Source organism: Marinibaculum pumilum (assembly GCF_042646425.1).
GTDB classification, from domain to species: domain Bacteria; phylum Pseudomonadota; class Alphaproteobacteria; order Ferrovibrionales; family Ferrovibrionaceae; genus Marinibaculum; species Marinibaculum pumilum.
Window position 1 is genome coordinate 71017 of sequence record NZ_JBHRTR010000015.1, and the last position, 40540, is coordinate 111556.

38 protein-coding genes are annotated in these 40540 nt (G+C 70.2%); 28 read left to right on the forward strand and 10 right to left on the reverse strand.

Annotated features, from left to right (window positions below; translation table 11 throughout):
- Position 1: 1 nt before the first annotated feature.
- Together ACFOGJ_RS05205 and ACFOGJ_RS05210 are read right to left on the reverse strand one after the other, a co-directional pair.
- Positions 2-1201, reverse strand: a complete 1200-nt coding sequence (locus tag ACFOGJ_RS05205) for an acyl-CoA dehydrogenase (RefSeq protein ID WP_379898665.1) — start codon at positions 1199-1201, stop codon at positions 2-4.
- Between the two features lie 51 nt (positions 1202-1252).
- Entirely contained in the window at positions 1253-1645 is a 393-nt protein-coding gene (locus ACFOGJ_RS05210) for a RidA family protein (protein ID WP_379898666.1), read from the reverse strand.
- 84 nt (positions 1646-1729) lie between these two features.
- Between ACFOGJ_RS05210 and ACFOGJ_RS05215 the strand changes: the two genes are divergently transcribed.
- Both ACFOGJ_RS05215 and ACFOGJ_RS05220 read left to right on the forward strand, forming a co-directional pair.
- The gene (locus ACFOGJ_RS05215) at positions 1730-2077 is read left to right on the forward strand and encodes a DUF6898 family protein (RefSeq protein ID WP_379898667.1); all 348 of its coding nucleotides are present in this window, start codon (positions 1730-1732) and stop codon (positions 2075-2077) included.
- A gap of 131 nt (positions 2078-2208) precedes the next feature.
- Complete coding sequence (locus tag ACFOGJ_RS05220; RefSeq protein ID WP_379898668.1) at positions 2209-3444, forward strand: ABC transporter substrate-binding protein; 1236 nt, start codon at positions 2209-2211, stop codon at positions 3442-3444.
- A gap of 84 nt (positions 3445-3528) precedes the next feature.
- Here ACFOGJ_RS05220 and ACFOGJ_RS05225 read toward each other — a convergent pair whose 3' ends face one another.
- From ACFOGJ_RS05225 to ACFOGJ_RS05240, 4 genes are read right to left on the reverse strand one after another with little or no spacing between them, the layout of a single operon-like run.
- Entirely contained in the window at positions 3529-4881 is a 1353-nt protein-coding gene (locus tag ACFOGJ_RS05225) for an aminotransferase class III-fold pyridoxal phosphate-dependent enzyme (RefSeq protein ID WP_379898670.1), read from the reverse strand.
- 58 nt (positions 4882-4939) lie between these two features.
- Entirely contained in the window at positions 4940-5599 is a 660-nt protein-coding gene (locus tag ACFOGJ_RS05230) for an HAD-IA family hydrolase (RefSeq protein ID WP_379898671.1), read from the reverse strand.
- Positions 5596-6852, reverse strand: a complete 1257-nt coding sequence (locus tag ACFOGJ_RS05235) for a Tm-1-like ATP-binding domain-containing protein (RefSeq protein ID WP_379898672.1) — start codon at positions 6850-6852, stop codon at positions 5596-5598. Before ACFOGJ_RS05235 ends, ACFOGJ_RS05230 begins: the two co-directional genes overlap by 4 nt.
- Entirely contained in the window at positions 6852-7646 is a 795-nt protein-coding gene (locus tag ACFOGJ_RS05240) for an IclR family transcriptional regulator (RefSeq protein ID WP_379898675.1), read from the reverse strand. The genes ACFOGJ_RS05235 and ACFOGJ_RS05240 overlap by 1 nt, the downstream gene beginning before the upstream one ends.
- Positions 7647-7844: 198 nt before the next feature.
- Here ACFOGJ_RS05240 and ACFOGJ_RS05245 point away from each other — a divergent pair, with 198 nt between their 5' ends.
- The 13 genes from ACFOGJ_RS05245 to ACFOGJ_RS05305 all read left to right on the forward strand — a co-directional run bounded on the left by ACFOGJ_RS05245 (position 7845) and on the right by ACFOGJ_RS05305 (position 22833).
- The gene (locus ACFOGJ_RS05245; protein WP_379898676.1) at positions 7845-8783 is read left to right on the forward strand and encodes a tripartite tricarboxylate transporter substrate binding protein; all 939 of its coding nucleotides are present in this window, start codon (positions 7845-7847) and stop codon (positions 8781-8783) included.
- Positions 8784-8906: 123 nt separating this feature from the next.
- Positions 8907-9395 (forward strand): hypothetical protein, encoded by a 489-nt coding sequence (locus ACFOGJ_RS05250; RefSeq protein WP_379898678.1) that lies wholly within the window; start codon positions 8907-8909, stop codon positions 9393-9395.
- A gap of 9 nt (positions 9396-9404) precedes the next feature.
- Positions 9405-10913: a tripartite tricarboxylate transporter permease gene (locus ACFOGJ_RS05255; RefSeq protein WP_379898679.1), complete on the forward strand. Its 1509-nt coding sequence runs from the start codon at positions 9405-9407 to the stop codon at positions 10911-10913.
- Positions 10900-12384 carry an aldehyde dehydrogenase gene (locus ACFOGJ_RS05260; RefSeq protein ID WP_379898681.1) on the forward strand — a complete coding sequence of 495 codons (1485 nt, stop codon included), beginning with the start codon at positions 10900-10902 and terminating at the stop codon, positions 12382-12384. The genes ACFOGJ_RS05255 and ACFOGJ_RS05260 overlap by 14 nt, the downstream gene beginning before the upstream one ends.
- Complete coding sequence (locus ACFOGJ_RS05265; RefSeq protein WP_379898682.1) at positions 12381-13802, forward strand: transaminase; 1422 nt, start codon at positions 12381-12383, stop codon at positions 13800-13802. The genes ACFOGJ_RS05260 and ACFOGJ_RS05265 overlap by 4 nt, the downstream gene beginning before the upstream one ends.
- On the forward strand, positions 13802-14614 hold the full coding sequence (locus ACFOGJ_RS05270; RefSeq protein WP_379898684.1) for an SDR family oxidoreductase: 813 nt from the start codon (positions 13802-13804) through the stop codon (positions 14612-14614). The genes ACFOGJ_RS05265 and ACFOGJ_RS05270 overlap by 1 nt, the downstream gene beginning before the upstream one ends.
- Positions 14611-15384 (forward strand): SDR family NAD(P)-dependent oxidoreductase, encoded by a 774-nt coding sequence (locus tag ACFOGJ_RS05275; RefSeq protein ID WP_379898685.1) that lies wholly within the window; start codon positions 14611-14613, stop codon positions 15382-15384. Before ACFOGJ_RS05270 ends, ACFOGJ_RS05275 begins: the two co-directional genes overlap by 4 nt.
- Positions 15385-15437: 53 nt before the next feature.
- Positions 15438-17117, forward strand: coding sequence for an amidohydrolase (locus ACFOGJ_RS05280; RefSeq protein ID WP_379898687.1), 1680 nt, complete (start codon positions 15438-15440; stop codon positions 17115-17117).
- Positions 17114-18223 carry a CobW family GTP-binding protein gene (locus ACFOGJ_RS05285; RefSeq protein WP_379898689.1) on the forward strand — a complete coding sequence of 370 codons (1110 nt, stop codon included), beginning with the start codon at positions 17114-17116 and terminating at the stop codon, positions 18221-18223. The genes ACFOGJ_RS05280 and ACFOGJ_RS05285 overlap by 4 nt, the downstream gene beginning before the upstream one ends.
- 30 nt (positions 18224-18253) lie before the next feature.
- Positions 18254-19450: an ABC transporter substrate-binding protein gene (locus tag ACFOGJ_RS05290; RefSeq protein ID WP_379898690.1), complete on the forward strand. Its 1197-nt coding sequence runs from the start codon at positions 18254-18256 to the stop codon at positions 19448-19450.
- Between the two features lie 59 nt (positions 19451-19509).
- Positions 19510-20379: a branched-chain amino acid ABC transporter permease gene (locus ACFOGJ_RS05295; RefSeq protein WP_379898691.1), complete on the forward strand. Its 870-nt coding sequence runs from the start codon at positions 19510-19512 to the stop codon at positions 20377-20379.
- Positions 20366-22132 carry a branched-chain amino acid ABC transporter ATP-binding protein/permease gene (locus ACFOGJ_RS05300; RefSeq protein ID WP_379898692.1) on the forward strand — a complete coding sequence of 589 codons (1767 nt, stop codon included), beginning with the start codon at positions 20366-20368 and terminating at the stop codon, positions 22130-22132. The genes ACFOGJ_RS05295 and ACFOGJ_RS05300 overlap by 14 nt, the downstream gene beginning before the upstream one ends.
- Entirely contained in the window at positions 22129-22833 is a 705-nt protein-coding gene (locus ACFOGJ_RS05305) for an ABC transporter ATP-binding protein (RefSeq protein ID WP_379898693.1), read from the forward strand. The genes ACFOGJ_RS05300 and ACFOGJ_RS05305 overlap by 4 nt, the downstream gene beginning before the upstream one ends.
- Positions 22834-22842: 9 nt before the next feature.
- Here the strand turns inward: ACFOGJ_RS05305 and ACFOGJ_RS05310 are convergent, their stop codons facing one another.
- Positions 22843-23448: a TetR/AcrR family transcriptional regulator gene (locus tag ACFOGJ_RS05310; RefSeq protein ID WP_379898695.1), complete on the reverse strand. Its 606-nt coding sequence runs from the start codon at positions 23446-23448 to the stop codon at positions 22843-22845.
- A 97-nt stretch (positions 23449-23545) separates the two neighbouring features.
- On the opposite strand from ACFOGJ_RS05310, the gene ACFOGJ_RS05315 reads away from it, so the two are divergent.
- A complete protein-coding gene (locus ACFOGJ_RS05315) occupies positions 23546-24223 on the forward strand; it encodes an HD domain-containing protein (RefSeq protein WP_379898696.1) in 678 nt (225 codons plus the stop codon).
- A gap of 36 nt (positions 24224-24259) precedes the next feature.
- On the opposite strand, the gene purN is transcribed toward ACFOGJ_RS05315, so the two are convergent.
- A complete protein-coding gene (gene purN, locus ACFOGJ_RS05320; RefSeq protein WP_379898699.1) occupies positions 24260-24907 on the reverse strand; it encodes a phosphoribosylglycinamide formyltransferase in 648 nt (215 codons plus the stop codon).
- On the reverse strand, positions 24895-25986 hold the full coding sequence (gene purM, locus ACFOGJ_RS05325; protein ID WP_449288576.1) for a phosphoribosylformylglycinamidine cyclo-ligase: 1092 nt from the start codon (positions 25984-25986) through the stop codon (positions 24895-24897). The genes purN and purM overlap by 13 nt, the downstream gene beginning before the upstream one ends.
- 181 nt (positions 25987-26167) lie before the next feature.
- Between purM and ACFOGJ_RS05330 the strand changes: the two genes are divergently transcribed.
- The 4 genes from ACFOGJ_RS05330 to ACFOGJ_RS05345 all read left to right on the forward strand — a co-directional run bounded on the left by ACFOGJ_RS05330 (position 26168) and on the right by ACFOGJ_RS05345 (position 29564).
- Entirely contained in the window at positions 26168-27409 is a 1242-nt protein-coding gene (locus tag ACFOGJ_RS05330; protein ID WP_379898701.1) for a DUF2066 domain-containing protein, read from the forward strand.
- A gap of 13 nt (positions 27410-27422) precedes the next feature.
- On the forward strand, positions 27423-28112 hold the full coding sequence (locus ACFOGJ_RS05335; RefSeq protein WP_379898702.1) for a hypothetical protein: 690 nt from the start codon (positions 27423-27425) through the stop codon (positions 28110-28112).
- On the forward strand, positions 28112-28894 hold the full coding sequence (locus ACFOGJ_RS05340; protein WP_379898704.1) for an SDR family oxidoreductase: 783 nt from the start codon (positions 28112-28114) through the stop codon (positions 28892-28894). The genes ACFOGJ_RS05335 and ACFOGJ_RS05340 overlap by 1 nt, the downstream gene beginning before the upstream one ends.
- A gap of 142 nt (positions 28895-29036) precedes the next feature.
- Entirely contained in the window at positions 29037-29564 is a 528-nt protein-coding gene (locus ACFOGJ_RS05345) for a DUF2147 domain-containing protein (RefSeq protein WP_379898706.1), read from the forward strand.
- A gap of 36 nt (positions 29565-29600) precedes the next feature.
- Here ACFOGJ_RS05345 and ACFOGJ_RS05350 read toward each other — a convergent pair whose 3' ends face one another.
- Positions 29601-30119, reverse strand: coding sequence for a SixA phosphatase family protein (locus ACFOGJ_RS05350; protein ID WP_379898708.1), 519 nt, complete (start codon positions 30117-30119; stop codon positions 29601-29603).
- 81 nt (positions 30120-30200) lie between these two features.
- Here ACFOGJ_RS05350 and ACFOGJ_RS05355 point away from each other — a divergent pair, with 81 nt between their 5' ends.
- The 8 genes from ACFOGJ_RS05355 (at position 30201) to ACFOGJ_RS05390 (ending at position 40493) form a co-directional block, all read left to right on the forward strand.
- Positions 30201-32393 (forward strand): RNA degradosome polyphosphate kinase, encoded by a 2193-nt coding sequence (locus tag ACFOGJ_RS05355; RefSeq protein ID WP_379898710.1) that lies wholly within the window; start codon positions 30201-30203, stop codon positions 32391-32393.
- A gap of 56 nt (positions 32394-32449) precedes the next feature.
- Positions 32450-34063, forward strand: a complete 1614-nt coding sequence (locus ACFOGJ_RS05360; protein ID WP_379898712.1) for a Ppx/GppA phosphatase family protein — start codon at positions 32450-32452, stop codon at positions 34061-34063.
- An 88-nt stretch (positions 34064-34151) separates the two neighbouring features.
- Positions 34152-35027, forward strand: a complete 876-nt coding sequence (locus tag ACFOGJ_RS05365; protein WP_379898714.1) for a nitrilase-related carbon-nitrogen hydrolase — start codon at positions 34152-34154, stop codon at positions 35025-35027.
- Positions 35028-35242: 215 nt separating this feature from the next.
- The gene (gene ccoN / locus ACFOGJ_RS05370; RefSeq protein WP_379898715.1) at positions 35243-36835 is read left to right on the forward strand and encodes a cytochrome-c oxidase, cbb3-type subunit I; all 1593 of its coding nucleotides are present in this window, start codon (positions 35243-35245) and stop codon (positions 36833-36835) included.
- Between the two features lie 11 nt (positions 36836-36846).
- The gene (gene ccoO, locus ACFOGJ_RS05375) at positions 36847-37575 is read left to right on the forward strand and encodes a cytochrome-c oxidase, cbb3-type subunit II (protein ID WP_379898718.1); all 729 of its coding nucleotides are present in this window, start codon (positions 36847-36849) and stop codon (positions 37573-37575) included.
- A 10-nt stretch (positions 37576-37585) separates the two neighbouring features.
- Positions 37586-38638, forward strand: coding sequence for a cytochrome-c oxidase, cbb3-type subunit III (gene ccoP, locus ACFOGJ_RS05380; RefSeq protein WP_379898720.1), 1053 nt, complete (start codon positions 37586-37588; stop codon positions 38636-38638).
- A gap of 36 nt (positions 38639-38674) precedes the next feature.
- Entirely contained in the window at positions 38675-40213 is a 1539-nt protein-coding gene (gene ccoG / locus ACFOGJ_RS05385) for a cytochrome c oxidase accessory protein CcoG (protein ID WP_379898722.1), read from the forward strand.
- Positions 40176-40493 (forward strand): FixH family protein, encoded by a 318-nt coding sequence (locus ACFOGJ_RS05390; RefSeq protein ID WP_379898723.1) that lies wholly within the window; start codon positions 40176-40178, stop codon positions 40491-40493. Before ccoG ends, ACFOGJ_RS05390 begins: the two co-directional genes overlap by 38 nt.
- Positions 40494-40540 lie beyond the last annotated feature (47 nt).

A 40540-nucleotide genomic window follows, 5' to 3' on the forward strand; every position in this document is an offset into this window, starting at 1 on the left:
ACTACATGAAGGCCTGGATTCCGGTCTGCGCGCGACCCAGGATCAGGGCGTGGATGTCGTGCGTGCCCTCGTAGGTGTTCACCGTCTCCAGGTTCACCATGTGGCGCATCACCTGGTATTCCTCGTGGATGCCGTTGCCGCCGTGCATGTCGCGGGCGACACGGGCGATCTCCAGCGCCTTGCCGCAGGAATTGCGCTTGATCAGGGAGATCATCTCCGGCGCGGCGCGGCCATCGTCCTTCAGGCGCGCGACCTGCAGGCAGGCCGACAGGCCGATGCCGATCTCGGTCTGCATGTTGGCGAGCTTCAGCTGCACGATCTGGTTCGCCGCCAGCGGGCGGCCGAACTGCTTGCGGTCCATCACGTATTGCCGCGCCCGGTGCCAGCAATCCTCCGCCGCGCCCAGGGCGCCCCAGGCGATGCCGAAGCGGGCATTGTTAAGGCAGCCGAACGGCCCCTTCAGGCCCTGCACGTTGGGCAGCAGGTTCTCTTCCGGCACGAACACGTCGTCCATCACGATCTCGCCGGTGATGGAGGCGCGCAGGCTCATCTTCCCGGCGATCTTCGGCGCCGACAGGCCCTGCATCCCCTTCTCCAGGACGAAGCCGCGGATCACCCCGTCCTCGGTCTTCGCCCAGACCACGAAGACGTCGGCGATCGGCGCGTTGGAGATCCAGGTCTTCGAACCGGTCAGGCGATAGCCGCCATCGGCCTTCACCGCGCGGGTCTTCATCCCGCCCGGGTCCGAGCCATGGTCGGGCTCGGTCAGGCCGAAGCAGCCGATCAGCTCGCCCTTCGCCAGCCCCGGCAGGTACTTCTCCCGCTGTGCCTCGCTGCCATAGGCGTGGATCGGATGCATCACCAGGGAGGATTGCACGCTCATCATCGAGCGGTAGCCGGAATCGACCCGCTCCACCTCGCGCGCGATCAGGCCGTAGCAGGTGTAGGAGACGCCGGGGCAGCCATAGCCGTCGATGGTCGGACCCAGCAGGCCCAGCTCGCCCATCTCCCGGAAGATCGCCGGGTCGGTCTTCTCCTCCCGCCAGGCCTCGATCACTCGCGGCGACAGCTTCTCCTGCGCATAGTCGCGGGCGGTGTCGCGCACCATCCGCTCCTCCTCGGTCAGGTTCTGCTCCAGGCCCAGCGGGTCTTCCCAGTCGAAGGCGGCGCGGGCGGAACCCTGCGGCGTCTGAACGTTCATCGTCTCAATCCTCTTGTCGGGCGGGTGCCCAGGTCGGCCGCGGCCGGGCGGTCAGTCGGGCACCACCGCCGTGCTCTCGATTTCAACCTTGGCGCCAGGTTCCAGCAGGTCGGCGACCTGGACCAGGGTCATCGCCGGGTAGTGCTTGCCGATGACATCCTTGTAGGCTGCGCCGATCTCGCGGGAGGCGGCGCTGTATTCGTGCTTGTCGGTGACGTACCAGGTCATTCGCACGATATGCTGCGGGCCGGCGCCGGCCTCGCGCAGGACGGCCACCGTATTCTCCAGCGCCTGGCGCGCCTGGGCCGCGAAATCGTCGGAGACGATCCTGCATTCGGCGTCCCAGCCGATCTGGCCGGCGACGAAGACCTGGCGCCCGCTCGCCGCGATGCCGTTCGAATATCCCTTGGGACTGGCCCAGCCTGCCGGCTGCAGAACCTGCATTTCGCTTCCTCCTTGGCCATCGTATCATGTCTTTGTAGGGGCGCACCGCCGCCCGAACAAGATGCACCGGACGAGGGGCGCAGGATGCGCAGAGGCGGCACCGCCGACGGGGTTGGTGGCAGGGCAGGCGGCAGGGCAGTTGGTCGGGCGGGCAGCCGGACCGGGCGGAGCGCGACCGGAGCCGAACCCGCGCGGGCCGCCTCGTCGCCGAACCTGCCGCCCCTGGGCGGCGGCAAGCGGGGGCGGCGCAGCGATATCGGCGAGGTCCTGTTCGAATTCTGGCCGGCCGGGCGCTACGTCAAGGTCTCTGCCATGCATTCGGCGACCCTGACGGAGATCTCCATCGTCGGCGATGCCAGCCGCAGCCAGGCGGAACTGGAAGAGACCGCGCTGCAGAAGCTGCGCTACGTGCTGGGCCGCGCCCAACGCTGACCTCGCGGCTCCGATTGACGGGGCCTCTGTTGCCACCCCGGCCCCTTTGTGGCTGAGTCTGGCGGATTCTGCCCCGCTGCCCGGCATTCGGAGACCGGCGCCAAGGGGCCGCTCAAAGGGAGAAGATGGGAATGCGCAACAGAGAGACCTTGATGGCCCGCGTGGCGGCGACTGCCGCCGCTGCGCTGCTGGCCGGGACCGCGGCCACCGCGTCCGCAGCGGAGGTGAAGCTCGGTGCGCTGATGCCGATGACCGGCGGCCTGCAGGCCTATGGCGAGGCCTGCCTGCACGGCGTGGAGCTGGCCGCGGAAGAGGCCAATGCCGCCGGCGGCGTGCTGGGAAGCAAGGTGTCGGTGGTGGTCGCTGATACGCAGACCAAGCCGCAGCCGGCGATCGACGCGGCGAAGAAGCTGGTCACCATCGACAAGGTGGCGGGCATCATCGGCGCCCTGTCGTCGGGCAATACCGGGCCCGTCGCGTCCAGCGTGACCAGTGTCGAAGGCGTGCCGCAGATCTCTCCGGCTTCCACCGCGCCGAGCCTGACGAACCTTGTGGACAAGGACTTCCTGTACCGCACCGTTCCCTCCGACGCCTTCCAGGGCGTGGCCCTGGCGGAGATCGTGAAGGGCGCCGGGATCGACAATGTCGCGGTGATGTACATCAACAACGATTATGGCGACGGCCTCGCCTCCGCCTTCTCCAAGGCGTTCGGCACCCTGGGCGGCAATGTTTCCGCCGCCGGCGCGTTCGAGCCGAACAAGGCCTCCTATCGCGGCGAGCTGAAGGCCCTGTCCGGCGGCGGCGCGGAGAGCCTGGTGCTGATCGCCTATCCGGACGATGGCGGCCTGACCATCGTCAAGCAGGCGCTGGAGGAAGGCTATTTCGGCAAGTTCGTCTTTACCGACGGCATGAAGGCCGAGAAGGTCGTGGAACAGATCGGCGCGCAGTACCTGAACGGCTCGATCGGCTCCGCCCCGAAGGCGCTGGAGACCGATGCCGGCGGCATGTTCACCAAGATGTACGAGAAGAAGTATGGCGAGCTGCCGCCGCGCCCGTTCATCGATTCCTCCTATGACGCCGCGATGATCCTGATGCTGGCGATGGAGAAGGCCGGGTCGACCGATGGCACCAAGGTGCGCGACGCGATCCGCCAGGTCTCCAACCCGCCGGGCACCAAGATCCTGCCGGGCGAGTTCGCCAAGGCGGTCGACCTGATCAAGAAGGGCGAGAATATCGACTATGTCGGTGCCGCCGGTCAGCAGGACTTCGACGCTGCGGGCGACGTCTCCGGCACCTTCGAGGAATGGGCCATCGAGGACGGCAAGCTGGTCACCAAGCGCGTCTTCGCGCCGGGCAGCAGCTCGTAGGTTCAGCCTTCGCCCGCGAGCGGGCGGACGACTGCAACAACCTTGTGGGGGAGGGGCGCGACGGAAGTCGGGCCCCTTCTTCGTTCAGGCGACCGCGGACAGGCCTGCGTCGATGGCGGCGCCGATGGCGCGGATCTCCTCGGCGGTGACGATCAGCGGCGGCGACAGGATGACGTTCGGCCCCGACACCCGCAGCATGGCGCCGGCGGCATAGGCGGTGTCGGCGACCTTCGTCATCACCGCCTTGTCGGCGGGGGCCTTGCTGTCCCTGTCCGAGACCAGCTCCAGCGCCGCCATCAGGCCGCGGCAGCGGACATCGCCCACCAGCGGGTGACGTGCCTTCAGATCCTCCAGCACGGCGGCCAGTTCGGCACCGCGGGCGGCGGCATTCTCGTCCAGCCGCAGCCGCTTCGTCTCCGCCAGGGCAGCCAGGCCGGCGGCGCAGCCGACCGGATGCCCGGAATAGGTATAGCCGTGGCCGATGGCGCCGAAGCTGCTCCGGTCGGCCTCGAAGACCTCCGCCATCCGCCCGCCGATCATGGTGGCGCCCAGCGGGAAATAGCCCGAGGTCACCGCCTTGGCGATCGTCATCATGTCCGGCTTCACCCCGGTCAGGCGGGCGCCCGCCCAGGCGCCGGTGCGGCCGAAGGCGGTCACCACCTCGTCTGCGATCAGCAGGATCTCGTGGCGGTCGCAGACCTCGCGCACCAGCGGCAGGAAGCTGTCCGGCGGCACGATCACCCCGCCGGCGCCGAGCACCGGTTCCATGATGAAGGCGGCGATGGTGTCCGGGCCCTGGAAGGCGATCTCGTCCTCCAATGCCCGGACGCAGAGCCGCGCCAGCCGCTCGGGGTCGGTCTCGTCGAACGGGTTGCGATAGGCATAGGGGGCGGGGATGTGGAAGACGCCGGGCAGAAGCGGCTCGTAGTTGCGGCGGAAATTGGCATTGCCGTTGACCGAGGCGCCGCCGAAATGGGTGCCGTGATAGCCCTTCTTGAGGGCGATGAACTTGGTGCGGTCACCCTGGCCGCGGATCTTCCAGTACTGCCGCGCCAGGCGCAGCGCCGTCTCCACGGAATCGGAGCCGCCGGAGGTGAAGAGCGCGCGGGTCATGCCTTCCGGCGCGAACCATTGCGCCAGTTCCCAGGCGAGCTCGATGGACGGGCCGGTGGAGGTGCCGCGGAAGCCCGAATAGTAGGGCAGGGCGTCCAGCTGCGCGGCGATCGCCTGTTTCACCGGGTCGCAGCTATAGCCGAGATTGACGTTCCACAGGCCGCCGACGGCGTCCAGCACCTCACGCCCTTCCAGGTCGGTCACGTAGGCGCCGCGGCCCTTCATGATGACGTGCGGCGGATTGCGCTTCATCTCCGCCGGATGCGCCATCGGGTGCCAGATATGCTTGGCATTGTTTTCGGTCAGGAAATTGGCGTCGCGCATGGCAGTTTCCGATCAGTCAGGAGGGCGGGGTCCGGCAGCCGTCGTCAGGCAGTTGTCTTCAGGCGGGCGCAGGCAGGCCGAGATGGCCCAGCGCCTCCGCATAGGAGGCGGCCGGCCGGCGCACGTCGAACTGCACGGTGCGCATGCCGGCGGCGGCCGCGCCGGCGATGTTGCGCGCCTGGTCGTCGACGAAGACGCAGGCGGCGGCCGGCAGGTCCAGCGCTTCCAGCGCCGCGCCATAGGCACGGGGGTCGGGCTTCAGGATGCCGGTATGGGTGGCGTCGACGATGGCGTCGAACAGGGCGAGCATGGGCAGGCGGTGGCGGAAGTCGCTGCCGTAGAACAGGTCGAGCTCGTTGGACAGGATCGCCAGCCGGATGCCGGCGCGATGGGCGGCGTCGACCGCCGCCACAGCCTCTGGGCGGATCGCCGCCTCCGGCTCCGCGCCGCGGGCGCGCTGCACGAAGACCTGCATGTCCTGCCAGTCCTCGCCGACGAGGCGGCCGACCTCCCGCGTGCGGGCGGTCCAGTAGTCCCGTTCGGAGATCCGTCCCGCCTGCATCTCCTGCCACAGCGGGTCGCTGTCCGGATCGAAGGGGCCACGCCAGGTCAGGGTGCCCGGCGGCAGGCCCAGTGCCGCCTCGGTCATGGCATGGGTCTCGAACAGGGTCCGGGTCACCACGCCGCCGAAGTCGAGGACCAGGGCACGGGCGGTCATGAAACGGCCTCCGGCCGGCCGGGCGGCACGATGCCGTCGGCGACCCAGCGGTCGAAGATCGCCAGCGCCGTGGCGACGAATTCGGGGCTGTTGATATGACCTTCGATCTCCACCAGCTCGATCGGCGGCCGGATCGCGCCGCGCATCTCCGCCAGGAAGGTGTCCAGCGCTTCCGGCTCGTGCAGCGGCTCGCCGGCCTGGTCCCATTCCTGGATGCCGCCGGCCGGCAGGATGAAGGCGACCGGCCCGGCCGCGTCGGCGAGCTTCGCGGCGATCGCATGCGCGATCCGGCAGCGCCCTTCCGCACCGGAGGTGACGGAGGCGAGCAGCCGGTTATGGGCGTGGTAGGGGCGGCCGTCGAAGCCCGCCGGCACCGCCTGCCAGGTGGGGAAGTCGACCATGTCGATCGCACCCGGCGCGACGATCTGCGGGATCCCGGCACGGCCCGCATTCTCCAGCCTGTCCGCGCCGGACGACACCACGGAGCCGTTCAGGTGGTTGGCGACCTCCTGCAGGCTGAAATCCATCACCGCGACGAAGCCGCGCTGTGCCGCCAGCGATTCCAGGGCGCGGCCGCCCATCCCGGTGGTGTGGAAGATCACCGCCTCGTAGCCGCGACGCTCCAGCTCCGGCCGCAGTTCCACCATGTAGCGCAGGCAGGACTTGCCGAGGGAGGAGATCGCCACGACCGGCCGTTCCTGCCGCGGCCGGGCAACCGACCGGGCGGCGCCGACGGCGGCACCGGCGGCCTGCGACAGCACCGCCCGGCAGGTCTCGTTCAGGCCGTACAGCCCGCCGGCCCAGAGGATCATCATCAGGTCGGCGGTCACCCGGTCCGGCGGGATCAGGTGCGAGAAGGCGATGGTGGAGACGATGATCTTCGGCACCCCCAGGGGCAAGGCGGCGGCCACGTCCAGCGCCAGGTCGGTGCCCATCGTGCCGCCCAGCGCCACGACAGCGTCGATCTCCCCCTCGCGCTGCAGCCTGGCGGCCAGCGCCGCCGCGCCCTTGGCCATCAGGGCCATCGCGCTGTTCTCGTCGCCCGACGCGGCGATGGCGTCGATGCTGCTGCCGGCGGCCCGGGCCACCGCGTGCTTGTCATGCGCGGGCCGGTACGGCGGATCGCCCAGCACGCTGACATCCAGCATGACCGGGCGGCCGCCGGCCGCCTCCACCTTGCCGGCCAGGTAGGAGAGTTCGTCCGATTTGGTGTCGCCTGTGCCGATGACCAGGATCCGCGGGGGCTGCTGCATCAGGTCCGTCTCCCTCGCCCGGCGGGCCGCTTTCTGCCGGTGATCTCGACCCGGCCGCCATTCAGTCGTTCCGTGATCGCGCCTGCTGCCGTCGCGACGGCCTGGCCGCGGCCGGCCACGATCTCCTCCGGGCAGCGCACCAGCGGGGCGGCGATCGCCAGCGTGCCGATGGCAAAGCCGTCGGCGCCGAGGATCGCGGCGCCGACGCTGAAGACGCCTTCCTCATAGCCCTGCTCGCTGCGCGACCAGCCGCGGTCGCGCGCCTCCTCGACCGAGGTCCGCAGCGTCTCCGGGTCGGTAACCGTGTGGGAGGTGAAGGCCGGCAGGGCGCGGGCAAGGGCGGCCTCCAGATGCGCCGACCGTGCCGCCGCCAGGAAGGCGATGCCGGAGGCGGTGGAATGCAGGGGCAGTTCCTCGCCCACATTCACATTGACCCGGTTCGCCCGCGGCGGATGTTCGACATAGACCGTGCGCAGCGAGCCATTGCTGGCCTCCGACAGGTGCACCGTCTCAGCCGTCTCCTCCGCCAGTTCGCGGATGACGGGCAGGGAGGTCTGCAGGAAGGGCAGCCGTTCCTCGCGCAGCCGGGCGAGGCGGGTCAGGCCGGGTCCCAGCCGGTACATGCGGCTGTCGACGTCCTGCTCCACGAAGCCATGTTCGCCGAGCGCCATCAGCAGGCGCCGGGTCGTGGCCTTGTCGAAGCCGGACAGGCGGGACAGCTCGGTCAGGCCGATCTCCGGCGCGTCGATACTGAACAGCTCCAGCAGGGACAGCGCCTTGCCGACGGTGCTCAACGCCCACTCCTCGTCACGGCACCCCCTTTGCCCGCTGCACCTGCCGCGATCCTGCCGCGGCCCCTCACAAACAGGTTGACAGCAAGCCGCATGGCTTGCAAGTCTATATTTGAACTAATGGTTCATATAATGAACCGATAACAAGCGAACCCGAAAACAGGGGGCGCCGCATCGCCGGCGCCGGGAAGGAGGTTCAGCATGCGCAAGTCGATGGCCGCACTGCTTATGGGGGCCGTCCTGGCCTTGTCGCTGCAGGGAGCGGCGCTGGCGGAATATCCGGAGCGCCCGGTCAGCTTCATCGTTCCCTGGCCGCCCGGCGATCTGGAGGACCAGCTGACCCGGATCATCGCCGAGCGCTTCACCGCGGAGGCCGGCGCGCCGGCCAAGGTGGTGAACCGGCCGGGCGGCGGCGGGGTCGAAGGCGCCACGGCGGTGGCCCGGGCCGCAGCCGACGGCTATACGATCGGCTCCTTCGTGATCGACGTGCCGACCATGCATATCATCCAGGGCAATGCGCCCTACGACCGCGCCAGTTTCGAGCCGGTGGGCATCTTCCTGACCTATCCGTTCGCCCTCGTGGCGCGGAAGGACGCGCCCTACGACGACCTCGCCGGCCTGGCCGCCCATGCCAGGGAGAACCGGGTCACCCTCGGGCATTTCGGCTACGACCTGATTCCCACGATGGCGACCTTCCGCGCCGCGCAGGAACTCGGATTTTCCTTCGGTGCCGATGCCGCGTTCGATTCACTGGACTGCGCCACCCTCGCGAACGGCGATGCCGACGTGATGAACACCACGATGGCGACGGTCCTGCCCTGTCTCGACGAGATCAAGGTGCTGGCCGCCTATACCGACGCGCCGCTGTCGATCAAACCCGACGCCAAGCTCCTGTCGGCGCAGGTGCCGGGCCTGGACATCACCCTGTGGAACGGCCTGTTCGTGCCCGCGGGCACCCCGCAGGCCGTGAAGGACAAGCTTTCCGCCATCGCCAGCGCGGCGATGCAGAGCGACAAGGCGAAGGCGGTCGCCGAGGCGACCGGCGCCGGTGTCTACTGGCTCGGCGCGGAAGAGGCCAGGGCACGCATCGACAAGGACTATGCCGATGCCGAGGCCCTGGTGAAGTCCCTCAAGCAGTAGCGCCGGCGGTGCGCGGCGCGGGCCGCCGGGATGTCGTCCGGACCGGTTTCAGGGTCAGGCCCGGGGCCGGGGGCCGAGGACCGCATCCCGCCGGAGACGGAGGCCCTGGTCGGCGCCGCATTCTTGGCGCTTGCAGTGCTGCTAGCGGCGCTGCTGCCGGTCGCGACCGAAACCCAGCCAGCAGGCAAGGCCTGGTTCCTGTCGCCGCGCAATGCGCCGCTCATCGGCCTGGCGATGATGGCGCTGCCCGGGCTGCTGCTGGGGCTGCGCGCCTTTCGCGGCTGGCGCGCAGCCGGCGACCGCGCCGCCTGTGCCCGGCGGATGGCCTTCGCCTTCCGCGACCTGGGCCCGGGGCTCGGCTACGCCGCCCTGTTCTGCGGCTATCTGTTCGCCCTGCCGCTGGCGGGATTCGCGCTGTCGACCCTGGCCTTCGGCCAGGCCTGCCTCTGGCTTGCCGGGCTGAGAAGCCTGCGCTGGGCAGGGTGGAACCTGCTGTTCGCGGTCGTCCTGGTCCTGGTGCTGCGTGCCGGCATGGGGCTCTGGTTTCCGCATGCCGCCCTGTTCCACTGGCTGCCGGGCGGGCTCGGCAATGCCGTCTCGCCCTATCTCTAGGCCCGGGCGATGGACGCGATCCTTCTTGGCCTCGAGCAGGTCGCCGTCCCGGCGGTGCTGCTGGCGCTGGTCGCCGGCGCCGTGATCGGCATCCTGATCGGCGCCGTGCCGGGCCTGGAGCCGGCCGGGGCGATGGCGGTCCTGCTGCCCTTCACCCTGGGGATGGAACCGCTTGCCGGCGTGACCCTGCTGCTCGGCACCTATGGCGGTGCCTGGTATGGCGGGGCGATCCCGGCGATCCTGCTGCGGGTGCCCGGTACCCCGGTGAACGTGCTGACCACCTACGACGGCTATCCGATGGCCCAGCGCGGAGAGGCGCATCGCGCCCTGTCGCTGGCCTATTCCTCCTCCTTCATCGGCGGCATCGCCAGCGTACTGGCCCTGATCGTGCTGGCGCCGCATCTCGCCGCCATCGCCGGCAGCTTCGGCGCGGCGGAGTTCGCCATGGTGGCGCTGGTCGCCATCGTCTCCGTCCTGCTGGCGCACCAGAAGCAGGGGCTGGCGGCGATCATGTCGCTGGGCTTCGGGCTCTTCCTGGGGTCGGTGGGCTTCGAGGGGGTGTTCAATTCGCAGCGCTTCACCTTCGGCGAGCCGTTCCTGATGGGCGGCATACCGCTGGTGCCGACCGTGATCGGCCTGTTCGCGATGTCCCAGGCCTTCATCCTGCTGCGGGGCCGGGCGCGCGCCGGCACGGTCGACGCTCCCTACCGCAACCGCCTGCGCGGCCTGGCGGAGGCGTTGCGCTACCCGCGGACCCTGGCCCGCTCCACGGGGCTCGGGCTCAGCATGGGCCTGCTGCCCGGGGTGGGGGAGTTCGGCGCGCAGTTCCTGTCCTATTCCCTGGCCCGGCGGGCGTCCCGCAACCCGGAGAGGTTCGGCAAGGGCGCGCCGGAAGGGCTGATCGCTTCGGAGGCGTCGATCAACGCCTGCACCTCCACTGCGATGGTACCGCTGCTGGCGCTGGGCATCCCGGTCGATCCGCTGATGGCGATGATCCTGTCGGTCTTCGTGATCCACAACTACATCCCCGGGCCGCGGCTGTTCGCGGAGCATCCGGAGTTCATCTCCGGGCTCTACGTCTCGCTGTTCCTGCTCAACATCGTGGTGCTGCTGGTGCTGCTGGTATCGACCCGCACCATCACCCGGCTGGCCGCGATCGAGCCGCGCTTCATCGGCATGACCGTGCTCGTGCTCTCCCTGGTCGGCGCCTACACCCAGAACTACCGGATCTCCGACGCGCTGATCGCTGTGGTCTTCGGGATCGTCGGCCTGGTGCTGCTGCGCAGCCGGATCCCGCCCTTTCCCCTGGTGATCGGCCTGGTGCTGGGGCCGCTGTTGGAGAGCCGCATGATGCAGTCGCTGGCGCTTGCCGGCGGCGACCCCTCGATTTTCGTCACCCGGCCGATCGCCGCGGTGCTGCTGGCGATTGCCCTGGCGGGACTGCTGCTGTTCGTCGCCGGGCTGCTGCGCGACCGGCGCGGCCCGTCGCCACAGGAGGATCGTCGTGAAGCAGGCTGAGATCGACAGGGAGCGCGCCCGCCCGGTGCCGCCGCGCCAGCTGTTCGTCGACGGGGACTGGACGCCGGCCCTGTCGGCGGCGGTGCTGGACGTGATCTCGCCGATCGACGGCAGCCGCCTGACCAGCATCGCCGATGCCGGGCCGGCGGATGTGGACCGGGCCGTCGCCGCGGCGCGGCGTGCCTTCGAGCATGGCGGCTGGTCGCGCATGGCGCCGGCCGGCCGCAAGAGGGTGCTGCTGCGCCTGGCCGACCTGATCGAGGCGCATGCGCTGGAGCTGGCGGTGCTGGGGGTGCGCGACAACGGCACCGAGATCGGCATGGCCTACAAGGCGGAGCCGCTGTCCGCCGCCGGCACCTTCCGCTGGTACGCGGAGGCGGTCGACAAGGTCTATGGCGAGATCGCCCCGACCGCTGCCGACGTTCTGGGCCTGGTACACCGGGAGCCTCTCGGTGTCGTGGCCGCGATCGTGCCCTGGAACTTCCCGATGATGATCGGCGCCTGGAAGATCGCGCCCGCGCTGGCCGCCGGCAATGCGGTGGTGGTGAAGCCGCCGGAGGGCGCCTCGCTCACCCTGCTGCGGCTTGCCGAGCTGGCGGCGGAAGCCGGCCTGCCGGAAGGTGTGCTGAATGTCGTCACCGGCCGCGGCGCGGTGGCGGGCGAGGCGCTGGGCCTTCACATGGATGTCGACGCGATTGCCTTCACCGGCTCGGGTGCGGTCGGGCGCCGCCTGCTGGACTATGCCGCGCGGTCGAACCTGAAGCGGGTGCATCTGGAACTGGGCGGCAAGTCGCCGAACATCGTCTTCGACGATGTCGCCGATATCGCCCGCGCGGCGCAGGTTTCCGCCAGCGGCATCTTCCGCAATTCGGGCCAGGTCTGCGTCGCAGGCTCGCGCCTGCTGGTGCAGTCCGGCGTGCACGACCGCTTCGTCGAGGCACTGCTGGCGGCCACGGCGAAGCTGCGGGTGGGCGATCCGCTCGACCTGGCGTCCGGCATCGGGGCGATATCCAGCGCCGAGCAGCTGGCGAAGAACCTCGATCATGTCGCGGCTGCGGAGGCGGAAGGCGCGGAACGCCTGACCGGCGGCAACCGCCTGCTGGAGGAGAGCGGCGGCTTCTACATGGCGCCGACGGTGTTCGACAGGGTCCGGCCGGAGATGCGGCTGTCCCGCGAGGAGGTGTTCGGTCCCGTGCTGGCGATTACCGCCTTCGACACCGAGGAGGAGGCGGTGCGGCTCGCCAACGGCACCGACTACGGCCTTGCCGCCGCGGTCTGGACCGCCGACCTGTCGCGTGCCCATCGCATGGTGCGCGCCGTGCGCGCCGGCGTGGTCCATGTGAACACCTATGGCGGCACCGACATCACCGTGCCGCTGGGCGGCTTCCGGCAGTCGGGGTTCGGGCGCGACAAGTCGTTGCACGCGTTCGACGGCTATTCCGACCTGAAGACCGCGTGGATCGCCCTGTGAGCGCCCCTGGAAGCTCCTCTGGAAGCACCCCTGGGGCCGCCGGCGGCGACCGTGCGGCACGGATCGACGCCCTGATCGAGCGCGAGCAGGAGCGCTTCCGCCAGAGCCATCCGCGCGCCGCCGCCGCCTGGGAGGAGGGGCAGCAGCATTTCCTGTACGGCGCCCCGTCGCACTGGATGCGGCGCTGGGCCGGCGGCTTCCCGGTCTATGTGGCGGAAGCGCAGGGCGCGCGGATCGTCGATATCGACGGCCGCGACTATGTCGATTTCTGCCTCGGCGATACCGGCGGCATGTGCGGCCATGCGCCGGAGCCGGTGACCCGCGCGGCGGTGCGCCAGCTGCAGCGCGGCGCGACGACGATGCTGCCGACCCTGGACAGCCTCTGGGTGGGCGCGGAACTGGCCCGGCGCTTCGGCCTGCCGTACTGGACCCTGACCACCTCCGCCACCGACGCCAATCGCGGCGCGATCCGGATCGCCCGCATGATCACCGGCCGCGACAAGGTGCTGGTCTTTTCCGGCTGCTATCACGGCGGGGTGGAGGAGGCGCATGTCGAGATCCGCGAGGGGCGGGTCGGCCTGCGCAACATGATCCATCCCAACGGCGTGGACCATGAGGCGGTCTCCAGGGTGGTGGAGTTCAACGACATCGCGGCGCTGGAGGCGGCGCTGGCCGAGGGCGACATCGCCTGCGTGCTGACCGAGCCGCTGATGACGAACTTCGGCATGATCCCGGTGGCGGAGGGGTTCCACGCGGCGCTGCGCGCGGCGACCCGGCGCGCCGGCACCCTGCTGGTGATCGACGAGACGCACACGATCTCCTGCGGCCCCGGCGGCTATACCGCCCTGCACGGGCTGGAGCCGGACATCCTGGTGGCCGGCAAGGCGATCGCCGGCGGCGTGCCGGCCGGCATCTTCGGCGTCAGCGCGGCGGTCGCGGAGCGCATGTGGGCGCAGGTGCCGCGGACCAACCCGAAGCACCGGCAGTCGGCGCATCTGGGCATCGGCGGCACCCTGGCGGGCAATGCGCTGACCGTCGCCACCATGCGCGCGGTGCTGGAAGAGGTGTTGACCCCCGACGCCTTTGGGCGGATGACCGCCTGCGCCGGGCGGCTGGCGGAAGGGGCGGAGGCGGTGATCGCCGAACATGCGCTGCCCTGGCATGTCACCCGCATCGGCGCGCGGGCGGAGATCATGTTCTCGCCCGCGCCGCCCACCTGCGGCGCCGACGTGATCGCCGGCCGCGATCCCGGCCTGGAGACCCTGCTGCACGCCTTCTACATGAACGAGGGCGTGCTGGTGACGCCGTTCCACACCATGTTCCTGTGCTGCCCCGCGACGACCGAGGCCGATGTCGACCGGCACACGGCGGTGTTCCGCCGCTTCGTCGCCCTGCTGCGGCAGGAGGGGCTGGCCTGATGCCGGGCCCGGGCTTCGACCTGTCCGGCCGGGTGGCGCTGGTGACCGGCGGCGCACGCGGCATCGGCGCCGCCATCGTCACCCGCTTCGCCGAGGCCGGCGCGACACTGGTCTGCGCCAACCGCACCCTGGCGCCGGCGGAGGAACTGGCCGACGGCTTGCGCGGGCGCGGCATGGCCGTCTCCGCCGCGCCGATCGGCGGCCTCGGCCGCAGCGATCTTGCGGCACTGGTGGATGGCTGCGCGGACCGTCACGGCCGGCTGGACATCCTGGTCCACAATGCCGGCGGATGCCCGTGGGCGGAACTGGAGGCGCTGCAGGAGGCGGAACTGGAGGCGGCGCTCGACGTCAACCTGAAGGCCTGCTTCTGGCTGGCGCAGGCCGCGATCCCGCATATGCGCCGCAACCGGCATGGCCGGATCCTGGTCACCTCCTCGGTCTCCGCGCGGGTGGCGATGGGCGGCGGCGCCCATTACGCGGCGGCCAAGGCCGGCGCCAACGCCTTCATCCGCGGCGCCGCCTTCGAGCTCGCCCGCGACGGCATCACGGTGAACGGGGTCGAGCCGGGCTTCATCGCCAAGCCCGGCCGCGGCAGCCTCAGCACGCCGGAGGCGCTGGCGGCGATCGGCCGGCACGTGCCGATGGGCCATGCCGGCGCGGCCGACGACATCGCCTTCGCCATGCTCTACCTCGCCTCCGACGAGGCGCGATACACCACCGGGCAGACCATCGTGGTCGATGGCGGCGCCACCCTGCCGGAGACCGGCTTCGCCGTGGAACGCCGCTGGGGCCCGGCCGGAGGCCTCGCGTGAGGAGGCGGCTGCAGGGGCGGCGGGCCCTCGTCGCCGGGGCGGCGACCGGGATCGGCCGCGCCACGGCGGAACTGTTCGCCCGCGAGGGGGCCGATCTCGTGCTGTTCGGCCTGGGCGGGGCGGCGCTGGACGATGCTGCCGCCGCCACCGGCGGCCGCGCGGTGCATGGCGATGTCACCCTGGCCGCCGATATCGGCGCCGCGATCGCGGCCTGCGACGGCCGGCTGGAGATCCTGGTCAACGCCGCCGGGCTGATCGTGCCGGACCGCCCGGCATCGGTCGACGACGCGGTCTGGGAGCGCACCCTTCGGGTCAACCTGACCGGTGCGATGATGACCTGCCGCGCGGCGCTGCCGCTGCTGGCGCGGGCCGGCGGCGCGGTGGTCAACATCGCCTCCGTCGCCGCCTTCAATGCCAGTCCGGACTCCGCCAGCTATGCCGCCAGCAAGGCGGGGCTGGTGGCCTATACCCGGTCGCTCGCCTACGCCCATGGCGGCGACGGCATCCGCGCCAATGCGGTGGCGCCGGGCTGGGTGCGCACGCCGATGAGCGAGATGGAGATGGACCTGGCGGCCGCCGCTGCCGGGACCGACCGCGATGCGGCGTTCGCCGCGCTGGCCGGGCGCATCGCGCTCGGCCGGATCGCGATGCCGGCGGAAATCGCCGCCTGCTGCCTGTTCCTGGCCTCCGACGAGGCCTCCTTCGTGACCGGTGCGGTCCTTGTCGCCGATGGCGGCGGCCGCGCACCGACGCAGAACCGGGCCGTGTGATGGCCCCCGCCGCAGCCTAGCGCCGGCCGCAGCCAGCAGAGGAACCCAGAACCATGTCCGACAGCACCGCCATCGCCGATCTCGTCGTCCGCAACGGGCGCATCTATACGGTCGACCGGGAGCGCCCCTGGGCGGAGGCCATGGCGGTTCTGGGCGGCCGGATCGTCGCGATCGGCGCGGCGGAAGAGGTGGCCCCCCATATCGGCCCGCAGACCCGCATCCTCGACCTTGGCGGCCGGATGGCGATGCCGGGCATCGTCGACGTGCATGCCCATACGCTCCTCGGCGGGCTGGAGGCCGTCTTCGAGATCCAGTTCGCCAATACCGCCAGGCTGGATGCCATTCTGGAGAAGGTGCGGGCGTCGGCCGAGGCGGCGCCGGAAGGCGGCTGGCTGGTCGGTTCGCAATGGGGCAGCGACCTGTTCGGCGTCCTGAACACCGCGGAGGCCCTGGCCCAGCTGGATGCGGCGAGCCTGGGCCGGCCGGTCCTGCTGTGGGACGACACGCATCACAACAGGTGGGTGAATTCCGCCGCCCTGAAGCTGGCAGGCGTGACGGCCGACACGGCGGATCCCGAACAGGGAAGCTTCGGGCGCGACCCGCAGAGCGGCGCCTTGACCGGGCTGGTGGTCGAGGCGGCGGTGGCCCAGGTGGAGCGCGCCCTGCTGGACTCCGGCTATTATCACGACGAGAAGGATCGCACGGCTATGGCCCATGCGATCGCCACCCTCAACGCCTATGGCGTCACCGCGGTGCTCGATGCGGCGGCGATGGCGCCGGTGCTCACCTCCCTGAAGGGTCTGGACGACCGCGGCCTGCTGACCGCCTGGGTCGGCGGCGCGATGCCGGTGATGGAACCCGCCTTCCTGTTCGGCGCCGCAGGAGAGGAACTGTTCGCGCAGCGCGAGAGCTTTCGCAGCGCCCATGTCCGGCCCGACTTCGCGAAGGTGTTCCTCGACGGGGTGCCGGGCGCACGCACCGCCGCGTTCCACGAACCCTATACCCCGGACCCGGTACAGGGCTGCTGCTTCCGCGGCACCACGCTCGCCAGCGTGCCCGAGCTGGTGCGCTGGATGGGCCGCTGCGAGAAGCTGGGCCTGGCGGTGAAGATCCACTGCGCCGGCGATGCCGCGGTCACCCAGGCACTCGATGCCATCGATGTCGTGCGCTCGTTCAACGGGCCGACCGACCTGGTCCACCACATCGCCCATGCCAGCTATATCGCGCCCGCGGACATCCCCCGCTTCGCCGAGCTCGGGGTCGCCGCCGACCTTTCCCCCTTCATCTGGTATCCGACCGCCTTCCTGCAGGGGCACAAGCAGACGATGGGCGAGGAGCGCGCGACCCGCTTCTGGCCGAACCGGGACCTGAAGCAGGCCGGCGCCCTGATGGCCGGCGGCTCCGACTGGCCGGTGATCCCCAATCCGGATCCCTGGAACGGGATGGAGGGGCTGGTGACCCGCCAGAATCCGGCAGGCGACTATCCGGGGGAGTCGCTCTGGCCGGAGCAGGCGCTGGACATCGAGACGGTGGTCGAGATCTTCACCATCAACGCCGCGAAGGTGATGGGGATGGATCGCACGATCGGCTCCCTGCGGGCCGGCAAGTCGGCCGACTTCATCGTGCTGGACCGCAACCTGCTGGAAATCCCCGCCGACGAGATCGCCGACATCCGGGTGCTCGAGACCTGGTTCGAGGGCCGGCAGGTGCATCAGCGGGAGCAGGCGGCATGACCGCGGCGCGGATCCCCGTCACGGTCCTGACCGGCTTCCTCGGCTCGGGCAAGACGACGGTGCTGAACCGTCTGCTGCGCCAGCCCGCGCTGGACGGCACGGTGGCGATCATCAACGAGTTCGGCGCGGTCGGCCTGGACCACCTGCTGGCGGAGAGCAGCGAGGAGAGTTTCGCACTGCTCGACAATGGCTGCATCTGCTGCACCGTCCGCGACGATCTTGTCGCCACCCTGAAGGCGGTGCATGCCCGCAGTCGGGACGGGGCGCTGCCGCCGGTCCGGCGGGTCCTGGTGGAGACCACCGGCCTCGCCGACCCGGTGCCGATCCTGCACACGCTGGCGGTCGAGCCGGCGCTCTCCGCCCTGTTCGCGATCGACGGGGTCGTCGCCACCGTGGACGCCGTGAACGGCCCGGCGACCCTGGCGGCGCATGCCGAGGCTGCGAAACAGGTGGCGGTGGCGGACCGCCTGCTGATCACCAAGACCGACCTGGCCGGCACGGCGGCGGTCGCCGCGCTGGAGGCACGGCTGGCGCAGCTCTCGCCGACCGCCGGGCGCCTGCAGGTGCGTCATGGCGCGGTGGCGGCGGACCAGGTGCTGGGCTGCGGCCTGGAGGCGGCCGGCCAGGGGGCCGGTCTCGCCGGCTGGTTCGAGGCCGCCTCCCTTGCCGCCGACCGGGCGGCGGCCCAATGCGGCGACCCGGCCTGCGGCCACGACCGTCACGACCACCGTCACCATCATCATGACGCTGGCCCGCATCACGGCATCAGCGCCCATGCCTTCGTCATCGACGAACCCCTCGAATGGGACGCCTTCGCCCAGTGGCTGGACTATGTCACCGCGCTGAAGGGCGAGGATCTGCTGCGGATGAAGGGGCTGCTGCACATGGCCGAGGAGCCGGACCGGCCGCTGGTGGTGCATGCGGTGCAGCATGTGGTGCATCCGCCGGTCCGCCTCGACGCCTGGCCCGACGCCGAGCGGCGGTCGCGGCTGGTCTTCATCGTGCGTGACATCGACAGGGAAGTGATCGAGCGGACCCTGGCCAGGTTCGCCTCGATCGATACCGGCCGCATGGCGCGGCCGGCATCGGCATTGCGCGTGGCCTGACGCTCGACAACCAGAACCGGAGGACCGGACATGGACTGGAAACCGAAACTGACCGCCCTGACGATCGCCGGCCTTGCCGGCCTGGGCCTGGCCGCCGCGGGCGGCGGGCCGGCCGTCGCGGCGGGCCCGACCTGCGAGGACGGCACCATCGCCGTCGGCGCCGTCTCCACGATCACCGGCCCGGCCGACTTCTCCGAAGTGCCGAAGGCGGCGAAGGTGGTGTTCGACGACGTCAACGCCAAGGGCGGCATCAACGGCTGCAAGATCGACTACACCATCGCCGACGACAAGGCGGATCCCGGCGTCGCCGCACAGGCCGCCCGCGACCTGATCGACAACAAGGAGGTCGTCGCGCTGGTCGGCTCGGCGAGCCTGCTGGACTGCGCGGTCAACAGCACGACCTACAAGCGCAAGGACGTGCTCTCCATCCAGGGACTGGGTGTCGACGCGGCCTGCTTCAACTCGCCGACGATCGCACCGGTCAATGTCGGCCCCTATACCCTGTCGACCGCGATGGGCTATTTCGCCGACCGCGAGCTGCAGGCCAGGAAGCTCTGCGCCTTCTTCATCATCATCGGCGGCACGCAGGAGGCCTATAAGGGCGCGATCGCGAACTACGAGAAGCTGACCGGCCAGAAGGCCCATCTGGTCGACCTGACCCTGCCGTTCCAGGGCGACCTGACGCCCTATGTCATCCGCGCCCGCGACGAGGGCTGCGACGCCGTGCTCACCAACCAGATCGAGCCCCAGGTGGTGCAGATGGTGAAGACCATCGACGCCCAGAAGATCGAGGGCATCGACTGGCTGTTCCTGTCGCCGGGCTACACGGTGGAGGTCGCCAAGGCGCTCGCCGACACCAGGCAGCCGATCTATGTCGGCACCGAGTGGGAGCCCTTCACCGAGACCGCTTCGGCGGCCAACAAGGACTGGATCGCGACGATGGAGGCGGCGGGCCGGCCGCTCACCGCCTTCTCGCAGGGCGGCTACCTGTCGGCCAACGTCTTCCTGGACGTGATCCGGGGGATCGACGGCCCGGTGACCCGCGACAGCGTCAACGAAGCGCTGCTGTCGATGCAGCCGAAGACCTACGACCTGATCGGCAGCCCCTATGTCTTCGGCGAGGCGGATGCCCATGCGCCGATGCAGGCGACCAAGGTGATGAAGCTGGAGAACGGCGCCTGGACGGTGGTGACGCCGGACTGGGTCGTCCTGCCCGCCGCCGAATAGGATCGGCCCAGGCCGGGGGCGGCGTCCCGCGCCGCCCCCGCTTCCCGAAGGGGGTGCCCATGGAGACCCTGCTGACATCGGCGGTGGCCGGCCTTGCCGCGGCCGGTGCCTATGCGATCCTCGGCGTCTGCGCCGTCTTCACCTGCCGGCTGGTCGCGGTGGTGAACTTCACCGGCGCGGCGATCGGTGCCGCGGGCACCTTCCTGCTGATCGTGCTGACGGAAAACGGCGTCCCGCTCTGGCCGGCGGTGCTGATCGGCATCGCCGGCGGCACCCTGGTCGGCGTGCTGCTGGGCCTGATCCTCACCTTCCTGTTCGCCGGCGCGGGCGCATCGACCAAGGCGGCGGTCACGGTCGCGCTGCTGGTCGGCCTGATCGCCATCGGCCTGCGGCTCACCGGCGGGCAGCATCCGCGGGTCATGCCCGACCTGTTCCCCGGCTCCGCCTTCCGGCTGGCGGGGGTGGAGGTGACGGTCGCGGCGGTGCTGACGATCGGCCTCGCCCTGCTGTTCACGGTGCTGGCGGACCGCTTCCTGAACGGCACCCGGATGGGCCTGCACCTGCGGGCCCTGTCGGAACGCCCGATGGCGGCGGAGCTTCTGGGAGTGAAGGTGAAGCTGCTGTCGATCCTGGTCTGGGGCGCGACCGGCGCCTTCACCACCTTCGCCCTGATGATCATCGCGCCGCAGCGCTCGCCCAATTTCATGTCGCTGAGCATGCTGGTGGTGCCGGCCCTGGCGGCGGCCCTGGTCGGCCTGTTCCGGTCGTTCTGGATCGCGCTTGCCGGCGGCATCCTGCTCGGCGTGGTCGAGGGGCTGGTCAGCGGCATCGACGCGGTCAGCCAGTATCGCGGCGCGATCCCGTTCCTGGTGATCCTGGCCGTCCTGCTCTGGTCGCAGCGAAAGGCGCGGTGGGATGAAGCGCGCTAGCCGCCGTGCCGCGCTGACGATCCTGGCCGCCTGCGCCCTCGGCGGCGGGGCGGCGGTCGGCCTGCTGCCATCCTACTGGCTGTTCCTGGCCACCGGGGTCCTGATCACTGCGGTCGCGCTGCTCAGCCTCGGGCTGGTGGCGGGCCGCACCGGCATGATCGCGCTCTGCCAGATGTCCTTCGCCGGGGTCGGGGCCTGGACGGTCGGCTACATGAACATCTGGCAGGTGCCGGGCGGGCTGCTGCTGTGGATCCTGATCGGCGGCCTGGCGGCGGTTCCCCTGGGCATCGCCATCGGCCTGCCGGCCCTCAGGCTGCGCGGCATCAACCTGGCGATCGTGACCCTGTCCTTCGCCGCCGCCTTCGACACGGTGCTGGCGACGATCACCTTTCCCGGACAGACCAGTTTCCAGTCGGTGCCGCGGCCGGCGCTGATCGACAGCGACCCGGGCTATTTCCTGTTCGTCCTGGCGGCCTATGCGCTGGTGGCCGTCGGACTCGCCTTCCTGACCCGCACCCGGCTGGGCGCCGCCTGGCTCGCGATCCGGCACTCCGAACGCGCGGCGGCCGCGCACGGCGTCTCGGTGCCGATGGCGAAACTGTCGGCGTTCGGCATCTCCGCCTTCATCGCAGGCATTTCCGGCGGCCTGCTCGCCGGCTTCCTCGGCACCCTGGTGTCGGAGAACTTCTCGCTGATGCAGTCCCTGGTGCTCTATGCGGTGGCCACGATGGCCGGCGCGCATCTGGCCGAAGGGGCAATCATCGGCGGCATCCTGATCACCCTGTTCCCGGAACTGCTGCGGCGGCTGGATCTCGCCCAGGACATCGGCAACGTGATCTTCGCGATCGGCGCCGTGCAGGCCCTGGCGGCGGGGGAGGCGATCGCGGAGAGCCTGCGCCGCCTGGGACGCCGGCTCCGCGGCGGCGCTTCGGCGGCCCCTGCGGCCGCTGCGGCGGTGCGCGACGGCGGCCTGCCGGCATCGCCTGCCGGGCCGCGTCCGCCGCCGGACGGCGCCGGTCCGCCGGTGCTGGCGATCCGCGGCCTGTCGGTGCGCTATGGCGCCGTGGTTGCGCTGGACGGCGTGGACCTGTCGGTCCCGCAGGCGGCCGTTGTCGGCCTGATCGGTCCCAATGGCGCCGGCAAGTCCACGTTCATCGACGCGGTGACCGGCTTCCTGGAGACCTATGAAGGCGAGGTGGCCCTGGAGAACCGTCCGCTGGAAGGGGTGGCGGCGCACCGCCGGGCGCAGCGCGGCGTGCGGCGCAGCTGGCAGACCACCCGCATCGCGCCGGAACTGACGGTCGGCGACTATCTGACCCTGGCCGCCGGCGGCCTGGACGAGGCCGAACGCGACAGGATCCTCGCCTGGCTCGACTGCCCGGCGGCAGAGATGCCGGTCGCCCAGGTCGATGCCGGCACACGGCGCCTGCTCGACGTGGCCGGTGTCGTGGCGGCGCGCCCGGCGGTGGCCCTGCTGGACGAGCCCGCCGCGGGACAGTCCTACGACCAGACCCTGCGGCTTGCCGCGCGGATCGCGGAGATCCCGGCGCTGTTCGGCAGCTCGGTGCTGCTGGTCGAGCATGACATGGACCTGGTCCGCGCCGCCTGCGCGCAGGTGACGGTGCTGGATTTCGGCAGGGTCATCGCCGCCGGCCCCCCGGCCGAGGTGCTGGAGGATCCCGCGGTGAAGACGGCCTATCTGGGTGTCGCGGAGCCGGCCGGCGGGCATGCGGCGGCGGAGGCCGCGTCGTGAGCAGTTTCGAGGTGCGCGGGGTCCGCGTGAACCGGGCCGAGCTGGCGATCGTCCGGCAGGTCGACCTGGCGGTGGAGAGCGGCCGGGTGAGCGTGCTGCTGGGTGCCAACGGAGCCGGCAAGACGACTCTTCTTGAGGGACTGTCCGGCGTGATCCCGCTGGCCGGCGGCACCGTCGCGTTGGACGGCATGGCGCTGCACAACATCTCTGCGGGGCGTCGTGCCCGCGCCGGCCTTGCCCATGTCGAGCAGGGACGCACTGTCTTCCGCCAGCTGACCGCGGAGGAGAACCTTCAGGTCGGCCGTCACCCGGATGCCCGCCTGGAGGAGGCCTATGACCTGTTTCCGGAGCTTTCGGCCCGCCGGTCGGTGCGGGCCGGACTGCTGTCGGGCGGCGAGCAGCAGATGCTGGTGATCGCGCGGGCCCTGCTTGGCCGGCCGAAGGTGATCCTGATCGACGAGATGTCGGCCGGCCTGGCGCCGGTCGTGGTCGGCCGGCTCATGCAGGCGGTGCGGCGGCTGGCCGACGACGGCCTTGCCGTGGTGCTCGTCGAGCAGTTCGCCGCCCTTGCCCTGGCGATCGGCGATCGCGCCTATGTCATGCGCCGCGGCGAGATGGTCTATGACGGCGGCTGCGATGTGCTGCGGCAATCGCCGGACGACCTGCACCGCCTCTACCTGGGCGAGGCGCCGCCGGCCTGAACGCCGCCTTCAGCGGAGCAGCAGGTGGACCGCGTCGCGGGCGATCTTGCGCAACTGCCGGCGGGAGGTGCCGGCGCGGGCGCGCACCGCCAGGCTGTGCTGGACGGCACCGATCAGGGCGGCCAGGGCGGCCGGGTCCGCGTCGGCCGGCAGTTCGCCCGAATCCCTTGCGCTGCGCAGCCGGGTCTCGAGCGCGCGGTCGATCCGCGCCAGCACCGCGGCCAGGGCCTCGCGGATGGCGGGGGTGGCGGCGGCCTCCGCGGTGGCGGTGCAGACCACCAGGCAGCCCTGCGCCGCGTCGCCATCGGCGGTGTAGTGGTCGATGGCACCGTTCAGATAGCCCTCGATCGCCTTCGCCACCGGCCGGTCCGTTCCCATCCCAGCGGTCAACGCCGCATCCAGCTGCGCGGCATAGTGCGCCAGCGCCTTCAGGTACAGCGCCTCCTTGTCGCCGAAGGCGGCATAGAGGCTGGGCCGGTTCATGCCCGTCGCCTCGCTCAGCCTGTCCAGGGAAGTGCCGGAAAAGCCGGCGGCCAGGAAGGCGCCGACCGCGGCCTCCATCGCGCGGGCAGGGTCGTAGCGGCGGGGTCGGCCCCGTGGTCGCGGTTCATTCATTTTTGACTAATTCGCATAAAAAAGGTGCACCGATCTATTATATGCGGAATAATACAAAAATTGGGAAGCGCCGGGCCAGGCCGGGGAGGGCAGAGGCATGCACGACCAGTATTCGGACGGGACGATGGCGTTGCCGGGCATGGCGCCGCCCGATACGGCGACCTGCCGGGCCGCGATGGCGCTGGCACGCCGGCTCTCTGCGCCATTCCTGTTCAACCATGTGATGCGGTCATGGGCGTTCGCCGCTTATGCCGGCCGCCTGCGCGGCCAGACCCACGATCCGGAGATCCTGTTTCTGGCGACGGTCCTGCACGACCTGGGGCTGACCGAAGCCGCGCCCGGCCATGTCCGCTTCGAGGTGGAGGGGGCGGATGCGGCGCGCGACTTCCTGGCCGGGCAGGGGGTTGCGGCTGCTGTCTGCGATCGGGTCTGGGATGCCATCGCGCTGCACACCACGCCGGATATCGCGCCGCGGATGGGGCCGGAGGCGGCGCTTTGCCAGCTGGGTACCGCGGTCGATGTCGGCGTGGTGCCGCTAGAGGCGCTGACGGCCGGCGATGCCGGATCGGAAGGGCTGGTGGCGGAACTGCTGGCGGCCTATCCGCGGCTGGGCTTCAAGGCGGCGCTCCTGCAGGCGCTGGCGGCGGTCGCGGCCCGCAACCCGGGGGCGGCGCAGGCCTCGCCGCCGATGGCCGATGCGGCGGAACGGCATCTGCCCGGCTTCCGGCGGGTACATTTCTGCGACATCGTCGACGGTGCCCGATTTGCAGAATAGAGCCGAGGCTGCCGGGGCCATCCGGCAGCCCGGCCTTCAGCGAACGGGGTTGAGCAGCGACGCTGTCTCGTCCGCGGCGCCGTCGACGATCACCCGCTGGCCCTCGACCCGCAGGCGGCCTTCGCCGGCCCAGCGCAGGGCCAGCGGATAGATCCGGTGCTCCGCCTGCAGCACCCGTGCCGCCAGGCTTTCGGCTGTGTCGCCGCCATGCACCGGCACCGCGGCCTGCACGACGATCGGCCCGGCATCCATTTCCGCGCGGACGAAATGCACGGTGCAGCCGGAGAAGCGGACCCCGTCGGCGATCGCGCGCTCGTGCACATGCAGGCCCTTATAGGCCGGCAGCAGGGACGGGTGGATGTTCAGGTGGCGGTCCAGCCAGCGGTCCACGAAGCCAGCGGTCAGGATCCGCATGAAGCCGGCATTGCACAGGAAGCCGGCCTCCAGTCCCTGCAGCCGGTCGTGCAGCTCCGCCTCGAAATCCTCGCGGCTGCGGCCGCGATGCTCCACATGCAGGGCCGGGATCCCGGCATCCGTCGCGGTCTGCAGCGCCGCCGCGTCGCGGTTGTTGGAGATCACGCCGACGATCTCCGCCGGGAAGGCGGGATCGGCGCAGGCCTCCATCAGGGCCGCCATGTTGCTGCCGCGGCCGGAAACCAGCACGGCGGTCCTCAGCCGCGCCATGCCTGCTCCGTTCCCTCCAGGATCACCCTGGGCGCCGCATCCTGGCCCTCGTCCGCGGCAACCACCTGGCCGATGCGATAGGCGCGCTCGCCGGCGGCTTCCAGCTCTTCCGCCAGGGCGTCGGCGGCGGCCGGCGGGACCGCCAGCACCAGGCCGATGCCGCAGTTGAAGGTGCGCGCCAGCGCCGCCTCCGACATGCCGGCGCCGTCTGCCAGCCAGCGGAACAGGGGCGGCAGCGGCCAGGCGGCGGCGTCGATCCGGGCGTGGCAGCCCTGCGGCAGCATCCGGGGCACGTTCTCCGTCAGGCCGCCGCCGGTGATATGGGCGATGCCATGGATCCGTCCGTCGCGGATCGCCGGCAGGCAGGCCTTCACGTAGATCCGGGTCGGTGCCAGCAGCGCCTCGCCCAGGCTGCGGGCGGGATCGAACGGCGCCGGTGCGGCCAGGTCGTGCGCGCCGTCCGCCACGATCCGCCGCACCAGGGAATAGCCGTTGGAATGCACCCCGCTGGAGGCGAGGCCCAGCAGCACGTCGCCGGCGGCCAGTTGCGGGCGCGGCAGGGTGGCGCCGCGTTCCGCAGCACCGACGGCGAAACCGGCCAGGTCGTAGCTGCCCGCCGGGTACATGCCGGGCATCTCCGCCGTCTCGCCGCCGATCAGTGCGCAGCCGGCCGCCCGGCAGCCGGCGGCGATGCCGCCCACCACCTCGGCCGCCTGTGCCGGCGCCAGCTTTCCGGTGGCGAAATAGTCCAGGAAGAACAGCGGCTCCGCGCCCTGCGCCAGCAGGTCGTTCACCACCATGGCAACCAGGTCGATGCCGATGCTGTCATGGCGGTCCAGCTGGTGGGCGATCATCAGCTTGGTGCCGACGCCGTCGGTCGCAGCCACCAGGACAGGGTCCCTGAAACCGGCTGCGGCCAGGTCGAACAGGCCGCCGAAGCCGCCCAGGCTCGGGTCGGCGCCGGGCCGCCGGGTCGCGGCGATGGCCGGCCCGATCTTGCGGACCACCTCGTCGCCGGCATCGATGTCGACGCCGGCGGATTTATAGGGATCGTCGGATATGATGGTCGCTCCGGGCAGGTTGGGCTATGCTCGCAAGCCAGCGCCGACCTAACCGAAACCCCGCAGCTTTGCAATGAATCACAGTAACCGTACCGCAGGGGTCGTCCCGGCCTCCTTCTCCGGCCGCATGGATTCCCGCCTGCCGCGCTCCGCGGCGGCTGCGGGTCCTGTCCCTCGCGCCAAAACTCGCGTCTTTGCCATGCTGGCCCTGGCCGCCCTTCTGCTGGTCGTTCTGGCCGCTGCGCCGGTACGCCAGACGTTGGCGCAGAACGAGGCCGACCTGTTCGTGGCGACCGGCGTGCCGGTGGACGAAAGCGGCAAGAGCGCCGTCGAGGCGCGGGAGAAGGCGATCGCCGCCGGCCAGGTGAAGGCGCTGCAGATCGTCATGGAGCGGTTGGTTTCCCCCGATCTCGTCGGGCAGTTGCCGTCGGTCCCGGCATCGCAGGTGCCGTCGATGGTGCAGTCGATCGAGATCGACAACGAGCGCACCGCCGGCGCCCGCTATCGCGGCGACCTGACGGTGCGCTTCTTCCCGGAAGCGGTGCGCGACGTGATGACCGCCGCGAACATCCCCTTCGCGGCGAAGCCGGCACCGCCGGCCCTGGTGCTGCCGGTCTATTCCACCGCCTCCGCCGACAATCTGTGGGAGGAGCCCAATCCCTGGCGGGACTCCTGGTCCACCTATGGCCGCGCCTCGCCGATGGTGCCGCTGCTGGTGCCGTTCGGGGAACTCAGCGATGTCCAGGCGATCTCCGCCCGGGAGGCGCTGGAAGGTGCGGCCGAGCCGCTGGACCGGATCGCCCGCCGCTACGACGTGCAGGACGTCGTGCTGGTCCATGCCGCTGCCCAGCCGGATGGCCGGATGGACGTGGAGGTCAGCCGCTATTGGTCCGGCGGCACGATGATCCCGGTCGACCGCTTCACCGCCAACGGCGACGAGGCGGGGATGCGGGCCGCCGTGGACCGGGTGATCGGCAACATGGCGACCACCGTGCGGACGGGCGAGGCGGTGCGGCCCCGCATGGCGGCAGCGCCCACCGGCTATGGCCGCGCCGGCGCCGTTCCCGGCGCGCTGAGCCTCAGCGCCCTGGTCGGCTATGCCGACCTGGCCCAGTGGGTGCAGATTTCCCAGGTGCTGGCCAAGGTCGACCTGGTGCAGGGGCTGCAGATCGACAGCATCGCCGCCTCCGGCGCGCAGGTGGTCCTGAACCATCGCGGCACCACCGACCAGCTGCGGGAGCGCCTCCGCGGCGCCAACCTGCTGCTGCGCAACGACGGTCCCTACTGGGCACTGACGGTGATGGACCCGACCCGGGCTGTCACCGTGCCGGCGGCGATGCCGGCAGGGGCGCTGGCGGATCCGGCCTCCGGCACCCCGCCGCCGGCGATGGCGCCTTCCCAGACGTCGCCTGCTCCGGCCGCGCCGCCGTCCAGCCGCTGATCGCGGCCCCGACATGGCGGAGCAGCTGCCCCTCGCTCTGCCGGTCCTGACGGATCTCGGCGAGCATGCCTTCCTGATCGCGGACAGCAACCGGCAGGCCGTTTCCTGGATCGATCGCTGGCCGGACTGGCCCGGGCGCCGGCTGCTGCTGGCCGGACCGGCGGGCGGCGGCAAGACCCATCTGGCGCGGATCTGGGCGGTGCGCGCCGTCGCGCAGGCGATGCCGGCCGCGGCGCTGACCGACGCGGCGCCGTTCGGCCCGGCGGAAGGCGCCGCCGCCTGGCTGGTGGAGGATGTGCAGCAGCTGCGTTCGGAGACCGGCCTGCTGCATCTGGTGAATGCGGTCGCGGAATGGGGCGGGCATCTCCTGCTGACCGCGGACCGGCCGGTGGCGGAGCTCGGCCTCGGCCTGCCGGATCTGCGCTCGCGCCTCGCCACATTCCCGATGGCGGCCCTGGCGCCGCCGGACGAGGTGCTGATGGATGGCGTGCTGCGCAAACTGTTCGCCGACCGCCAGTTGCAGGTGCCGGAGCGCATCATCGACTACCTGCTGCCGCGCATGCCGCGCTCCCTGGCGGCGGTCAACGCGGTGGCCGCCGCGCTCGACCGCACGGCCCTGGCGCGGGGGCGCGGCGTGACCCTGGACATGGCCCGCCAGGCGCTGGCCCTGGCGGAGAACCAGATGATGGAGGAGGAAGGCTGATGGATCTGGGCTTAAGGGGAAAGCGGGCGATCGTCTGCGCGGCGAGCCGCGGGCTGGGCAAGGGCTGCGCCCTGGCGCTGGCGCGCGAGGGCGTGGATGTCGTCATCACCGGCCGCAACGTGGAAAGCCTGGAGGCGGCGGCGGCAGAGATCCGCGCCGCGGCCCCCGATGTCGCCGTGACCCCGGTTGCCGGCGACATCACGACCGAGGAGGGGCGCGCCGCGGCCCTGGCGGCCTGTCCCGAGCCCGACATCCTGGTGAACAATGCCGGCGGCCCGCCGCCCGGCGATTTCCGCGACTGGGGGCGGGAGGACTGGTTCGGCGCGGTGAACGCCAACATGTTCACCCCGATCGAGCTGATCCGGTCCACTGTCGACGGGATGATGGACCGCGACTTCGGTCGCATCGTCAACATCACCTCCAGCGCGGTGAAGGCGCCGATCGGCATCCTTGGCCTGTCGAACGGTGCCCGCAGCGGCCTGACCGGCTTCGTCGCCGGCCTGTCGCGGGAGACGGTGGCCCGCGGCGTCACCATCAACAACATCCTGCCCGGTCCGTTCGACACCGACCGTCTGGCCAGCAACATCAAGGCGACTGCCGCCAAGTCCGGCCGCGACATCGCCGCGGAGACCGAGGCCCGGCGCAACGGCCTGCCGGCGAAGCGGTTCGGCACGCCGGAGGAGTTCGGCGCCCTCTGCGCCTTCGTCTGCAGCCCCCTTGCGGGCTACATCACCGGCCAGAACCTGCTGATCGACGGCGGCGCCTATCCGGGCACGTTCTAGCCCGGCATCGTTACCCGGCCCCCGCAGCTTCCGGCCGTTGCATGCGGTGCGGGGGCCGGGTAACGATGCCCGGACGGCAATCGCGGCGCCCGGCCGGCGTGCAACGGCAGCGGCCTGGCCCGCCCCGGCAAGGGATCCAGAGATGCGCCCGGAATTCGCCTTCCCCGTTCCCGCACCCGCGCGCCGGCAGCTGCCGGCGGCGCTGGCCGCGACTGCCCTTTTCCTGGGCTCGGCGCTGGCGCTGGCACCGCCGGCCCATGCCGACCATGCCGCGGTCGGCACCTGGCTGACCGAATCCGGCAATGCCAAGGTCCATATCGACCATTGTGCCGACATCCCGGCCGCGTCCGGTTTCTCCGCCGAGGAGCTCTGCGGCGAGATCGTCTGGCTGGAGGACCCGCAGAACGATGCCGGCCAGCCGCATACCGACCGGAACAATCCCGACCAGGCCCTGCGCGACCGCCCGATCATGGGCCTGCCGATCCTGACCGGCTTCGATCCGGGCGACGAACCCAATGTCTGGGACGACGGCCAGATCTACAATCCGGAAGATGGCGAGACCTACGAGTCTGTCATGACCCTGAAAGATGGCGGCGATAGGCTGGAGGTCAGGGGATATGTCGGACTGCCGATCTTCGGGCAGTCGCAGGTCTGGACCCGCAGCAGGTAGCGGCCCTCGGGGCGGGGCGCGCGGCCCGCGCTGGCATCAGCCCTGCAGCAGGCGTGGCACCGCGAACAGGTTCAACCGGCCGCTGCCGGGGGCGAGGGCGCTCCAGTCGGCGAAGTCGAAGCTGAGGCAGGCCAGCCCGCCGGTGGGAAGCTTTTCCCGCATGCGAGCCAGCTGGTCGTCCGGGCCTGAACCGGCCAGCAGTCCGGCGAAATCCTCCAGACCGGGATTGTGGCCGACCAGCATCGGTCGCTCGATCCCGGGCGGCAGCGCCCGGAGCAGCGCAAGCAGTTCGTCCGGGGAGGCGAGGTAGGCGGCGGGATCGTAGCGCGCGGTCAGCGGCTTCGGCAGGGCCGCGAAGATGCCCTGCAGGGTCGCCCTGGCCCGCAGCGCGGTGGAGCAGAGCACGAAGTCCGGCGCGATGCCTTCGCGGCGCAGGAAGGGTACCAGGCGTTCGCAGGCATCCAGCCCGCGTGCGTTGAGCGGGCGGTCATGGTCGTCGAGGCCGGGATCCGCCCAGCTCGACTTGGCATGCCGCAGGAGATAGAGCGTGCGCATCGGGCCCTCGCCGGTCGCAGGTGGAGATGACGGTTCCCAGAGACCGCGGTGGCAGCGTCCGGCCGCGGGAGAGGAGTTAGAATGACGACAGGTCCCGTGCAAGAGGTTGCCGTTTTCGACCGTGCTCTGGAAGGTCTCGATGCCGGCGAGTTCGAGAGAATCGGCATGGAGAGCGAAGAGCGCTTCATCAACCGCGAGCTTTCCTGGCTGGAGTTCAACCAGCGGGTGCTCGAGGAGGCCTACAACATCCGCCACCCGCTGCTGGAACGGGTGCGTTTCCTGTCGATTTCGGGCTCCAACCTGGACGAGTTCTTCATGGTTCGCGTGGCCGGGCTCTACGGGCAGGTCCGGGCAGGGGTCGAGGAGCGGACGCCGGAGGGACTGACACCCGCGCAGCAGGTCAGCCGGATCAATGATGCGACCAAGGAGCTGATGACCGACCAGCAGCGCTGCTGGCGGATGCTGCACGAGGAGCTGCGGGAGGCCGGCATCGCGGTGCTGGAACCGCACGAGCTGTCCGCGGTCGACCGCAACTGGCTGTCCGACCATTTCCTGGAGCATGTCTTTCCGGTGATGACGCCGCTGGCGATCGACCCGGCGCATCCCTTTCCCTTCATCCCGAACCTGGGCTTCAACCTGCTGCTGAAGCTGCGCAAGGACGGCGCCTCGGACACCCTCAACGCCCTGATCCCGATCCCCAGCCAGCTGCGCCGTTTCATCCGCCTGCCGGACGACGGCCAGAGCCTGCGCTTCATCGCGCTGGAGACCCTGATCGGCCTGTTCATCGACAGCCTGTTCCCCGGCTACGAGACGGTGGGACGCGGCCTGTTCCGGGTCACCCGCGACAGCGACATGGAGATCGAGGAGGAGGCGGAGGACCTGGTCCGCCTGTTCGAGACCGCGCTGAAGCGCCGGCGCCGCGGCTCCGTGATCCGGCTGAAGGTGAATGCCGACATGCCGGACGACATGCGGCGGCTGCTGGTGTCGGAGCTGGAGATCGCGGAGGACACGATCATCGGCGTCGACGGGCTGCTGGGCATCGTCGACACCAAGGAGCTGATCATCGACGACCGGCCCGACCTGAAGTTCGTCCCCTTCACCTCCCGCTTTCCAGAGCGGGTGCGCGACTTCGGTGGCGACATCTTCGCCGCGATCCGGGCGAAGGATTTCGTCGTCCACCATCCCTACGAGAGCTTCGACGTGGTGGTCGATTTCGTCCGCCAGGCGGCGCGCGATCCCAATGTCGTCGCGATCAAGCAGACCCTCTACCGCACCTCCTCCGACAGCCCGATCGTCAAGGCGCTGAGCGAGGCGGCGGAGGCGGGGAAGTCGGTGACGGCGCTGGTGGAGCTGAAGGCGCGCTTCGACGAGGCGGCGAACATCCGCTGGGCCCGCGACATGGAGCGCGCCGGCGTGCAGGTCGTCTTCGGCTTCCTGGAGCTGAAGACCCACGGCAAGATCTCGCTTGTCGTGCGCCGCGAAGGCGGCGGGGTGCGCACCTACGTGCATTTCGGCACCGGCAACTACCACCCGGTCACCGCGAAGATCTATACCGACCTCAGCTATTTCACCTGCGACCCGGTGCTGGGCTATGACGCGGCCTGCCTGTTCAACTTCATCACCGGCTATGCCGCGCCGATCGCCCTGAAGAAGCTGGCGATGTCGCCGGACGGCATCGTCAGCCGGCTGCTGGAACTGATCGACCAGGAGATCGCCCACGCCGATGCCGGCCGTCCTGCGCAGATCTGGGCGAAGATGAACGCGCTGGTCGACACGCGGGTGATCGACGCGCTGTACCGGGCGAGCCAGGCCGGCGTGCAGATCGACCTGGTGGTGCGCGGCATCTGCTGCCTGCGGCCCGGCGTGCCCGGGCTCAGCGACACGATCAGGGTGAAGAGCGTGATCGGCCGCTTCCTAGAGCATTCGCGCATCATCTGCTTCGGTGCCGGGCATGGCCTTCCGTCCCGCCAGGCGAAGGTCTACATCTCCTCCGCGGACTGGATGCCGCGCAATTTCGACCGGCGGGTGGAGACGATGGTGCCGGTGGAGAACCCGACCGTGCACGAGCAGGTGCTGGACCAGATCATGCTGGCCAATCTGAAGGACGACCTGCAGAGCTGGTACCTGAAGGCGGATGGCCATTATGTCCGGGCGGTGCCGGATGACACGCCGTTCAGCTGTCATGAATACTTCATGACGAATCCTTCGCTGTCCGGCCGGGGCAGGGCGCTTACCGACCGCCGGGACATCCCCGACCTGCTGCATACCGATTGATGGTGGCGGCGCGCAGGGCGGTGGCAGGACGTTTGGCGGCAGAACAGGGACGCAGCATGGAAGACACCGTCCGCATGGCGGAACGGACATTGCCGGACAGCCTGTTCGTCGATGGCGAGCTGGCGGAGAGCGCGGAAGACGTGGCGCGGATCGGCGATGTCGATGTCGCGGTGATCGACGTCGGCTCCAACTCCGTCCGCCTGGTCGTGTTCAGCGGCCCGCCGGGGGTCAGCCCGGCGAAGCTCAACGAGAAAGTGCTCTGCGGCCTGGGACGGGCGCTGCGCCAGACCGGCGGCATGGATCGCGAGGCGATGGACATGGCGGTCGTCGCGCTGCGCCGCTTCGCCGACCTGATTTCCCTGATGGGCATCACCGAGGTGCTGGCCGTCGCCACCGCCGCGGTCCGCGATGCCAGCAACGGCCCGGATTTCCTGCAGCGGGTGGAGCGCGAATGCGGCTTGCGCCTGCGCGTCCTGAGCGGGGAGGAGGAGGCGGCGCTCTCCGCCTATGGCGTCCTGGCCGGCATTCCCGGTGCCGACGGGCTGATGGGCGACCTGGGCGGCGGCAGCCTGGAACTGGTCACGCTCAACGCCGGCGAGATCGGCGCCGGGGTGACCCTGCCGCTGGGCACCCTGCGCCTTGACGGCTTCGGCACGGCGGGGGACCTGCGCGACTTCATCGACAGCCAGCTGGCGAAGGCGGAGCTGCTGCAGGAAAAGCGCGGCCGGCCGATCTATATCGTGGGCGGGGCCTGGCGGGCGATCGCCCGGCTGCAGATGGCGCAGACCGACTATCCGCTGCGCATCATCCACCAGTACCGGATCGGCCGGGCGGAGGCCGATGCCACCCTGCGGGTCCTGGCGCGGCAGAGCAAGGAATCGCTGGCCGGCGTCGATGCGGTGCCGCGGCGGCGCGCGGATTCCCTGCCGGTGGCGGCTTTGGTCCTGCGCCGCCTGATGCGGCAGGTGCAGCCGGACGGCATCGTGTTCTGCGCCAATGGCCTGCGCGAGGGACTGTGGTACCGCGCCGCGCATGGTGCCGGCGACCGGCAGGCGGCGGACCCGCTGCTGCACGCGGCCCGCACCCTGGCGCGCGGCATGAGCCGCGACCGCGCCTCCTCCACGGCGATCTGGCGCTTCGTCGAGCCGCTGCTGAGCGACAGCCCCTGCGGCCCGGGTCCGGCCGGCCCCGACCTGCGCCGGCTGGAGCGGGTGGTGGTGATCCTGTCGGACATCGCCTGGCGGGTGCATCCGGACTACCGGGCGCAGGAAGCGATGAACACCATGCTGCATGCGCCGCTGCCGGCGGTGGACCATCCGGGCCGGGTCTATGTCGCCCTGGCCGTGGGCATGCGCTATGGCGGCGATGCCGAGGCGGCCCGCAACCCGCGCCTGCTGGCCCTGCTGCCCGACGACCAGCGCCAGCGTGCGGTCATGCTCGGCATGGCGATCCGGCTGGGCTATGCGATCGGCGGCGGTGCGGCGCGGCCGCTGGCGCATTTCTCCCTGGCGCGCGATGCCACGACCCTCACCCTCAGCGTGGCGCCGGGGGGCGAGGGGCTGGTCGGCGATGTCGTGGAACGCCGGCTGGAGACCCTGGCCCGGCAATGCGGCCTGGCGGCGGAGATCCGCCACCTGCCCCCCGAGCCGCAGGCCGCTGCCGGGGATTGAAGCCCTGCCCGGGATCGCCAGGGTCCTTGCCTCGGCCCGCCGGCATGCCGAGACTGGCAGTCGGATACCAAGGTAGGCAGGCGGTGCGATGAAGATCGTTGCGGGACTGATCCAGACCGGGCTGCACGGCGACGCCGCGCATGAGACGCCGGCAGAGCTGAAGCGCCGCATGGCCGATGCGCACTGGCCCCATGTCGAGGCCGCCGCCCGGGCCGGGGTCCAGGTACTGGGCCTGCAGGAATTGTGGAATCTGCCCTATTTCTGCGCCTCTCTGGACTGCCGCTGGTATGCGGCGGCGGAGGCGGTGCCCGGCGGGCCCGGCGTGGAGGCGATGCAGGCGGCCGCCCGCGAGTTCGGCATGGTGATCGTCGCGCCGGTGTTCGAGGAGGCGATGCCCGGCCAGTACTTCAACACCGCGGCGGTGATCGACGCCGACGGCCGCTACCTGGGCAAGTTCCGCAAGATCCACATCCCCAACATCCCGGACTTCCACGAAAAGCTGTTCTTCGCGCCGGGCGACCTGGGCTATCCGGTGTTCGAGACCGCGTTCTGCCGCCTCGGCGTCTATATCTGCTACGACCGGCACTTTCCGGAAGGCTGGCGGCAGCTGGCGCTGAACGGCGTGGAGCTGGTGATGAACCCCTCCGCCACCGGCCGCGGCCTGTCCGACCATCTGTGGGAGCTGGAGCAGCCGGCGGCGGCGATCGCCAACGGCATCTTCATCGGCACCAACAACCGGGTGGGCTGGGAAGAGCCGTGGAGGACCACTCAGTTCTATGGCGGCAGCTACTTCTGCGACCCGAAGGGCCGGATCGTGGCGCAGGCGCCTTATGACCAGCCGGCCCTGGTCACGGCCGAACTCGACCTCGGCCTGATCCGCGAGGTGCGGGAAAGCTGGCAGTTCTTCCGCGACCGCCGCCCCGACACATATGGAGGGCTGACCCGCAGCACCGGCGGCGGCTGAAGCGCCGGGCTCTCCCTCGGAAGGTGTTGATCCGGTGAGCTGCGCTACGGTTTCGGCATCTTCGATGATTGCCTCTGTCCTACTGGGGGGGGGCGGCCTCGGCCGGGACCTGCGACGGAATGTCCGCGCGGGTTTGATCCAAATCAGAGTCCGGTCTGCCCCGCTCCCTATCCTTCGGGGACCGCTAGTGGCGGTGGATGGATCGGGACGTAGCAATGAGCATTGGACGTATCGGCGGCTTGGCCCTGGCGGGCCTTGCCGTCCTATTCGGGCTGTTCATGGCGGCGCGGGGGATAGACGCAGGCTTCCGCGCCCATGGCTGGATCATCATCGCAATCGGGCTTGCCTGGATCGCCTTCGCGATCAGCCGCGACGACAAGGTGGAGGAGGGGCCCTATGCCGACGCGGTCGTCCGCGCCGGTGTCATCGCCACCGCCCTCTGGGGGGTGGTCGGCTTCCTGGTCGGCGTGGTCATCGCCTTCCAGCTGGCGTTTCCGGTCCTGAACCTGGATTTCTCCTTCACCAATTTCGGCCGCCTGCGGCCGCTGCACACCTCGGCGGTGATCTTCGCCTTCGGCGGCAATGCGCTGATCTGCTCGTCGTTCTACGTCGTGCAGCGCACCTGCCGCGCCCGGCTGTTTTCGCCCGGGCTCGCCTGGTTCGTGTTCTGGGGCTACCAGGTGTTCATCGTCCTGGCGGCGACCGGCTACCTTCTCGGCATCACCCAGAGCAAGGAATATGCGGAGCCGGAATGGTACGTCGACCTCTGGCTCACCATCGTCTGGGTGGCCTACCTGACGGTCTTCCTGGGCACCATCTTCAAGCGCCGCGAGCCGCATATCTACGTCGCGAACTGGTTCTACCTGTCCTTCATCGTGACCATTGCGATGCTGCACGTGGTGAACAACCTGGCGGTGCCGGTCAGCCTGATGGGGGCCAAGAGCTACTCGCTGTTCGCCGGCGTGCAGGATGCCCTGACCCAGTGGTGGTACGGCCATAACGCGGTCGGCTTCTTCCTGACCGCCGGTTTCCTGGGGATGATGTACTACCTGATCCCGAAGCGGGCGGAGCGGCCGATCTACAGCTACCGCCTGTCGATCGTGCATTTCTGGTCGCTGATCTTCCTCTACATCTGGGCCGGCCCGCACCACCTGCACTACACCGCGCTGCCCGACTGGGCGCAGACCCTGGGCATGGTGTTCTCGGTGATGCTGTGGATGCCCAGCTGGGGTGGCATGATCAACGGCCTGATGACCCTGTCGGGCGCCTGGGACAAGCTGCGCACCGACCCCGTGCTGCGGATGATCGTCGCCGCCGTCGCCTTCTACGGCATGAGCACCTTCGAGGGGCCGGTGATGTCGATCAAGTCGGTCAACAGCCTCAGCCACTACACCGACTGGACCATCGGCCATGTCCATTCCGGCGCGCTGGGCTGGGTGGGCCTGATCAGCTTCGGCCTGCTCTATTTCCTGACGCCGCGGCTCTGGAACCGGCAGGAGGTGCATTCCCTGCGCCTGGTCAACTGGCACTTCTGGCTGGCGACCATCGGCATCGTCCTCTACGCGGCGTCGATGTGGGTCTCCGGCATCATGCAGGGTCTGATGTGGCGCGCCTATGACGATCTCGGCTTCCTCGAATACAGCTTCGTGGAGACCGTGGAGGCGATGCACCCCTACTACATCATCCGCGCCTGCGGCGGGCTGCTCTACCTCAGCGGCGCGATCCTGATGATCTACAACCTCGTGCAGACGATGCGCGGCCATGCGCCGGCGCTCCAACCCCGTCCTGCCACGCAGGCAGCCGAGTGAGGAGCCCGGCCATGCTGAGCCACAAGATCATCGAACGGAACGCGACCCTGCTGCTGGTGCTGTCGCTGGTGGTGGTCACCATCGGCGGCATCGTGGAGATCGCGCCCCTCTTCTACCTGCAGAACACCATCGAAAAGGTGTCGGGCATGCGCCCCTATACGCCGCTGGAACTGGCGGGGCGCAACATCTACATCCGCGAGGGCTGCTACAACTGCCACAGCCAGATGATCCGCCCGTTCCGCGACGAGGTGGAGCGCTACGGCCATTACAGCCTGGCGGCGGAGAGCATGTACGACCACCCGTTCCAGTGGGGGTCGAAGCGGACCGGGCCCGACCTGGCCCGGGTGGGAGAGCGCTACTCCGACGACTGGCAGGTGCAGCACCTGGTCAACCCGCGTTCGCTGGTGCCGGAAAGCATCATGCCCGGCTATCCCTTCCTGCTGGAGAACCGCCTCGACCTGGAGCATGTCGGCGCGCAGCTGGAGGCGAACCAGGCGGTGGGCGTCCCCTATACCGAGGAGATGGTGGCCAATGCCCGCGCCGACCTGCTGGCCCAGGCCGATCCCGACAGCGACGGCGTGGACGGCCTGCTGGAGCGCTATGGCGAGAAGGTGACGGTGCGGAACTTCGACGGCCAGCCCGGACAGGTGACCGAAATGGACGCCCTGGTCGCCTATCTGCAGATGCTGGGCACCCTGGTCGATTTCCGCGACTACGACGAAGCCGCGAACAGAAGGTAGGACCGCAACCATGGACCATGAGAGCCTGCGCCATTTCGCGGACAGCTGGGGGCTGGCCGCGCTGGTGACCCTGTTCGTCGCGATCGTCATCTACGTGATGCGGCCGAAGGGGAAGAAGCACTACCGGGAGGCAGCGGAGATCCCGCTGAAGGACGATGCCGAAGCGCCCGCGCGTCGGGACAAGGGGCATCACCGCAGCCTGCCGGAAACCGATGCCGTGACCGGGCAGACCATGACCGGCCACAGCTGGGACGGCATCCGGGAACTGAACACGCCGCTGCCGCGCTGGTGGCTGTGGACCTTCTACGCGACGATCCTGTTCTCGATCATCTACATGATCCTCTATCCGGCCGTGCCGCTGATCAGCAAGGCGACCGGCGGCGTGCTGGGCTATACCGAGCGCGGCGCCCTGCAGGAGGAACTGGCGGCCGCGGAGGCGGCCCAGGCGACCCAGATCGAGCGCATCGCCGCGGCCTCGCTGCAGGAGATCCCGGCCGATCCGGACCTGCTGCGCTTTGCCGTGGCGGGCGGTCGCTCCGCCTTTGCCGTGAACTGCTCGCAGTGCCACGGCTCGGGCGGGCAGGGCGCGATGGGCTTTCCCAACCTGAACGACGACGAATGGCTCTGGGGCGGCACCCTGGACGAAATCCAAGCCACCATTGCCCATGGCATCCGCTACGAGCCGGATCCCGATACCCGCCAGAACGCGATGCCGGCCTTCGGCCGCGACGGCCTGCTGACCCGCAGCCAGATTCACGACCTGACCGCCTATGTGCTGTCGCTGTCGGACCGCACGGCGGAGCGCGGCGACGTGGCCGCGGGAGAGGCGCTGTTCGCCGACAATTGCGCCGCCTGTCATGGTGCCGACGGCGGCGGCATCCGCGAGCTCGGCGCGCCGGCGCTGGGCAACGCGATCTGGCTCTACGGCGGCGACGAGCAGTCGGTGTTCAACACGATCTACAGCGCCCGCAACGGCGTCATGCCGGCCTGGCAGCAGAGGCTCGACCCGGTGACGATCAAGCAGCTCACCCTGTTCGTGCATACCCTGGGCGGCGGCGAATAGCAGGACCGGCCGAGGGGCCGGCGGACGGATAGTCCCATGAGCGACAGTACCGCGGAATCCCAACCGCTCTACGAGGCCCGCAAGAAGACCTTCCCGAAGCGGGCGCACGGGCGGTTCCGCACCCTGAAATGGTGGATCATGGGGGTGACCCTGGCGATCTACTACGTGACGCCGTTCCTGCGCTGGGACCGCGGTCCCTTCGCGCCGGACCAGGCGGTATTGATCGACCTCGCCAACCGGCGCTTCTACTTCTTCTTCGTGGAGATCTGGCCGCAGGAGCTGTTCGTCATCGCCGGCCTGCTGATCATGGCCGGGGTCGGTCTGTTCCTGATCACCTCCGTCCTGGGGCGGGCCTGGTGCGGCTATACCTGCCCCCAGACGGTCTGGGTCGACCTGTTCCTGATGGTGGAGCGCTGGGTGGAGGGCGACCGCAATGCCCGCATCCGCCTGGACCGGGCGCCGCTGGGCTTCGACAAGCTGTGGCGGCGCACCACCAAGCATGGGATCTGGCTGCTGATCGGCCTGGCAACCGGCGGTGCCTGGGTGCTGTACTTCGCCGACGCGCCCAGCCTGATCGACGACCTGGTGCATTTCGATGCTGCCTACCAGGCCTATGTGGCGATCGGCGTGCTGACCTTCACCACCTATACCTTCGGCGGCCATATGCGGGAGCAGGTGTGCATCTACATGTGCCCCTGGCCGCGCATCCAGTCGGCGATGACCGACGAGAATTCGCTGACCGTCACCTATCGCGACTGGCGGGGGGAACCGCGCGGCAAGAAGGGCAAGCCGTTCGAGGCGCCGCCCGACGACGCCATGCGGCCGCGGGTCCTGCCGGACCTGGCCGGCGGCTTCGGCCCGGCCGCGCAGACCGGCGAGGCGGTGGACACCAGCCGCCGCGGCGACTGCGTCGATTGCGGCCTCTGCGCGGCGGTCTGCCCGATGGGCATCGACATCCGCGACGGCCAGCAGCTGGCCTGCATCTCCTGCGCGCTGTGCATCGATGCCTGCGACGGCGTGATGGCCAAGGTCGGCCGGCCGCAGGGCCTGATCGCCTACGACACCCTGAACAACGACAAGGCTCGCGCCACAGGCGAGGGCCGGGTGCGGACCTATCCCTGGATCCGGGTGCGCACCTTCGTCTACGCCCTGATCTGGGGGGCGGCGGGTCTGGCGATCCTGGCCTATCTGGGGCTGCGCGACCGCCTGGACGTGAACGTGATCCACGACCGCAACCCGGTCGCGGTGACCCTGTCGGACGGCCGCATCCGCAACGGCTTTACCGTGAAGATCCTCAACATGATGCCGGAACCGCGGACCTTCAGCCTCTCGGTGGAGGGGCTGGACCCGGCCAGCGAGATCTGGCTGGGCCGCGAATCCGGCATCGTCCGCCAGCCGGGCGAGGCCTTCACGATCGATATCGGGCCTGACCGGCTGGAGCAGGTCCGAATGTTCATCACCGTCGATCCGACGACCCTGTCGGAAGCGGCCACCCCCTTCGAGATCCGCGTCTCCGACGTGGACGGGAGCGAAAGCGATGTCTACGACGCCCTCTTCGAGAGCGGCCGGCACTAGGCCGGGGGAGGCCCGTCCGCTGACCGGGCGGCGGGTGCTCTTCTACATGCTGGCCTTCTTCGGCCTGATCATCCTGGTCAACGGCGTGATGGCGACGGTCGCCAGCCGTTCCTTCCGCGGCACCGTGGCGGAGAACGGCTATGTGGAGAGCCTGCGCTTCGCCGCGTTCGAGAAGCACGGGCCGGCGGCCCTGGCGCATGAACGGCCGCCACTGGAGGGGCCGCTGCCCCGGACGCCGGCTTCGGACGGGACAACGGGCGCGGGGCGGGGGGGGCGGTAATGAGCTGCTGTGCGCCCGGCGCGATGATCGGTCCGGCGGCGGCCGAC

What these genes read in the sequence shown, in the direction of transcription:
- ACFOGJ_RS05205 (WP_379898665.1), bottom strand. Translation starts at nt 1,201, where the DNA reads ATGAACGTTCAGACGCCGCAGGGTTCCGCCCGCGCCGCCTTCGACTGG.
- ACFOGJ_RS05210 (WP_379898666.1), bottom strand. Translation starts at nt 1,645, where the DNA reads ATGCAGGTTCTGCAGCCGGCAGGCTGGGCCAGTCCCAAGGGATATTCG.
- ACFOGJ_RS05215 (WP_379898667.1), top strand. Translation starts at nt 1,730, where the DNA reads ATGCGCAGAGGCGGCACCGCCGACGGGGTTGGTGGCAGGGCAGGCGGC.
- ACFOGJ_RS05220 (WP_379898668.1), top strand. Translation starts at nt 2,209, where the DNA reads ATGCGCAACAGAGAGACCTTGATGGCCCGCGTGGCGGCGACTGCCGCC.
- ACFOGJ_RS05225 (WP_379898670.1), bottom strand. Translation starts at nt 4,881, where the DNA reads ATGCGCGACGCCAATTTCCTGACCGAAAACAATGCCAAGCATATCTGG.
- ACFOGJ_RS05230 (WP_379898671.1), bottom strand. Translation starts at nt 5,599, where the DNA reads ATGACCGCCCGTGCCCTGGTCCTCGACTTCGGCGGCGTGGTGACCCGG.
- ACFOGJ_RS05235 (WP_379898672.1), bottom strand. Translation starts at nt 6,852, where the DNA reads ATGCAGCAGCCCCCGCGGATCCTGGTCATCGGCACAGGCGACACCAAA.
- ACFOGJ_RS05245 (WP_379898676.1), top strand. Translation starts at nt 7,845, where the DNA reads ATGCGCAAGTCGATGGCCGCACTGCTTATGGGGGCCGTCCTGGCCTTG.
- ACFOGJ_RS05255 (WP_379898679.1), top strand. Translation starts at nt 9,405, where the DNA reads ATGGACGCGATCCTTCTTGGCCTCGAGCAGGTCGCCGTCCCGGCGGTG.
- ACFOGJ_RS05270 (WP_379898684.1), top strand. Translation starts at nt 13,802, where the DNA reads ATGCCGGGCCCGGGCTTCGACCTGTCCGGCCGGGTGGCGCTGGTGACC.
- ACFOGJ_RS05280 (WP_379898687.1), top strand. Translation starts at nt 15,438, where the DNA reads ATGTCCGACAGCACCGCCATCGCCGATCTCGTCGTCCGCAACGGGCGC.
- ACFOGJ_RS05285 (WP_379898689.1), top strand. Translation starts at nt 17,114, where the DNA reads ATGACCGCGGCGCGGATCCCCGTCACGGTCCTGACCGGCTTCCTCGGC.
- ACFOGJ_RS05290 (WP_379898690.1), top strand. Translation starts at nt 18,254, where the DNA reads ATGGACTGGAAACCGAAACTGACCGCCCTGACGATCGCCGGCCTTGCC.
- ACFOGJ_RS05295 (WP_379898691.1), top strand. Translation starts at nt 19,510, where the DNA reads ATGGAGACCCTGCTGACATCGGCGGTGGCCGGCCTTGCCGCGGCCGGT.
- ACFOGJ_RS05300 (WP_379898692.1), top strand. Translation starts at nt 20,366, where the DNA reads ATGAAGCGCGCTAGCCGCCGTGCCGCGCTGACGATCCTGGCCGCCTGC.
- ACFOGJ_RS05310 (WP_379898695.1), bottom strand. Translation starts at nt 23,448, where the DNA reads ATGAATGAACCGCGACCACGGGGCCGACCCCGCCGCTACGACCCTGCC.
- ACFOGJ_RS05315 (WP_379898696.1), top strand. Translation starts at nt 23,546, where the DNA reads ATGCACGACCAGTATTCGGACGGGACGATGGCGTTGCCGGGCATGGCG.
- purN (WP_379898699.1), bottom strand. Translation starts at nt 24,907, where the DNA reads ATGGCGCGGCTGAGGACCGCCGTGCTGGTTTCCGGCCGCGGCAGCAAC.
- ACFOGJ_RS05330 (WP_379898701.1), top strand. Translation starts at nt 26,168, where the DNA reads ATGCTGGCCCTGGCCGCCCTTCTGCTGGTCGTTCTGGCCGCTGCGCCG.
- ACFOGJ_RS05335 (WP_379898702.1), top strand. Translation starts at nt 27,423, where the DNA reads ATGGCGGAGCAGCTGCCCCTCGCTCTGCCGGTCCTGACGGATCTCGGC.
- ACFOGJ_RS05340 (WP_379898704.1), top strand. Translation starts at nt 28,112, where the DNA reads ATGGATCTGGGCTTAAGGGGAAAGCGGGCGATCGTCTGCGCGGCGAGC.
- ACFOGJ_RS05345 (WP_379898706.1), top strand. Translation starts at nt 29,037, where the DNA reads ATGCGCCCGGAATTCGCCTTCCCCGTTCCCGCACCCGCGCGCCGGCAG.
- ACFOGJ_RS05350 (WP_379898708.1), bottom strand. Translation starts at nt 30,119, where the DNA reads ATGCGCACGCTCTATCTCCTGCGGCATGCCAAGTCGAGCTGGGCGGAT.
- ACFOGJ_RS05355 (WP_379898710.1), top strand. Translation starts at nt 30,201, where the DNA reads ATGACGACAGGTCCCGTGCAAGAGGTTGCCGTTTTCGACCGTGCTCTG.
- ACFOGJ_RS05360 (WP_379898712.1), top strand. Translation starts at nt 32,450, where the DNA reads ATGGAAGACACCGTCCGCATGGCGGAACGGACATTGCCGGACAGCCTG.
- ACFOGJ_RS05365 (WP_379898714.1), top strand. Translation starts at nt 34,152, where the DNA reads ATGAAGATCGTTGCGGGACTGATCCAGACCGGGCTGCACGGCGACGCC.
- ccoN (WP_379898715.1), top strand. Translation starts at nt 35,243, where the DNA reads ATGAGCATTGGACGTATCGGCGGCTTGGCCCTGGCGGGCCTTGCCGTC.
- ccoO (WP_379898718.1), top strand. Translation starts at nt 36,847, where the DNA reads ATGCTGAGCCACAAGATCATCGAACGGAACGCGACCCTGCTGCTGGTG.
- ccoP (WP_379898720.1), top strand. Translation starts at nt 37,586, where the DNA reads ATGGACCATGAGAGCCTGCGCCATTTCGCGGACAGCTGGGGGCTGGCC.
- ccoG (WP_379898722.1), top strand. Translation starts at nt 38,675, where the DNA reads ATGAGCGACAGTACCGCGGAATCCCAACCGCTCTACGAGGCCCGCAAG.
- ACFOGJ_RS05390 (WP_379898723.1), top strand. Translation starts at nt 40,176, where the DNA reads ATGTCTACGACGCCCTCTTCGAGAGCGGCCGGCACTAGGCCGGGGGAG.